At 58.5% G+C, this 57,671-nt stretch carries 48 protein-coding genes and 1 pseudogene (2 of these 49 cut by a window edge); 24 read left to right on the top strand and 25 right to left on the bottom strand.

The genetic code is table 11. The features are described from left to right. The 3 genes and pseudogenes from nadE to PG5_RS13170 form a co-directional block, all read right to left on the bottom strand. Positions 1-473: pseudogene (gene nadE, locus PG5_RS13180) on the bottom strand (NAD(+) synthase) (its annotated part extends 52 nt beyond the left edge of the window); the annotation flags it as partial. Between the two features lie 14 nt (positions 474-487). Beyond that, complete coding sequence (gene pncB / locus PG5_RS13175) at positions 488-1,693, bottom strand: nicotinate phosphoribosyltransferase (RefSeq protein ID WP_020797623.1); 1,206 nt, start codon at positions 1,691-1,693, stop codon at positions 488-490. Between the two features lie 76 nt (positions 1,694-1,769). Further along, on the bottom strand, positions 1,770-2,657 hold the full coding sequence (locus PG5_RS13170; protein WP_020797622.1) for a LysR family transcriptional regulator: 888 nt from the start codon (positions 2,655-2,657) through the stop codon (positions 1,770-1,772). Positions 2,658-2,832: 175 nt separating this feature from the next. On the opposite strand from PG5_RS13170, the gene PG5_RS13165 reads away from it, so the two are divergent. From PG5_RS13165 to PG5_RS13125, 10 genes are all read left to right on the top strand, one after another. Then, positions 2,833-4,323: an aldehyde dehydrogenase family protein gene (locus tag PG5_RS13165; RefSeq protein ID WP_020797621.1), complete on the top strand. Its 1,491-nt coding sequence runs from the start codon at positions 2,833-2,835 to the stop codon at positions 4,321-4,323. Positions 4,324-4,478: 155 nt separating this feature from the next. After that, on the top strand, positions 4,479-5,762 hold the full coding sequence (locus PG5_RS13160; RefSeq protein WP_020797620.1) for an FAD-binding oxidoreductase: 1,284 nt from the start codon (positions 4,479-4,481) through the stop codon (positions 5,760-5,762). Between the two features lie 362 nt (positions 5,763-6,124). Then, a complete protein-coding gene (locus PG5_RS13155) occupies positions 6,125-7,258 on the top strand; it encodes a branched-chain amino acid ABC transporter substrate-binding protein (protein ID WP_020797619.1) in 1,134 nt (377 codons plus the stop codon). A 238-nt stretch (positions 7,259-7,496) separates the two neighbouring features. Beyond that, entirely contained in the window at positions 7,497-8,411 is a 915-nt protein-coding gene (locus PG5_RS13150) for a branched-chain amino acid ABC transporter permease (protein ID WP_008058951.1), read from the top strand. A 3-nt stretch (positions 8,412-8,414) separates the two neighbouring features. Beyond that, the gene (gene livM / locus PG5_RS13145; RefSeq protein ID WP_020797618.1) at positions 8,415-9,698 is read left to right on the top strand and encodes a high-affinity branched-chain amino acid ABC transporter permease LivM; all 1,284 of its coding nucleotides are present in this window, start codon (positions 8,415-8,417) and stop codon (positions 9,696-9,698) included. Further along, entirely contained in the window at positions 9,695-10,567 is an 873-nt protein-coding gene (locus PG5_RS13140) for an ABC transporter ATP-binding protein (RefSeq protein ID WP_020797617.1), read from the top strand. The genes livM and PG5_RS13140 overlap by 4 nt, the downstream gene beginning before the upstream one ends. After that, the gene (locus PG5_RS13135) at positions 10,564-11,280 is read left to right on the top strand and encodes an ABC transporter ATP-binding protein (protein ID WP_020797616.1); all 717 of its coding nucleotides are present in this window, start codon (positions 10,564-10,566) and stop codon (positions 11,278-11,280) included. Before PG5_RS13140 ends, PG5_RS13135 begins: the two co-directional genes overlap by 4 nt. A 323-nt stretch (positions 11,281-11,603) precedes the next feature. Beyond that, a complete protein-coding gene (locus PG5_RS33435; RefSeq protein ID WP_225441870.1) occupies positions 11,604-11,825 on the top strand; it encodes a hypothetical protein in 222 nt (73 codons plus the stop codon). Positions 11,826-12,116: 291 nt separating this feature from the next. Further along, positions 12,117-12,887, top strand: coding sequence for an SDR family oxidoreductase (locus tag PG5_RS13130; RefSeq protein ID WP_042955370.1), 771 nt, complete (start codon positions 12,117-12,119; stop codon positions 12,885-12,887). A 171-nt stretch (positions 12,888-13,058) separates the two neighbouring features. Continuing rightward, entirely contained in the window at positions 13,059-13,964 is a 906-nt protein-coding gene (locus PG5_RS13125) for a cation diffusion facilitator family transporter (RefSeq protein ID WP_020797614.1), read from the top strand. A 74-nt stretch (positions 13,965-14,038) separates the two neighbouring features. On the opposite strand, the gene PG5_RS13120 is transcribed toward PG5_RS13125, so the two are convergent. From PG5_RS13120 to PG5_RS13090, 7 genes are all read right to left on the bottom strand, one after another. Next, the gene (locus PG5_RS13120; protein ID WP_020797613.1) at positions 14,039-15,172 is read right to left on the bottom strand and encodes an AGE family epimerase/isomerase; all 1,134 of its coding nucleotides are present in this window, start codon (positions 15,170-15,172) and stop codon (positions 14,039-14,041) included. A gap of 173 nt (positions 15,173-15,345) precedes the next feature. Further along, complete coding sequence (locus tag PG5_RS13115) at positions 15,346-15,918, bottom strand: HupE/UreJ family protein (protein ID WP_020797612.1); 573 nt, start codon at positions 15,916-15,918, stop codon at positions 15,346-15,348. Positions 15,919-15,947: 29 nt separating this feature from the next. Next, positions 15,948-16,562, bottom strand: coding sequence for an urease accessory protein UreG (gene ureG, locus PG5_RS13110; RefSeq protein ID WP_008058937.1), 615 nt, complete (start codon positions 16,560-16,562; stop codon positions 15,948-15,950). Positions 16,563-16,586: 24 nt separating this feature from the next. Beyond that, positions 16,587-17,261, bottom strand: a complete 675-nt coding sequence (locus PG5_RS13105; protein ID WP_020797611.1) for an urease accessory protein UreF — start codon at positions 17,259-17,261, stop codon at positions 16,587-16,589. Further along, positions 17,258-17,758, bottom strand: a complete 501-nt coding sequence (gene ureE, locus PG5_RS13100; protein WP_020797610.1) for an urease accessory protein UreE — start codon at positions 17,756-17,758, stop codon at positions 17,258-17,260. Before ureE ends, PG5_RS13105 begins: the two co-directional genes overlap by 4 nt. 229 nt (positions 17,759-17,987) lie before the next feature. Continuing rightward, complete coding sequence (locus PG5_RS13095) at positions 17,988-18,620, bottom strand: TetR family transcriptional regulator (protein WP_020797609.1); 633 nt, start codon at positions 18,618-18,620, stop codon at positions 17,988-17,990. Between the two features lie 172 nt (positions 18,621-18,792). Beyond that, the gene (locus PG5_RS13090; RefSeq protein ID WP_020797608.1) at positions 18,793-19,209 is read right to left on the bottom strand and encodes a hypothetical protein; all 417 of its coding nucleotides are present in this window, start codon (positions 19,207-19,209) and stop codon (positions 18,793-18,795) included. A gap of 377 nt (positions 19,210-19,586) precedes the next feature. On the opposite strand from PG5_RS13090, the gene PG5_RS13085 reads away from it, so the two are divergent. The 3 genes from PG5_RS13085 to PG5_RS13075 all read left to right on the top strand — a co-directional run bounded on the left by PG5_RS13085 (position 19,587) and on the right by PG5_RS13075 (position 23,487). Further along, positions 19,587-21,656, top strand: coding sequence for an AsmA family protein (locus tag PG5_RS13085; protein ID WP_020797607.1), 2,070 nt, complete (start codon positions 19,587-19,589; stop codon positions 21,654-21,656). A gap of 310 nt (positions 21,657-21,966) precedes the next feature. Beyond that, entirely contained in the window at positions 21,967-22,716 is a 750-nt protein-coding gene (locus PG5_RS13080; protein ID WP_155943726.1) for a hypothetical protein, read from the top strand. Positions 22,717-22,779: 63 nt separating this feature from the next. After that, positions 22,780-23,487 carry a hypothetical protein gene (locus PG5_RS13075; RefSeq protein WP_042955368.1) on the top strand — a complete coding sequence of 236 codons (708 nt, stop codon included), beginning with the start codon at positions 22,780-22,782 and terminating at the stop codon, positions 23,485-23,487. 10 nt (positions 23,488-23,497) lie between these two features. On the opposite strand, the gene PG5_RS13070 is transcribed toward PG5_RS13075, so the two are convergent. Further along, the gene (locus tag PG5_RS13070) at positions 23,498-24,424 is read right to left on the bottom strand and encodes a LysR substrate-binding domain-containing protein (protein ID WP_020797604.1); all 927 of its coding nucleotides are present in this window, start codon (positions 24,422-24,424) and stop codon (positions 23,498-23,500) included. Positions 24,425-24,544: 120 nt separating this feature from the next. Between PG5_RS13070 and PG5_RS13065 the strand changes: the two genes are divergently transcribed. The 3 genes from PG5_RS13065 (at position 24,545) to PG5_RS13055 (ending at position 26,487) form a co-directional block, all read left to right on the top strand. Beyond that, positions 24,545-25,183, top strand: a complete 639-nt coding sequence (locus tag PG5_RS13065) for an FMN-dependent NADH-azoreductase (protein WP_020797603.1) — start codon at positions 24,545-24,547, stop codon at positions 25,181-25,183. After that, the gene (locus PG5_RS13060) at positions 25,184-25,489 is read left to right on the top strand and encodes a multidrug efflux SMR transporter (RefSeq protein WP_020797602.1); all 306 of its coding nucleotides are present in this window, start codon (positions 25,184-25,186) and stop codon (positions 25,487-25,489) included. 107 nt (positions 25,490-25,596) lie between these two features. Then, a complete protein-coding gene (locus tag PG5_RS13055; protein ID WP_020797601.1) occupies positions 25,597-26,487 on the top strand; it encodes a triacylglycerol lipase in 891 nt (296 codons plus the stop codon). Positions 26,488-26,571: 84 nt separating this feature from the next. Here PG5_RS13055 and PG5_RS13050 read toward each other — a convergent pair whose 3' ends face one another. Beyond that, complete coding sequence (locus PG5_RS13050; RefSeq protein WP_020797600.1) at positions 26,572-27,459, bottom strand: DMT family transporter; 888 nt, start codon at positions 27,457-27,459, stop codon at positions 26,572-26,574. Positions 27,460-27,554: 95 nt separating this feature from the next. Here PG5_RS13050 and PG5_RS13045 point away from each other — a divergent pair, with 95 nt between their 5' ends. From PG5_RS13045 to PG5_RS13030, 4 genes are all read left to right on the top strand, one after another. Beyond that, on the top strand, positions 27,555-28,337 hold the full coding sequence (locus tag PG5_RS13045) for a helix-turn-helix transcriptional regulator (protein ID WP_020797599.1): 783 nt from the start codon (positions 27,555-27,557) through the stop codon (positions 28,335-28,337). A 204-nt stretch (positions 28,338-28,541) separates the two neighbouring features. Then, complete coding sequence (locus PG5_RS13040; protein ID WP_020797598.1) at positions 28,542-32,969, top strand: dermonecrotic toxin domain-containing protein; 4,428 nt, start codon at positions 28,542-28,544, stop codon at positions 32,967-32,969. Positions 32,970-33,054: 85 nt separating this feature from the next. Then, positions 33,055-33,363, top strand: a complete 309-nt coding sequence (locus tag PG5_RS13035) for a PsiF family protein (protein WP_020797597.1) — start codon at positions 33,055-33,057, stop codon at positions 33,361-33,363. A gap of 188 nt (positions 33,364-33,551) precedes the next feature. Then, the gene (locus PG5_RS13030) at positions 33,552-34,565 is read left to right on the top strand and encodes an AI-2E family transporter (protein ID WP_020797596.1); all 1,014 of its coding nucleotides are present in this window, start codon (positions 33,552-33,554) and stop codon (positions 34,563-34,565) included. Positions 34,566-34,689: 124 nt separating this feature from the next. Here PG5_RS13030 and PG5_RS13025 read toward each other — a convergent pair whose 3' ends face one another. Continuing rightward, a complete protein-coding gene (locus tag PG5_RS13025; protein WP_020797595.1) occupies positions 34,690-35,964 on the bottom strand; it encodes an Hsp70 family protein in 1,275 nt (424 codons plus the stop codon). A 296-nt stretch (positions 35,965-36,260) separates the two neighbouring features. Here PG5_RS13025 and PG5_RS13020 point away from each other — a divergent pair, with 296 nt between their 5' ends. Together PG5_RS13020 and PG5_RS13015 are read left to right on the top strand one after the other, a co-directional pair. Beyond that, positions 36,261-37,205, top strand: a complete 945-nt coding sequence (locus PG5_RS13020) for a DnaJ C-terminal domain-containing protein (protein WP_033040324.1) — start codon at positions 36,261-36,263, stop codon at positions 37,203-37,205. Positions 37,206-37,228: 23 nt separating this feature from the next. Continuing rightward, positions 37,229-37,534 carry a chaperone modulator CbpM gene (locus PG5_RS13015; protein ID WP_020797593.1) on the top strand — a complete coding sequence of 102 codons (306 nt, stop codon included), beginning with the start codon at positions 37,229-37,231 and terminating at the stop codon, positions 37,532-37,534. Positions 37,535-37,601: 67 nt separating this feature from the next. Here PG5_RS13015 and PG5_RS13010 read toward each other — a convergent pair whose 3' ends face one another. Then, entirely contained in the window at positions 37,602-38,732 is a 1,131-nt protein-coding gene (locus PG5_RS13010) for a sensor histidine kinase (RefSeq protein WP_020797592.1), read from the bottom strand. A gap of 241 nt (positions 38,733-38,973) precedes the next feature. Here PG5_RS13010 and PG5_RS13005 point away from each other — a divergent pair, with 241 nt between their 5' ends. Next, a complete protein-coding gene (locus tag PG5_RS13005) occupies positions 38,974-44,250 on the top strand; it encodes an NEL-type E3 ubiquitin ligase domain-containing protein (protein ID WP_020797591.1) in 5,277 nt (1,758 codons plus the stop codon). 47 nt (positions 44,251-44,297) lie between these two features. On the opposite strand, the gene ureC is transcribed toward PG5_RS13005, so the two are convergent. The 11 genes from ureC to urtA form a co-directional block, all read right to left on the bottom strand. Next, the gene (ureC, locus tag PG5_RS13000) at positions 44,298-45,998 is read right to left on the bottom strand and encodes an urease subunit alpha (protein ID WP_020797590.1); all 1,701 of its coding nucleotides are present in this window, start codon (positions 45,996-45,998) and stop codon (positions 44,298-44,300) included. Positions 45,999-46,128: 130 nt separating this feature from the next. Beyond that, complete coding sequence (locus tag PG5_RS12995) at positions 46,129-46,437, bottom strand: urease subunit beta (protein ID WP_020797589.1); 309 nt, start codon at positions 46,435-46,437, stop codon at positions 46,129-46,131. After that, the gene (locus PG5_RS12990; protein ID WP_020797588.1) at positions 46,437-46,970 is read right to left on the bottom strand and encodes a GNAT family N-acetyltransferase; all 534 of its coding nucleotides are present in this window, start codon (positions 46,968-46,970) and stop codon (positions 46,437-46,439) included. The genes PG5_RS12995 and PG5_RS12990 overlap by 1 nt, the downstream gene beginning before the upstream one ends. 6 nt (positions 46,971-46,976) lie before the next feature. Continuing rightward, entirely contained in the window at positions 46,977-47,510 is a 534-nt protein-coding gene (locus tag PG5_RS12985) for a GNAT family N-acetyltransferase (RefSeq protein WP_020797587.1), read from the bottom strand. A gap of 9 nt (positions 47,511-47,519) precedes the next feature. Continuing rightward, entirely contained in the window at positions 47,520-47,822 is a 303-nt protein-coding gene (gene ureA / locus PG5_RS12980; protein ID WP_007937143.1) for an urease subunit gamma, read from the bottom strand. Between the two features lie 68 nt (positions 47,823-47,890). Then, positions 47,891-48,730 (bottom strand): urease accessory protein UreD, encoded by an 840-nt coding sequence (locus PG5_RS12975; RefSeq protein WP_020797586.1) that lies wholly within the window; start codon positions 48,728-48,730, stop codon positions 47,891-47,893. Positions 48,731-48,760: 30 nt separating this feature from the next. Next, a complete protein-coding gene (urtE, locus tag PG5_RS12970; RefSeq protein ID WP_020797585.1) occupies positions 48,761-49,459 on the bottom strand; it encodes an urea ABC transporter ATP-binding subunit UrtE in 699 nt (232 codons plus the stop codon). A gap of 156 nt (positions 49,460-49,615) precedes the next feature. Next, on the bottom strand, positions 49,616-50,488 hold the full coding sequence (gene urtD / locus PG5_RS12965; RefSeq protein WP_020797584.1) for an urea ABC transporter ATP-binding protein UrtD: 873 nt from the start codon (positions 50,486-50,488) through the stop codon (positions 49,616-49,618). Then, positions 50,485-51,564: an urea ABC transporter permease subunit UrtC gene (gene urtC / locus PG5_RS12960; protein WP_020797583.1), complete on the bottom strand. Its 1,080-nt coding sequence runs from the start codon at positions 51,562-51,564 to the stop codon at positions 50,485-50,487. The genes urtD and urtC overlap by 4 nt, the downstream gene beginning before the upstream one ends. Beyond that, a complete protein-coding gene (urtB, locus tag PG5_RS12955) occupies positions 51,564-53,066 on the bottom strand; it encodes an urea ABC transporter permease subunit UrtB (protein WP_020797582.1) in 1,503 nt (500 codons plus the stop codon). The genes urtC and urtB overlap by 1 nt, the downstream gene beginning before the upstream one ends. Positions 53,067-53,228: 162 nt before the next feature. Beyond that, positions 53,229-54,494: an urea ABC transporter substrate-binding protein gene (gene urtA, locus PG5_RS12950; protein ID WP_020797581.1), complete on the bottom strand. Its 1,266-nt coding sequence runs from the start codon at positions 54,492-54,494 to the stop codon at positions 53,229-53,231. Positions 54,495-54,779: 285 nt separating this feature from the next. Between urtA and PG5_RS12945 the strand changes: the two genes are divergently transcribed. Then, a protein-coding gene (locus PG5_RS12945; protein WP_020797580.1) for a hypothetical protein crosses the window boundary here: on the top strand, positions 54,780-57,671 show its 5' portion. Its footprint extends 411 nt past the window's final position; only the first 2,892 of its 3,303 coding nucleotides appear in the window; it begins with the start codon at positions 54,780-54,782; the stop codon falls past the right edge of the window.

Genomic DNA, 57,671 nt, shown 5'->3' with positions numbered 1-57,671 from the left:
CCGGCGATGGTGTACTGGGCGACCATGCGCATGCGCGCCTTGGTGTTGCCGAGCACGAAGTCCACCGACACCGCGTGTTTGCCTTCGAACGCCGCGACTTCGTTGGCCAGGGATTTGACCGCCGGGCCGATGTTCACCGTGTGGCGCTCATCCGGCTTGATGAAATCCACAGAGGCCTGGGCGTCATGTTCATCGAACTGGGTTTCGTACGGCAGCCGCACGGCGATGAACTTGTAGGCGGCATCACCGCTGCGCTGACGCAGTTCACGGACCGCACGCTGGGCCAGCAGCCCGGCAGTCAGCGAGTCGACGCCGCCACTGATGCCCAGCACCAGGGTCTTGAGCCCGGAATTGACCAGGCAATCCTGGATGAAGGTAATCCGCCGGGCGACTTCCGCTTCGAGGGCGGCTTCGTCGGCGAACGGCGGTTGAACCTTGAGCTGTTCAGCAATCTCACGCTGTACGGCTTGCATGAATTCACTCCTTGCTAGAGGGGGGCAGGAACTTGGAAAACGTGTCGCAGATAAGCGACGAAATTCGGGTCTTTGCAGTGAGTCTTGCCGGGCTCGTCGGAGATCTTCGCCACCGGCGCGCCGTTGCAGGCGGTCATTTTAAGCACGATGCTCATCGGTTCGACACCCGGAATATCACACGTCAGGTTGGTGCCGATACCGAAGCTGACGTTGATTCGACCCCGCAACGCCCGAAAAATCTCCAGGGACTTGGGCAGCGTCAGGCTGTCGGAAAAGGTCAGCGTCTTGCTCATGGGGTCGATGCCGAGCTTGTGGTAGTGCGCGATGGCTTTTTCCGCCCATACCACCGGATCGCCCGAATCGTGGCGCAAACCGTCGAACAGTTTGGCGAAAAACAGGTCGAAATCGCCCAGGAATGCATCGATGGTGATGCAGTCGGTCAGCGCAATCCCTAGCAGGCCACGGTATTCGCGGACCCAGCAATCGAGGGCGGCGATCTGGCTGTCGATCAGCCGCGGGCCGAGTTGCTGGTGGGCCATGATCCATTCGTGGGCCATGGTGCCCAGCGGTTTCATGTCCAGTTCCCGGGACAGGTGCACATTGCTGGTACCAACGAAGCGCCCGGGGAAATCATGCTTGAGCACGTTCACCACTTCTTCCTGCACACGGTAGGAAAAACGACGACGGGTGCCGAAATCGGCTACCTGCAATTCGGACAATTCGTCGCTGCTGGCGTTGGCGGTCAGCCAGTCGAACTTGCGATAGAGCTGCTCGCGCGCCTGTTCCAGGACAATCTCCCGATAGCGGTATCGGTTACGCACCTCACTGACGATTGCCAGAATCGGTACCTCGAACAGGATCACGTGCAACCACGGCCCCCGCAAACGGATGAACAATTCGCCGTTTTCGATGCCGGTGTGGATATAGCGCAGGTTAAAGCGAAACAGCCCGAGAAAGCGCAGAAAATCCGGTTTCAGGAAGCTGATGCGCTCCAGGAAACTCAATTGATCGGCGCTCAGGCTCAATTCGGCCAGCCGTTCGATCTGGAAGCGGATCTCTGCCAGATACGGGCGCAAATCTTCGCTGTTACGGCAACGAAACTCCCATTCGACTTCTACGTTCGGGTAGTTGTGCAGCACCGCCTGCATCATCGTCAGTTTGTAGAAGTCGGTGTCGAGCAGGTTCTGCACGATGCGATCGGCAAACACACTCTCGCTCATAACGGGGGTTCTCCACATGGAATAAGGCTAGTGGCGCATATCGGTGGTGGGTATTGCCAGCGATTTTTGCACCGCCCTACACCTGCTCCAGCATCCACTTGACGAAATCGCGCACCTTGGGCACTTCCGCCGAATGTTCCGGGTATGCCAGGTAATAGGCATCGGTGCTGGGCATTGCATGCTGCCAGGGAATGACCAGTTTGCCGTCAGCCAGTTCCTCTTCCACCAGAAACCGTGGCAGCAATGCCACGCCGCAGCCGACTTGCGCCGCGCGGATGCACATGTAGAAGGTTTCGAAGCGCGGACCGTGGTAGCTGTGTTCGGTGTGGTAGCCCTGGCTGTCGAACCAGTCGTGCCAGGCCTGGGGACGGGAGGCGTTTTGCAGCAGGACCAGGTCGGTGAGTTGCGTCGGGTCGGTGAATGGCGTATCGGGCAGGCTGCCTGGCGCACAGACTGGCACCAGCTCTTCGCTGAACAACTTCAGGCATTCGGTACCAGGGCGAGAACCCTGGCCGAAGTAGAACGCCAGGTCGCTGCGCCCCTGTAGCAGGTCGTCGGCTTCCTGCTCATTGCACAGGTCCAGGTGGATCGACGGATGGCGCAGGCGCCAGCCCTTGAGGCGTGGCACCAGCCAGCGAGCGCCGAAGGTCGAGGGTGTCGAGACGCGCAAGACTTCGGTTTCACCACCGTAGGAACGCAGGTAATGGGTCGACATCTCGACCTGGGTGAGGATTTTTCGTACCTCCACCAGGTACAGATCGCCCGCTGGCGTCATTTGCAGGCGTCGGCGAACCCGGCGAAACAGCAGGTGCTGCAACAGCTCTTCAAGTTGCGCCACCTGTTTACTGACGGCGCTCTGGGTCAGGTTTAGCTCTTCCGCGGCCCGGGTAAAGCTCAGGTGGCGGGTCACGGCTTCGAAACACTGCAGTGCAGCGATCGAGGGCAAATAGCGTTTGTTCAGCATGGGCGGTCCTTTGTACTTGTCTCTTTATTGCCAACAATGCACAGCATGAATAAACGGAATGATATCTCTCTTAATGGTCGTTTGTTGAGTAACCTCGGTAGCGCTAAAACTACAGGTCTGATCAGTCGTGATTCGGCGGCTGCACACGTTCCGTTTTTTGCTTGAGGAGTGACCCATGGTTGCCGCATTGCTTGATCGTCTTGGTGTGAACCCGGCCCTGTACCAGAACGGCAAAGTGCCGGTGCATTCGCCAATCGATGGCAGCACGATTGCCGCCGTCAACTGGGAAGGTGCCGCTGAAGTCGAGCAGCACATCAGTCGTGCAGATCATGCATTCGAATTGTGGCGCAAGGTGCCGGCGCCGCGTCGCGGTGAGCTGGTGCGGCAACTGGGTGACATCCTGCGCGAATACAAGGCCGATCTCGGCGAGTTGGTGTCCTGGGAAGCGGGCAAGATCACCCAGGAAGGCCTGGGTGAAGTTCAGGAAATGATCGACATCTGCGATTTCGCCGTCGGCCTGTCCCGCCAACTGTACGGCTTGACCATCGCCTCCGAGCGTCCTGGCCACCACATGCGCGAAACCTGGCACCCGCTGGGCATCGTCGGCGTGATCAGCGCCTTTAACTTCCCGGTGGCGGTCTGGGCCTGGAACGCCACGTTGGCGCTGGTTTGCGGCAACCCGGTGATCTGGAAGCCGTCGGAAAAAACCCCACTGACCGCATTGGCCTGCCAGGCACTGTTCGACCGCGTGCTGAAGAATTTCAGCGATGCGCCACCGCACTTGAGCCAGGTGGTCATTGGCGGTCGCGATGCCGGTGAAGCCTTGGTCGATGACCCGCGTGTCGCGCTGGTCAGCGCTACCGGCAGCACCCGCATGGGCCGTGAAGTGGCGCCAAAAATCGCTGCGCGTTTTGCCCGCAGCATTCTCGAACTGGGCGGCAACAACGCGATGATCCTTGGCCCAAGCGCCGATCTGGACATGGCCGTTCGCGCGATCCTGTTCAGCGCCGTCGGCACCGCCGGTCAGCGCTGCACCACGCTGCGCCGCCTGATCGCCCATGAGTCGGTGAAGGAAGAAATTGTCACCCGCCTCAAGGCCGCCTACTCCAAAGTGCGTATCGGCCACCCGCTGGAAGGTAACCTGATCGGTCCGCTGATCGACAAGCAAAGCTTCGACAACATGCAGGACGCACTGGAGCAGGCGCTGAGCGAAGGCGGTCGGGTGTTCGGCGGCAAGCGTCAGCTTGAAGACAAATTCCCGAATGCCTACTACGTTTCGCCGGCCATCGTCGAAATGCCGGAGCAGAGCGATGTGGTCTGCCATGAAACGTTCGCACCGATCCTCTACGTGGTCGGCTACAACGATTTCAACGAAGCCCTGCGTTTGAACAACGCTGTACCGCAAGGCCTGTCCTCGTGCATCTTCACCACCGACGTGCGTGAAGCCGAGCAGTTCATGTCGGCGGTGGGCAGTGACTGTGGCATCGCCAACGTCAACATCGGCCCGAGCGGCGCGGAAATCGGCGGTGCGTTTGGTGGTGAGAAAGAAACGGGCGGTGGTCGTGAGTCCGGTTCTGATGCATGGCGCGGGTACATGCGTCGTCAGACCAACACCGTGAACTATTCGCTGGAGTTGCCGTTGGCGCAGGGCATTACCTTTGACTGATATTTCAGTGAGGCAGTGATCCCTGTGGGAGCGAGCCTGCTCGCGAATGCAATCTGTCAGTCGACATCAACGGTGACTGATAAACCGCTTTCGCGAGCAGGCTCGCTCCCACACTGATTTGTGTGTGTTGGTTAGGTTTCCGTTGGAGTCTGGCAATGCCGTTACGCGAAGAGTGTCTGTGGGAAAAACTGACGCCGCAAAGGCCCGACAACTCGGCGCTCAAGGGTGAGGTGAAAGTCGATGTCTGCGTCATTGGCGCAGGTTTTACCGGGCTGTCGGCGGCGGTGCATTTGTTGGAGCAGGGCAAAACGGTGTGCGTGCTCGAAGCACACCGCGCAGGCCACGGCGGTTCGGGGCGCAACGTCGGGCTGGTCAATGCCGGCATGTGGATTCCCCCGGACGAGATCGAAGCCGGGTTTGGCGAGGCGGTCGGCAGTCAGCTCAACCGAATGCTCGGCGCAGCACCTTCATTGGTGTTCAGCCTTGTGGACAAGTACAACATCGATTGCCAGTTGCGCCGCGAAGGCACATTGCACATGGGTCACAACGCCCGTGGCGAAGCTGACTTGCGCAGTCGTGAAGAACAATGGAAGCGCCGTGGCGCCCCCGTCGAATTGCTCACCGGTAAAGCGTGTGAGCAAGCGACAGGCACCAAGAAAATCGCCGCGGCATTGCTCGATCGTCGTGCTGGCACGCTCAACCCGATGGCTTACACCACCGGCTTGGCCAAGGCGGCAATGGGCCTGGGCGGTCAGTTGTTCGATCATTCCCCGGTGACCCGCCTCGAACGGCAGGGGCAACGCTGGTCGGTGCAAACTGCGCAGGGGTCGGTCCTTGCCGAGCAAGTGGTGATCGCTTCCAACGCCTACACCGAGGGTGACTGGACCGAGTTGCGACGCAATTTCTTCCCCGGTTATTACTATCAGGTGGCCTCGGTCCCGCTGACCGAAGACGCGGCCCGGCAAATCTTGCCCGGTGGCCAGGGTTCCTGGGACACCCGCCAGGTGCTCAGCAGTATTCGCCGGGACAAGGACGGGCGCCTGCTGCTTGGCAGTCTCGGCAATGGCAATCAGAAACCGGCCTGGTTTCTCAAGGCCTGGGCCGATCGCGTGCAGCAACATTACTTTCCTTACCTCAAGCCGGTGGAGTGGGAGTGCACCTGGACGGGGCGCATCGCCTTCACCCCGGATCACTTGATGCGCCTGTTCGAACCGGCACCCGGAATAGTGGCAGTGACCGGCTACAACGGTCGGGGCGTGACCACCGGGACGGTGGTTGGCAAGGCATTCGCCGATTATTTGTGTAACGGAAATCCTCAAGCGCTACCCATTCCCTTCGCTCCAATGCAGCCACTGGCAGGGGTGGGATTGCGTAGTTGTTTATACGAGGCCGGTTTTTCGCTGTATCACGCAGGCCAGTGCCTGCGGATCGTGATCTGAATGTTGATTTTTGCTGTTGAAAGCGGCGCTTTTTTGATCAGCAGCTAGCCTGTAGTGGTGCGGGTTGTAGCAGTCCCGCACCAGCAGTGTGCACTTCGGTGACGCACGTTGTTACAGGCTGGTTGCACGTCGTTTAGTGCCGCGGTTGCAATGATGGCGCGGGCGGGTTGCGCCTCAAAAAAATAATGGTTTTACCTTCCGCGGTTTAGACGGTTGCACGCCCAATGAAAATGGGCCCGAGATAGTCGAAATAAGAATAAAGCAGCGACTTTTTTAAGAATAAAAAACCGATGGCACGGCCCTTGCTCTGAGCAATCAGTGAAGTCGCAGTGCCAATTAAAAAAACCATGGAGCACCACCTCATGTCCCAGACGTTTTACAAGAAAGGCTTTCTGGCCCTCGCAGTGGCAGCTGCTTTGGGTGTTTCTGCGTTTGCTCAGGCTGACATCAAGATCGGCGTAGCGGGTCCAATGACGGGCGCCAATGCGGCATTTGGCGAGCAGTACATGAAGGGTGCACAGGCAGCAGCCGATGCGGTCAACGCAGCGGGCGGCGTGAACGGGGAAAAAATCGTACTGGTCAAGGGCGATGACGCCTGCGAACCGAAACAGGCTGTGACGGTCGCCAAGGACCTGACCAACCAGAAAGTCGCCGGCGTGGTTGGCCACTTCTGCTCCTCCTCGACCATCCCGGCTTCCGAGATCTACGACGAAGCGGGCATCATCGCCATCACTCCAGGCTCCACCAACCCACAGGTGACCGAACGCGGCCTGAGCGCCATGTTCCGCATGTGCGGTCGTGACGACCAGCAAGGCATCGTGGCCGGCGACTACATCGTCGACGTGCTCAAGGGCAAGAAGGTCGTGGTTCTGCACGACAAGGACACCTACGGCCAAGGCCTGGCTGACGCCACCAAGGCCCAGCTGGTCAAGCGCGGCGTAACGCCAGTGCTGTATGAAGGCCTGACCCGTGGCGAGAAAGACTTCAGCACCATCGTGACCAAGATCCGTGGTGCCGGCGCTGACGTCGTCTACTTCGGTGGCCTGCACCCGGAAGCCGGTCCTCTGGTTCGCCAGCTGCGTGAACAAGGCCTGAAAGACGTCAAGTTCATGTCCGACGACGGCATCGTGACCGACGAACTGGTGACCACCGCAGGCGGTCCGCAATTCGTGGATGGCGTGCTGATGACCTTCGGTGCCGACCCACGCCTGCTCCCAGACAGCAAGACCGTGGTAGACGCCTTCCGCAAGGCCGGTACCGAGCCTGAAGGCTACACCCTGTACGCCTACGCTTCGGTGCAGACCCTGGCGGCTGCCTTCAACGGCGCCAAATCCAACAAGGGCGAAGAAGCGGCTGCGTGGCTGAAGAAAAATCCGGTCAAGACCGTCATGGGCGAGAAGACCTGGGACAGCAAGGGCGACCTGAAAGTCTCCGACTACGTGGTTTACCAGTGGGACAAGGATGGCAAATACCACCAGCTGGAAAAACAGAAGTAAGGGCTGACTCAATCACCTGAACCCACAGATCCTCGTGGGAGCGGGCTTGCCCGCGATGGCGGACTTGCAGGAGACAATTTTGTCGAATGTTCTACCGCTATCGCTGGCAAGCCAGCTCCCACAGGGGACGGTGTGGGCCGGGCTGATCGTGGCTGACATTGCTCCGACGTATATCTGTATTTTCCTTAGAAGAACCGCACCGGCAGGTGGACAGGTTCTCATTGCGTGAGATTGCGTTATGGATGGTATTTTCCTGCAGCAACTGGTCAACGGCCTGACCCTCGGGTCGGTCTATGGCCTGATCGCCATCGGCTACACAATGGTCTATGGCATCATCGGCATGATCAACTTCGCCCACGGCGAGGTTTACATGATTTCCGCTTACCTCGCGGCAATCAGTCTGGCTCTGCTGGCATACTTCGGTATTGAATCCTTCCCTCTGCTGATGCTCGGCACCCTGATCTTCACCATCGTCGTCACGGCGGTGTATGGCTGGGTCATCGAGCGCGTCGCCTACAAACCCCTGCGTAACTCCACCCGACTGGCACCGCTGATCAGCGCCATTGGTATCTCGCTGATTCTGCAAAACTATGCGCAGATCGCCCAGGGCGCCAAGCAACAAGGTGTTCCAACCTTGCTCAGCGGAGCGTGGCGCGTGGAAGTCGGCACAGGTTTCGTGCAGTTGACCTACACCAAGGTGTTCATCCTGGTCGCAGCGTTTGTCGGGATGGCCCTGCTGACCTACGTCATCAAGTACACCAAGCTCGGCCGCATGTGCCGTGCAACCCAGCAAGACCGCAAGATGGCTTCGATCCTGGGGATCAACACCGACCGGGTGATTTCCTATGTGTTCATCATCGGTGCAGCGATGGCGGCCCTGGCCGGCGTGCTGATCACCATGAACTACGGCACGTTCGACTTCTATGCCGGCTTCATCATCGGCATCAAGGCGTTCACCGCCGCGGTGCTCGGCGGGATCGGCTCACTGCCAGGCGCCATGCTGGGCGGGATCATCCTCGGGATTTCCGAGTCGCTGTTCTCTGGCCTGGTGAACTCGGACTACAAAGACGTTTTCAGCTTCTCGCTGCTGGTTCTCGTTCTGGTCTTTCGGCCCCAAGGCCTGCTCGGCCGTCCTCTTGTGTCGAAGGTGTAAGCGATGTCCTCAACCACTAAAAAAACCATTGATATCAAAAAAAGTCTGGTTGACGCGATTCTTGCCGGCCTCATTGCCCTGATCGTGTTCGGGCCGATTGTCGGTGTCGTTCTCGATGGCTACGGCTTCAACCTGGAAACCACCCGCGTGGCGTGGATTGTCGCCATTGTCATGGCCGGTCGCTTTGCCTTGAGCATGTTCCTGCAAACCCCCAGGGGCTTGAGCATCCTCGAAGGTTTTGAAAGCACGGGTTCCGGGGTGCATGTGCTGGCGCCGGATTACAAATCGCGGTTGCGCTGGATCATCCCGTTGGTGATCGTCATCGCCGTGGTGTTCCCGTTTTTCTCCAACTCCTACCTGCTGGGCGTGGTCATTCTCGGGCTGATCTATGTGCTGTTGGGGCTTGGGCTGAACATCGTAGTGGGCCTGGCCGGCTTGCTCGACCTGGGTTACGTGGCGTTCTACGCCATCGGCGCCTATGGCCTTGCGCTCGGTTATCAGTACCTGGGGCTGGGCTTCTGGACGGTGCTGCCGCTGGCGGCGATCACCGCTGGGCTGGCCGGTTGCATCCTCGGTTTCCCGGTGCTGCGCCTGCACGGCGACTATCTGGCGATCGTGACCCTGGGCTTCGGTGAAATCATTCGCCTGATCCTCAACAACTGGCTGTCCCTGACCGGTGGTCCGAACGGTATGCCGGCACCACTGCCGACCTTCTTCGGCCTGGAATTCGGCAAGCGTGCGAAGGACGGGGGCGTGCCGTTCCATGAGTTCTTCGGCATCGCCTACAACCCGGACGTGAAGTACTACTTCATCTACGCGGTACTGTTCCTGGTGGTACTGGCTGTGTTGTACATCAAGCATCGCCTGACCCGCATGCCCGTTGGCCGTGCCTGGGAAGCGCTGCGCGAGGATGAAATCGCCTGCCGTTCCATGGGCCTGAACCACGTGCTGGTCAAGCTCTCGGCATTCACCATCGGCGCATCGACGGCCGGCCTGGCTGGCGTGTTCTTCGCCACCTACCAGGGCTTCGTCAACCCGACCTCGTTCACCTTCTTCGAATCGGCCCTGATCCTCGCCATCGTGGTGCTCGGCGGCATGGGCTCGACCATCGGCGTGGTGATTGCGGCCTTCGTATTGACCGTTGCTCCGGAACTGCTGCGTGGCTTCGCCGAATACCGCGTTTTGCTGTTCGGCATCCTGATGGTGTTGATGATGATATGGCGACCGCGCGGCCTGATTCGAATCAGCCGTACCGGTGTGACCCCGCGTAAAGGAGTAGCGCCATGAGCGAAGTCGTACTCTCCGTAGAGAAGCTGATGATGCACTTCGGCGGCATCAAGGCGTTGAATGATGTCAGCCTGAAGGTCAAGCGCAACTCGATCTTCGCCCTGATCGGCCCGAACGGCGCCGGCAAGACCACAGTGTTCAACTGCCTGACCGGGTTCTACAAGGCCTCCGGTGGCAAGATCGAACTGAACGTGCGGGGGCAGCGAACCAACGTCATCAAAATGCTCGGCGAACCGTTCAAGCCTACCGATTTCGTCTCGCCAAAAAGCTTTATCAGTCGCCTGCGCTACAAGATGTTCGGCGGCACCCACCTGGTGAACCGCGCCGGGCTGGCGCGGACGTTCCAGAACATTCGCCTGTTCAAGGAAATGTCGGTGCTGGAAAACCTGCTGGTGGCCCAGCACATGTGGGTCAACCGCAATCTGCTGGCGGGCATCCTCAACACCAAGGGCTACCGCAAGGCCGAAAGCGATGCGCTGGACCACGCCTTCTATTGGCTGGAAGTGGTGGACCTGGTGGACTGCGCCAACCGCCTGGCCGGTGAGCTGTCCTACGGCCAGCAACGTCGTCTGGAAATCGCCCGGGCCATGTGCACCCGTCCGCAGATCATCTGCCTCGACGAACCGGCCGCCGGCCTCAACCCTCAGGAAACCGAAGCGCTGAGCGCGATGATCCGGCTGCTGCGCGACGAGCATGATCTGACCGTAGTGCTGATCGAACACGACATGGGCATGGTAATGAGTATTTCCGACCACATTGTGGTGCTGGACCACGGCGTCGTGATCGCCGAGGGCGGTCCCGATGCGATTCGCAACGACCCGAAAGTGATTGCCGCCTACCTGGGTGCCGATGAAGAGGAGGTGGTATGAGCAAACCCATCCTCGAACTCAAGGACCTGGACGTGTTCTACGGGCCCATCCAGGCCCTGAAGAATGTCTCGCTGCACATCAACGAAGGGGAGACCGTCAGCCTGATTGGCTCCAACGGCGCCGGCAAGTCGACCCTGCTGATGTCGATCTTCGGTCAGCCACGCGCGGCGGACGGACAGATCCTTTACCAGGGCGTGGACATCACCCACAAGTCGTCGCACTACATCGCCTCCAACGGCATTGCCCAGTCGCCGGAAGGACGGCGGGTGTTCCCCGACATGACCGTCGAGGAAAACCTGCTGATGGGCACCATCCCCATCGGCGACAAGTACGCCAAGGAAGACATGCAACGCATGTTCAAGCTGTTCCCGCGCCTTGAGGAGCGACGCACCCAGCGGGCGATGACCATGTCGGGTGGCGAGCAGCAGATGCTGGCCATCGCACGAGCCCTGATGAGCCGGCCGAAATTGCTGTTGCTCGATGAGCCGAGCCTTGGGTTGGCGCCCATTGTGGTCAAGCAGATCTTCGCGACGCTGCGGGAGCTGGCCAAGACCGGCATGACCATTTTCCTGGTCGAGCAGAACGCCAACCACGCGCTGCGCCTGTCGGACCGAGCCTATGTGATGGTCAACGGCGAGATTCGCATGAGCGGTACAGGGAAGGAGTTGTTGGTCAACGAAGATGTGCGCAACGCTTATCTTGGCGGGCACTAAACCTTAGCGTCCAATGAAAACGCCCTGACGAAATCAGGGCGTTTTTTTTCGCCCCTGTAAAAGCTGGTAGGAGCTGTCGAGTGAAACGAGGCTGCGATCTTTTGATCTTGTTTTTAAGAATCAAGATCAAAAGATCGCAGCCTGCGGCAGCTCCTACAAGAGCGGTGGTGTGAGGTAAAGTGAAATTGTGGAAAACAAAATTGTCGACCTCTGAAAGCGCGACATAAAGCCGCTGCAAATTGTTGTTTTATCATGGTTTTGACTTGTCCCCGTTTGCTGTGGAACTGGCTGTGAATAACGTGGGAGTAGCTGGCTGAGCGCCTTTGAATCCGTGGCTTGCAGCGCGATGGTTGTTTTTTGATCAGGCGCTTTTTCTTGTCTTCAAGGCAGCGTTGTCAACCTTTTTCTTAGCGTACAAAGAGCGCCTGAATGCAGTGAACAAGCCTGTGGATAAGTCTGTGGTTAAACTCTGGAAAGACTTGGCTGAGGGCCGTAGTTACTGGCTTGGCGCCATCGCTGGATTGACCGCGCGGTCGGGAAAATGACCCTGGGCTACACAGCAGGCCGATTGGGGTCAAGCAAAAAAGTTTCAAATCGGCCCGCAAAGCCTTGTGGATAGCGGCTTTCAGCTTTTCCACTTGCCCCCGGAATGTGTGGATGGGGCTGTGGATAAGGTGCGTGCATATGGCTGCAAGCCACGGCCGGCAAGGCGTTGCAAGTTTTGTTCGTTTTTTGTACAGATAGCGCGCCGGTTGCCGCTGTGCGCAAGGCCGGGCATGCTGCCTGCTGATTTTCTATTCCAATGGCTGCCGATCAGCCGTAGCAAGGAGAACACCATGTCCAACACCCTGTTTATTACCGGCGCGACTTCCGGTTTCGGTGAAGCCTGTGCCCGTCGTTTTGCCGAGGCTGGCTGGAAACTGGTGCTGACAGGGCGTCGTGAAGAGCGCCTTAACGGCCTGTGCGCCGAACTGTCGAAGCAGACCGAGGTGCACGGGCTGGTGCTTGATGTGCGTGACCGCCAGGCCATGGAAGAAGCCATTGCGAACCTGCCGCCATCCTTCGCCAAGCTGCGTGGACTTATCAACAATGCTGGCCTGGCCTTGGGGGTCGATCCGGCGCCCAAATGCGACCTGGACGATTGGGACACCATGGTCGATACCAACGTCAAAGGCCTGATGTACAGCACCCGCCTGCTGCTGCCACGCCTGATCGCTCATGGTCGCGGCGCCGGTATCGTCAACCTCGGCTCCATTGCCGGCAACTACCCCTACCCGGGCAGCCATGTGTATGGCGCGAGCAAGGCGTTCGTCAAACAGTTCTCCCTGAACCTGCGCTGTGACCTCCAGGGCACCGGCGTGCGGGTCAGCAACATCGAACCGGGCCTGTGCGAAAGCGAGTTCTCGCTGGTGCGCTTTGCCGGTGACCAGGAGCGTTACAACGCCACCTATGCGGGTGCCGACCCGATCCAGCCGCAGGACATTGCCGAGACCATTTTCTGGGTCCTCAATGCCCCGGCGCACATCAACATCAACAGCGTCGAGCTGATGCCGGTGAGCCAGACCTGGGCCGGGTTTGCGATTGATCGCAGTGGTGGCAAGGCGTAAGACCGCGTTACGGCCCTTCGCGAGCAGGCTCGCTCCCACAGGGACTTTGGTGAACCTGTGGGAGCGAGCCTGCTCGCGAAGGGGCCGGAACTGACAACGCCGGACATCAGCTAGACTCCTCATCCAACAACCTCGCCGCGCCCTGCGGTTCAAGGTTTTCGAGGAGACCATGTGAGCAATCGAGGCGAGCAGGCGCTGCTCAAGCAATCGACCTTCCTGATGCTGGTGGTGACATTCGCCGGGATCATCACCGGGTTTGCCTCGGGTGCCCAATCCATCCTGTTCGATGGATTCTTTTCGCTGGTTGCAACCTTCATCAAGGTCCTGATGCTGATCACCGCCAGGCTGATCGCCAAGGAAAGCAATCAACGCTTCCAGTTCGGCTCCTGGCACCTGGAACCCATGGTGCTGGTGATCGAAGGCAGTTTCCTGTTGCTGGTGGCCATTTATGCCTTTCTCAACGGAGTGTTCGGCATCATCAGTGGTGGACGCGATGTCGAGCTTGGCTTGGTGATCTTCTACGCGGCGGTATTCACCGTCGTCGAGCTCATTTACTTTTTCTACGTTCGCCATCGAAATCGCACGCTCAAGTCATCGCTGATCCAGTTCGACAACATCAGTTGGCTGGTGGACGCGATGCTCTCGGCCGGCCTGTTGGTGAGCTTTCTTATTGCGCTGTTGCTAAAGACCCAGGGCTACGAAAAATGGGCGTTGTATGTCGACCCGATGATTCTGATTCTGCTGGCCCTGGGCATGCTCCCTCCGGCGTTCAAGATCATCGGCCCGGCGTTACGCGATGTGCTGGGAATCGCCCCGGATCAACTGGACGACAAGGTGCGCCAGGTGATGGAAGAGGCGAAGATCGAGCATGGTTTCGACGACTATATTTCCTACGTGCAGAAGCACGGTCGGGCGTGTTTTATCGAGATTCACATCGTGTTGCCGACAAATTATCCGCTGCGCAGCGTGGTGCAACTGGATGCGCTACGAGAGGAGATCTCCGCGAAGCTCGGCAAACCTGATGCGGCGAGGTGGCTGACCATCAGTTTTACCGGGGATCGCAAGTGGATTGCGTGAAATCCGGTGGATTCCTCGCAATGTAGGCGCGAGCGATGCGTCGATCCGACTTGCCGGCGAAAGCGACCGTTCAGTCAACCAAGATACTCAGCCAACCCGCGATAACAGGTCGCCAAGTGATAAGGCGTAGTTGACGGCATGTCCCGCCGGCTCACTTCACCCTGTTCGTCGCGGCATTCATACCAGCCGCCCGCGTGCAGCGAGCGCTGGTGCAACGCCTGCAATTGACGCAGCACCGAAGCCTCACTGCCTGGTCGCAGGGTCAAGGCGCGCAGGTATTCGGCCTGGGCCCAGATCCGTTGAGTCGCGTCCCGTGAGCCGCCATCCGGACCCAGGTCCAGCATGGCCCGCACGGCACCGGTGTGTGGGTCGACGCCCAGTTGTTCGGTGAAGGCAAAAGCGCGCTCCAGCGAAGCATGTAGTGGAGAACCACGCAGCAGGTCGGACGACTCGAGCAGGAAATACCACTCGAACTGATGCCCGGGTTCGAACCAGTTATCCACAGCACCCAGCGGTTTTTCCATCAACACGCCGTGTTGCGGATCGATAAACCGCCGCTGCATCCCTGTGCATAAGTCCACGAGCGCCTGTTGCACAGCGAGGTCTTCACGCACCGACAGCGTGGCAAGGAAGGCTTCAGCCAGGTGCATCAACGGATTTTGCAGCGGTCCGCTGTTCAACGATGACCAGTCACGATCGAGGCTCGCTTCGTAGAGGCCGTCGCCGCTGGAGAAACGTTGCGCGATCACTTCCAGGGCTGCGTTGAGCACCGATTCCACCAGCGGCTCGCGGACTTTGTCCCAGTAGTGGGCGCAGGCGAACAGAATGAATGCGTGGGTGTAGAGATCTTTACGCTGATCCAGTGGCGCGCCCTGCGGGTCGATGCTGTAGAACCAGCCGCCATGCTCGGCATCGTGGAAGTGCCGCTGCAAGGAACGGAACAGCGCTGCCGCGCGCTCTTGAGCGCCTGGCACCTGGCCGATCAGGCTGGCAAATAGATACAGCTGCCGCGCGCAGGCCATGGCCCGGTAGCGTTGGGGAGGCAACGGGTGGTGTTCGGCGTCCAGCGCCTCATAGGGCAGCGCCAACTCGGCATTCCAGCCGGGACCTTGCCAAAGCGGCACGATCACGTCCTGGAAGTGCTGTTGCACCGAGGCAAACAGGGCGGTCAGTTCAGGCTGGGAGGCGGAGCGGGAAACAGGCGGCATTGGCTGGCGTCGTCACGGCAGGGTTGATTGCGCGACATGTTAGCAGGCCTTAGAGCTGTGTTGTCTCTCAGGCCGCTTTCGCGAGCAGGCTCGCTCCCACAATGAAACTGTGTACGCAGGGCAAATGAGGGAGCGAGCCTGCTCGCGAAGACGCCATCACGGGCAATAGAGATTTAGCTTGCCAACAACCACACGCCAGTCGCCGCCGAAGCCGCCCCCGCCAGTCTCACTAAAGGCGCAGCAGCTTGCGGCAACACCCGTACCAACGCATAACCTGCCGCATGCAACACCGCGGTCGCCGCGACAAATCCCGTGGCATATCCCCAAGGGCTCGTCATGTCCGGCAACTCCAGGCCATGCGCCACGCCATGGAACAGCGCAAACAACGCCGTTGCGGCCATTGCCAGGCTCAACGGTGGACGCACCGCCAAGGCCACCGCCAGGCCCAGCGCCAACACAGACGCGGCAATGCCACCTTCCAGCGCCGGCAGTTCCAGCCCTGCAAAACCCAGCAGCCCGCCGATCAGCAGGGTGACAATGAAGGTGCACGGCAGCGCCCAACGCGCCGCACCTTTGTGCTGAGCCGCCCACAGGCCGACCGCGAGCATTGCCAGCAGATGATCGAGTCCACCGAGCGGGTGGCTGATGCCCGCGACCAAGCCATTGTCCCCGTGCCCTGGGTGGGCCAACGCAATGGTCGGTGTCAACAGCAGGGTCATTGCGCCCAGAATGCGTTTGAGTGTCATCGAGAAGCTTCCTTGTTGATAAGTCTTGATCAGGCTGCCGTCAGCAGGCCTTGGCGTTCAATGAAGGCGATGATCGCGTCCAGTCCCTGGCCGGTTTTCTGGTTGCTGAACACGAACGGCTTGCCGTTGCGCATACGCGTGGTATCGCTGTCCATCAGCGTCAGCGACGCTCCCACCAGGGGCGCCAGGTCAATTTTGTTGATCACCAGCAGATCGGATTTGCAGATCCCCGGCCCGCCTTTGCGCGGCAACTTGTCGCCAGCGGACACGTCAATCACGTAGATGGTCAGGTCGGACAGCTCCGGGCTGAAGGTGGCCGAGAGATTGTCGCCACCAGACTCCACCAGGATCAGGTCCAGGCCCGGAAAACGGCGGTTCAATTGATCCACGGCTTCAAGATTGATCGAGGCGTCCTCGCGGATCGCCGTGTGCGGGCAGCCGCCGGTCTCCACGCCGATGATGCGTTCCGGCGCCAGCGCTTCGTTGCGCACCAGGAAATCAGCGTCTTCGCGGGTATAGATGTCGTTGGTCACCACTGCCAGGTTGTAGCGTTCGCGCAGGGCCAGGCACAGGGCCAGGGTCAGGGCGGTTTTACCGGAACCGACGGGGCCGCCGATGCCGACGCGCAAGGGTTGTGTGTTCATGTGATTCTCCAGAATAAGGGGTCCTTAGGAACGGAACAGACGGCTGTACTGGCGCTCGTGGGCCATGCACGCCAGGGACAGGCCAAACGCGGCACTGCCAAAGTGTTCGGGGTTGATTCGGGTAGCATCCTGCTGGGCCTGTTGCAGCAGCGGCAGCAGTTCACTGGTCAAGCGCTGCGCAGCCTGTTGGCCCAGTGGCAAGGTTTTCATCAATACCGCCAGTTGGTTTTCCAGCCAGCTCCAGAGCCACGCGGCCAGTGCATCCTGCGGGCTGATCCGCCAGGCGCGGGCGGCCAGCGCCCAGCCCAGGGCCAGGTGCGGTTCGGGTCGTTGTTCAAGGAAGGCGCGGGCCGGTGCATCGAGTTCAGGCAGGCCGTTGAGTAACTGCTGCAAGGAATAGCCCATTTGCCGGCTCTCCTGATGCAGTTCGCGGGTTTCCCGGCTGGCACGGTGTTCTTCGTAGCGCTGCAGCAGTTCGCTCCAGTTCTCCTCGACCGCGGCCACGCAATGGGCGAGCAGTAGCGGCGCCTCGAAGCGGGCGAGATTGAGCAGCAACTGATCGCTGATCCAGCGCCGCGCGCTGTCGGGATTGTGCACTTGGCCGTTGTCCACCGCCATTTCCAGGCCTTGGGAATAGCTGTAGCCGCCAATCGGCAATTGCGGACTGGCCAGGCGCAGCAGGGCCCATGCAGGGTTCATGGGCGCACGCCGAACTGATGCAGTTTTGGCGGATAGTTGAAGTCTTCGTCGCCGTGGCGGGAATGGTGATGGCCGCCGCCGTAGGCGCCGTGTTCAGGTTGAAAGGCCGCTTCGATGGGTTCGGCTTGCGCGCCAAGTTGTTCGAGCATGGCCTTGAGCACGTAGTCGTCGAGCAAGCGCAACCAGCCGTCGCCCACTTGCAGGGCGACATGGCGATTACCCAGGTGATAGGCGGCACGCGTCAATTCGTAGGCATTGGTGCAGGTGACGTGCAGCAATTGTTCGGGACGGGCACAGACGCGTACCACGCGGCCGTCTTCGGCTTGCAGACATTCGCCGTCATACAAGGGTGGTTGACCGCGCTCCAAAAACAAACCGACGTCCTCACCTTCGGCACTGAAACAGCGCAAGCGGCTTTTGCTCCTGGCCTCGAAGGTCAGGTGCAATTCGGCGGCCCAGTCGGGTTGAGGGTCGATTCTGCGATGAATCACCAGCATCGGAAAGCTTCCAGCAATGGACAATGCTCAGGCTAGAGCAAGGGGCTTGCCAATCTGGGGGCGTGTAGGAAATACCTGTAGGCAGCGTAGGAAAAGTTTCGAGGTGCTCAGGATTTTGACTTAAATTGGTGCGCAGATTTTTCAGGCTGCACCAATTTGCGGCGAGCAGAGATGGCACAGTGGCGCGGCGCCGTGTAGGCGCTGCCCAAGCCTGCGATCTTCTTAAGCGTTACTCGGTACTTCCAAGCCCCTGCCAATGCTTGAGGCCGATAAAGATGAACCGCAGCTGCTGGGTGATCTTTGCTTGCGGCGTCAAGTGTTCAGGCAGCGCGTCGGCTGGCGGGTCGATGATGTCCGGCAAAGTGGCGAACACGCTCTTGACGATCAGATCGGCCATGACGCTCAAGCCGGCCATGTCCAGGTGTTGCAGTTTCGGCATCAAGGACAGGTCGGCAGCCAGGTCCGAACTGATGTTCTCGCGCAAGCGACCAATGGCCAGGCGTACCGGCAACGAACCGCCGTACTGTTCTCTGGCGAGAAACAGGAATTGCGAACGGTTGGCCGACACCACATCGAGAAATATCCGCACGGACGCGTCGATAATGCCGCCCATGACAAACTCGTTGTGCCGCACCAGGCGAATGGTTTCACGGAAGGTCTGGCCGACCTCGCTCACCAACACCAGGCCGAGTTCATCCATGTCGGCGAAATGCCGATAAAAGCCGGTGGGGACGATTCCGGCGGTTTTCGCGACTTCCCGCAGGCTCAGGCTGCCAAATCCTCGGCCGCCCTCCATCAAATGACGGGCCGCGTCCATCAAGGCGTTGCGGGTTTGTTGTTTCTGTTCGGCGCGGGGCAGCATCGCAATGACGTTTTCTGAATAGGACTGCGGCGCACTCTAGCAAATCGGCTTTGCCGGCGTCGAACGACATAGGCGGGATCAGGCGGGGCGGTGCGAATTCTACAAAAGGCAATGACCAGAAAATCAAAAGCCCAATCTGTTGATTGGGCTTTTTTTCAAGGCCGCCATGGGCTTAGCTCATAGCGCTGTTGCGTTCGATAACACGGTCACCACCGCCTTCAGCAATGGTTTGACCTGGAGTGCGGTCGGAACCGTCAGCGGCAACCGTTTGACCTTGTGGAGTCTGGTCGTAGCCGTCTTCAGCGATCAGGCCTTTTTCTCTCAGGCGATCGTTACCACCTTCGGCGACGGTTTGCCCTGGGGTGCGGTCGGAGCCATCAGCGGCGATGGTTTGACCCGGAGTGCGGTCGGAGCCATCAGCAGCGACGGTTTGACCTGGGGTACGGTCGGAACCATCAGCGGCAACGGTTTGGCTGAACACCGAGTGAGTGTCTTTCACTTGCGGAGTGGCCTGGTCGGCTGCCGGCAGCGCAAAAGCGGTGCTGGCCAGCATTGAAAGTGTAAGGCTAAGCAGAAGTTGGCGTTTCATGATGGGGTGCTCCGTAGGAGTGCGATAAATTGGGTACGAAGGTAATGCTACTCTTGATAAGTCGATATAAAAGTTCATAAACGCAATGTTAATAATCAACGGAATTGATTGTTCTCTACAGCCCTTCTAAACCGGGCCTTTGCGGCGCACCGGGGTGGGTATTTTCGACTCAACCGCGCCACGCAAAAGTGCGGCCCCGGTAACGCTGTCCGGGAGGAGGGGCGCCATGCTCAATCGTCAACGGCGGCAAAATCGGATTTTCAATTAAACCTGCGGGCCATTTGCCAGTCGTAGATTCCATGACGGGCCGGTTCTGGCCCTGCGTTTCTCCTGAGCATCGCGATCGTGATGCTCAGTCGTATCAGGAGCCCTGTGCAATGACGCGCACTCGTAAAATTCTCGCCTGGGCCGTGACCAGCCTTGTTGTCCTGCTGGCCGTGCTGGTGCTGGTCATCGTGTTCTTCGACTGGAACCGGATCAAACCGTCCCTCAATGCCAAAGTATCCGAAGAACTGCACCGTCCATTCGCGATCAACGGCAATCTGGCGGTGGTTTGGCAGCGTGAGCGCGACGAGGGCGGCTGGCGTGCCTGGGTGCCCTGGCCGCATGTGGTGGCCGAGGATCTGAGCCTGGGCAACCCGGACTGGTCGAAGGCGCCGCAGATGGCCAGCCTCAAACGCGTCGAATTGCGCATTTCACCCCTGGCCTTGTTGGCGCAGCGTGTGGTGATCCCGCGCATCGACCTCACCGAACCCAATGCCGCGTTGCAGCGCCTGGCCGACGGTCGTGCCAACTGGACGTTCAAGTTCGATCCGAAAGACCCGAACGCCGAGCCCTCGTCCTGGGTAGTGGATATTGGGGCGATCGGCTTCGACAAAGGACATGTCACTCTTGACGACCAGAACCTGAAGACTCAACTGGACCTGCTGATCGACCCGCTGGGCAAGCCGATCCCCTTCAGCGAAATCGTTGTCGACAAAGCGGCGAAAACGGCCTCCGGGCAGGGCAGTGCGCCGCAGGATTACGCGTTTGCGCTAAAGGTCAAAGGCCAGTACCACGCTCAGAAACTCACGGGGCAGGGCAAAATCGGTGGGCTGCTGGCGCTGCAGGACGCGGCCCGGCCGTTTCCGCTTCAGGCGCAAGCGAAGATCGGCGATACAAGCGTAGAGTTGGCGGGCACGTTGACCGATCCGATGAATCTGGGCGCCCTGGATTTACGCCTGAAACTGGCCGGCACCAGCCTGGGCAATCTTTATCCCCTGACCGGTGTGACCCTGCCGGATACGCCGCCGTATGCCACCGACGGCCATCTGATTGCCAAGCTGCATGAGCCGGGCGGTGCAGTATTTCGTTATGACGAGTTCAACGGCACGATCGGCTCGAGCGACATCCATGGCAGCCTGGCTTACGTCGCCGGCCAGCCCCGTCCTAAACTCAGCGGCTCGCTGTTATCCAATCAATTGTTGTTCGCCGACCTGGCCCCTTTGATCGGCGCCGATTCCAATGCCAAGCAGAAAGCCCGCGGCGGCGAGAGCAAGCAACCGGCGGACAAGGTGCTGCCGGTCGAGGAGTTCAAGACCGATCGCTGGCGCGACATGGATGCGGATGTCGAATTCACTGGAAAGCGCATCGTCCATAGCGAAAAGTTACCGTTCAACGATCTCTACACGCACTTGGTGCTCACCGATGGCGTGCTCAGTCTTGAGCCGCTGCGATTTGGCGTGGCCGGTGGCAAGCTGGATGCACAGATTCGCCTGAATGGTCACACCGAACCGCTGGAAGGCCGGGCAAAACTGACCGCTCGAGGCTTCAAGCTCAAGCAGTTGTTCCCGACGTTCGAGCCGATGAAAACCAGCTTCGGTGAGCTCAACGGCGATGCGGATATTACCGGGCGCGGCAATTCAGTGGCCAAGTTGCTGGGCAGCGCTAACGGCAAGTTGAAAATGCTGATCAACGATGGCGCTATCAGTCGCGAGCTGATGGAACTGGCGGGTCTGAATGTTGGCAACTATGTGGTCGGCAAGATCTTTGGCGACAAGGAAGTGAAGATCAACTGCGCCGCCGCCGACTTCGACATAAAGGCTGGCCTGGCCACTACGCAGCTGTTCGTCTTCGATACCGAGAACGCAATTATCTACATTGATGGCACGGCAAACATGGCCACAGAGCAGTTGGACCTGAGCATCACGCCGGAATCCAAGGGCTGGCGGCTGATCTCGTTGCGTTCGCCGCTGTATGTGCGGGGCAAATTCATCAAGCCCGACGCCGGGGTGAAAGCCGTACCCTTGATGTTGCGAGGGGCCGGAATGGTTGCATTGGGTGTGATCGCCGCACCGGCGGCGGGATTATTGGCCTTGGTGGCGCCGAGCGGCGGAGAGCCGAATCAGTGCGCGCCGTTGCTCGAGCAGATGAAGTCGGGTAAGGCGCCCAAGACCGTAAAAAACTGAAAGAACGAAATAATGTACGGTCTACCGCCATTGGTGAATATTGATGTGGTTCGTGTTTTGCAGACTTTGGATTAGGTTTTTCTTGGTGTGTGAGTGGTATGTAGGCCGGAGTGCACACTTAATATAGAGGCGCTCAGGTAAGCGTTTTTTTCATCGCTTGGAGTGTGAGGTAATAATGTGATACGCATGAATTCTGTTAAGTAAGGCGTGAGCTGGTAAGTTGTCATTGTCAGTCGGTTGGCTGGCTTAAATATTCCACATGGATTTGGATTTTATATGACTATTTCAGTACGTGACATCGAAGCAAGTCGTGTGTTTTTTTTCCAGTGTACAACTCGAGCCATTGGTTGCGAAAACGAAAGTCATCAGGTCTTTCGCCGATTTAAATAATGAGAAGGTAGCTAAGTCAGATCTTCTAGTGGGTGAGGGGGTCCCGACCGCAATTGGGTTTACCGATAATCTCGATGAAGATAAAAAACAAGCGGCCGCGGACAGTATCCATTTTGCTGAGCGTTACGCAGACACCTATTCACATAAAAAAAATGCACCCATTGAGTGGCATGAGAAATACTCTGAAGCGTTGAAGCATTGTGGCTGGTCGCTAACAAATAGCAAATATAGAGAGGAAGTAAGCAAGCAAGTTAATGTCACAATGGACGCCGTTGTCCTGGATATGGTCAAGGCAACTGCGGGCAGGAATGCACCGGCGCTCATACATATGTTGAAAGGTGCTTTCACCAAGATACAGTCCGATGAAGAGCTTATTACAATATTTGACAGTAATAGCAAAAGCGGTAAGGACGCAGACTTCAGGCTGATACCTTGCCTGCAGACCCCCGGAGGCACAGCAATCGCCACTTTTGTTTCGGTTGATTGTGAACTGTCAACGTCAGCAGGCGGAGCCTGGTTCTGGAAATGGAAGTTTTCGAATTTGAGCATGAAACGAGTGGCTTCTGTGATGGAACTAAACATGAGTCAGCATGAGCGTCGGCGAGATCAAATAATTGAGGCCCTTGATATAAACTCTGATGATTTTTTCAAAGGCGTCAAGCTGAAGTAATTCGGTCGTCATCAGGTGTTCGGTGGGCTTCTCGATTTGAGGTGTTTCATTAAGGAAAATTACATGATCAGGGACGACGTTTTTTTAGTGGCGGGTAATTTAACCTCTGTATCAGCTGATGTCTTGGAAAAATGGAAAAAAGATGTGGTTGATTCTATTTTGTTCTCTCAGTTATATGCGAGTTCAAAAATTAGCAAGTTTTCCGATTCGCAGCGGTGGTATGAAAATTATACCGAGGCGATGGCGAAAACGAAATGGAAGACCGATGGTTTCAGGTTTAGTAAGATCGAGTTGGATGAGGGGGAAACCGTTGTTTTGAATGTTCTTGTTCAAAAGAGGATAGGCTCGGTTGTGGGTTTGCCTCAAACGGAACAATTTGAACAGCTGATGTGCAACATTCAACAGGGTTGCGCAGTAGAGGCGATGGCTTCATTGACTGAAGACCATGCGATGGTCTTTCAGGACAAGGGGAAAACCTCAACACTTTCGACTGTAGTTTTACACGTCAGTTTGGTAGGGCGGGGACCAGCAATATGTTCGGCTCTTGTCTGTTTCAAAACCACCCAAAAAATTAAGCGAAATTTTTTACATCAGGAGTTCAAAAGTGAACTCATTGTAGGTGAGATTGACATCGGAATCTCGCAGCTTGTACTCGATAGGAATGCCTATGAGAAAGCTCGGATGCGAGAGAAAATTCTTGTCAGCCTTCCTGAAATCACGGATCCGCTAGTGCTTGATATCACCGCTAAAGACGAAGACCAAGTGCGGTAGTTCCTTCTCGTCAGTGATCGCAGCATAAGGGCTGCGATCCTGGCAGAAGCCCTGATAATTGCGCTTCCTCTTGCAGCCACGAAAAAAATGCCCGGACCGGTGGATGTCGCTCGCGTCCTGGCACGCACAGGGCGCTGTAACCAGCGCCATCCACCTGCACACCTCCCCGATAGGCCACCAGCAATCCACTGGCGACGCTTTCTGACACCAGAATATTGCTCGCCAGTACCAAACCCTGACCGGCAATGGCCGCTTGCAGGGCGTAGTGCTCTTCATCGTATTCGCGCACGGTTGGCTGCTCCTCCAGCCAGGCCTCGCCAGACTGCGCACACCAGGCTTGCCAGCCATGGGCGTAGAGCTTGGAGTTGTGCCAGTGCACGCTGATCAGCGTTGGCGTTTGGCGGGCGGCCAATGCCACTTGCCCGGGCGAGCCGTAAACACCGAACGACTCGTCGAACAGGCAAAGGCCGTACAGGTTCGGATAGTCATCGAGGCTGTAGCGCACTACCAGGTCGACACTGGCGTCCTGATGCAAGTCAATGACCTCGCAATGGGTGTCCAGGCGCAGGCTGATGTTCGGGTGCCGGGCATAGAAACGGCCCAGGCGAGGCACCAGCCACAAGGCCGCAAAGGCGGCGGTGGTGGAGAGGGTCAGGTTCGTGCCGCTGCGATGCGGGCGCAGGGTGTCGACGCTTTGCGCCACTTCCAGGAACGCGCCGTGCAGGCTGTGAAACAAGCGCTCGCCGCCTTCGGTCAGGCGTACCTGGCGCGGTAGGCGTTCGAACAACTGCACACCGAGCCAGGTTTCCAGCGAGCGGATCTGATGGGATACCGCGGTCGGAGTCACCGACAATTCTTCGGCGGCAGCCTTGAAACTCAGCAGTCGAGAGGCAGACTCGAAAGCGCGCAGGGCGGTCAGTGGCAACGAAGCAAACATGGAAACTCCATGGATGAAATAGATTCATCCAGACTGATTTTTGTTCAGTTGAAGCAGGGCGGCTGTGAGCGCCAAGCTGCAAGCCACGAGCAGTTTGAGTTTAGTCCCAAGGAGAGTCAGATGAGTACAGTTCTTGCGATTCATGCCAGCCCACGAGGTGAGCGTTCGCACTCCCGGCGTTTGGCGGAAGTCTTTCTGTCGGCCTGGCAGGCCCGTCACCCGCAATCGAAACTGACCCGCCGCGAGGTCGGGCGAGCGTTGATTCCACCTGTCAACGAGGCATTCGTGGCCGCCGCGTTCTACCCCGAACCCGACGCACGTCCCTTGTCGATGCAAGCGGATCTGGCGTTTAGCGATACGCTGGTCGACGAGTTGCTCGGGCACGATGTGTTGGTGATTTCCACGCCCATGCACAATTTCAGCGTGCCCAGCGGCCTGAAAGCCTGGATCGACCAGATCGTGCGGTTGGGGCTGACCTTCAATCACTCCCTGGATAACGGAATCGCGCAGTACGAACCACTGGTGCAGGGCAAAAAGGCCTTGATCGTGACCAGTCGCGGCGGATTTGGCTTCGGCCCAGGCGGCGAGCTGGAGGCGATGAACCATGCAGATACGCTTCTACGCACGGCGTTGGGTTTCATCGGCATCACCGATGTCACCGTGATCGCTGCCGAAGGCGAGGAGTCCGAGGCGCGCACGTTCGAAGTCTCTGCCGCCGAAGCAGAGCAGCGCTTGCTGGCCCTGGCCAGGGAGTTCTAAGTGGCCTGGTTGTTTTTGCTGATCGCCGCCGGGTTCGAAGTCACTTTCGCCATGGGCATGAAGTACGCCGAGGGCTTTACCCGGCTTTGGCCATCGCTGATGACCATCGTGGCGGCAGTGGGCGGGATTTATTTCCTGACCCTGGCCATGCGCGAATTGCCGGTGAGCATCGCCTACCCGATCTGGACCGCCATCGGTTCGCTGGGCACGGTGTTTCTCGGCTTTATCTTGCTCGGTGAAAGCCTGACCATGGTCAAGCTACTGTCGGTCGGGCTGATCGTGGCCGGTGTGGTGGGGCTGAAGTAGGGCGGATGACCTAGACTGGTCGTCGGTTTGTCATGTTCGCTGGCGAAGCTTGGCGGAAGTCTTGCAGTCGCCAGGCGTCACCTCACCGATCACAAGGATGTTCGCCCATGTCGCAAGATTCGGCCACGCGTTACCCGCTGGTGCTGGTCCCGGGAATGCTCGGGTTTATCCGTTTGGTGCTCTATCCGTATTGGTACGGGATCGCCAAGGCGTTACGTCGTGGTGGTGCGGTGGTGTTTGCGGTGCAGGTCTCGCCCCTCAACTCCAGCGAAGTGCGCGGCGAGCAACTGTTGGCGCGCATTGAAGAGATTCTGCGTGAGACCGGAACTGAAAAGGTAAATCTGCTAGGTCACAGCCAGGGCTCGTTGACCGCGCGCTACGCGGCAGCCAAACGCCCGGATCTGGTGGCTTCGGTGACCTCGGTGGCGGGGCCTAATCATGGTTCGGAACTGGCCGACTATCTGCACAAACACTATCCCCATGACAGCGTCGGAGGGCGTCTGGTGATCTTTCTAGTACGGTGCGTCGCGACGCTGATGAGCCTGCTGGAGACCGGCTATCGCGGACCGAAGTTGCCGGTGGATATCCTTGCGTCCCATCATTCGCTCACAACTGCAGGCGTGGCACGGTTCAATCAACGTTTTCCACAGGGGCTGCCAGATACCTGGGGCGGGCACGGACCGGAAGAGGTGAACGGTGTGCGTTACTACTCCTGGTCCGGCACTTTGCAGCCGGGCAAGACCAATCGTGGGCTTAACCTGTTCGACGGCACCAACCGCAGTTGCCGGTTGTTTGCCAGAACCTTCGTACGCGAGGCCGGGCATTGCGACGGGATGGTCGGGCGTTACAGCTCGCACCTCGGTACCGTGATTGGCGACGAGTACCCGCTGGACCATTTCGACATCGTCAACCAGTCGTTGGGACTGGTGGGGAAGGGGGCGGAGCCGATCCGGTTGTTTGTCGAACATGCGGCTCGGCTAAAAGCTGCTGGCCTGTAAGATCAAAAGATCGCAGCCTGCGGCAGCTCCTACAGGGAATGCATTCCAAGTGTAGGAGCTGCCGCAGGCTGCGATCTTTTTTCCTCAGGCAACACGGACCTTGCGGCCTAATACGGTGGTCCAGCGCTCGGAAAGAATCACCCCGCCCAACGTCAATATCCCGCCCACCAAGTGGTACGTCGCCAACTGTTCATGCAGCACCACTGCCGCAATCAGCGCGGTAATCAACGGCAACAAATTGAAGAACAGCGTGGTCCGGCTCGGGCCCAAACGCACCACGGCTTGCATCCACGCCAGCGGTGCGACCATCGAGGCCAGCAAGCAGGCGTAAAGCACCAGTGGAATATTGTGCAGGGTCGGGCCGATTTTCGGTGAGGCGAGAAACAGCGGAAACAACACCACCACAGCGACCAGTACCTGCAAATACAGCAACACCAATGGCGGCAAGCGCAGCTGCCATTTTTTCAGCAACGTGCTGTAGATCGCGTAGGCCAGGGTGGCGATCAGCATCATCGCGTCCCCCAGGTTCACCCCATGTTCCAGCAGCACACCCAGGCTGCCGGACGAGACGACCACCAGCACGCCGGCAAACGACAACACCGCACCCGCCAGTGCGCCGATGGTCAGGCGCTGGCCAAGGCTGATGATCGCCATGGCCAGCGACATCAGAGGCATCAATGACAGGATGATGCCCATGTTGGTCGCGGAGGTCAGGCTCGCGGCGAAGTACGCCAGGCTTTGGTACACAGCCATGCCGAGCACGCCGAGGACAAAGATCTTGCCCAGGTTCGGGCGAATCGACGGCCAGTGGGCAATAGCCGGTTTGAGCATGAAGGGTGTGAACAATAATCCGGCGAGGAGCCAGCGGTAAAAACCGATCTCGGCGGGATAGATCGCCCCGGCCGACATTTTGGTGATCACGGTATTGCCAGCCCAAATGAAAATGGCCAGCAGGGGGTAAGCGTATTGCATGGGAAAAACCAGAACGTTAATGAGGGGTAATTATCCATTGTCTGGATACAGGCCTATACTTCGATCCAGACAACCCGCCCTTCATGACGGACAGCATGACCCGTAAACCCATCGATCTACTGGAGTTCAGTGAGCTGCCTGCCCCGGTGTATTTCCGCTACGCCGACTTTGATGCTCATCGCTATGCCTCGGCTCACCGCCATCCGTGGGGCACGCTGGAGTATTCGGCCCATGGCGTGCTGCACATGGAAATCGGCGGCAGTCGCTTCATGTCACCGCCGCAATACGCGGTATGGGTGCCCCCGCAGACCGAGCACAGCTTCTACAGCCATCAGCCGATCAACTACCGTGCGGTCTGCCTGGCTGCGTCGGTGTGTCGTGACCTGCCTGCGCAAGCCTGCACCCTGGCGATCAGCGATATTCTCAAAGCGATCCTCAAGGACTTTGCCGCCCGCGATGTGAAGATCCCTGAGCACGAAGCGGACCAACGTCTGGCCCAGGTCTTGGTGGATCAACTTCGACAGGCGCCGGTGCACGAGCGCTACTTACCCTACGCCAGCAGCCCTGGCTTGCTCGGAATTCTGGAAGCCTTGCAGGCGGGACCGGGGGACAACCGGCCGTTAGCGCATTGGGCCACGACCATACATGTCAGCGAACGCACCCTGGCGCGGCAATTTATCCGGGAGTTGGGCATGAGTTTTGGCGAGTGGCGCCAGCGGTTGCGATTTCTGGCGTCGATCGAAGCGCTGGACAGCCACCGCAGCATTCAGGAAATCGCATTCGACATGGGTTACAGCACCGGTTCGGCATTTATCGCGATGTTTCAGCGCCAGGCAGGTTGTACGCCGGAACATTATCGCAGACACCGAGGGTTTTGATTGTCTGAGGTATGGTTCTACTTGCAGATTATGTTTGCAAGTTTTTCAGGTGTATTTGCATATTCAAGTATTTGTTGGCTTTTTATTGGCATTGACGTTGTTGTGGGGTGTTCTACACGTTTTGTCTGAAATGCGCTCAGCGAAGCTTTTAGGCATCGCGGTATTCTCCAGCCTGAATTTACAGGGGCATTGGAGTGATCAGGCATGGAGCATTCAGTTCTGGTTCGCGGACCGGCAGAACCCATCAAACAAGAAAAAAGTATTCATCATGAATTTATAAAGAGGGCCCTGCCAAAATGGCTGGCCGGCGCCCCCTTGAAAAGAGTTGGTGCGCTGAAGATGGGGCTTTCCGGTATTCCCCAGTGGATCAAGGAGGCCCCTGCGGTATTACACACAAGTTTGAAAAAGTCGATGACGACAAGTTGGAACGCGCAAAATGATGTCGACAGAATGCTGGCTGAATTACAGGATGTTTACGACTTTGCCGAACCTTTGCTGATTCAGGCCTTGAAACGGCAATACGGAATTGATGTCGATGTCAGAGGTACTTATCTGAAGTTGTTCGCTCCGGCAAGTGTGCCCCTGTGGGCCAATAGCATTGTGCGTGGGGCCGGTTCTCGAACAGTCTCAATGCTGGATGCGGCTTTACATAACTTTGCACATCATGAAGTGCTTCTTCCTGACTCGCAGTTTATTTCAAAGCCTGATGAACTGGGTCGTTTCGAAATACTCGACATCAGAAACCGGATGTCTATTGAGCAGTTCAAGACCCTGTGTCGGGAACTGGATATTGGCGCGCAATACCAAAAACATCTTGAAAATTATTTGCGCCCCAGCGATGGGCTGGCGCAGGGAGTGTTGCAGCACAAAATCACCAAAAGCCAGAAGAGCGCACTGAGCGCCGCCACAGACCTGGCCTTGATGCGCAAAGATATTTCGGCCAACGGCTATCGGGTGGTGATGGGCATGCTTGAAGGGCTTCAAGGCATGAAGCTGCAAGGCCTCCCGGTTCGTTACTATCACCTGACAATACTGGACACCCGAATGTACGGCATCGTGCTGATCGCCGGTGACCTGGATGCCCCGGTTGCCGAGAGGCGACTCATTGCCTATGTGCCTCACGACCCTGAGCATCCCTTGAAAGAATATGCTTCGACCGAAGAGTTCGCGCTCGAACTGACCCGCCAGTTGCGCGACGCTGGCCCCACGTCTACGCCTGAAGGCCTTCCCTCCCGATGCAGTTACCAGCAGTTCTTCAGCCGCTTCGTCGCCCATCAGCAACGCGGGCATTTCTTTGCCGAGCTCAACAGTCGCCTGGTCGAGATCAAGCAGCATGAAAAAGAATGGGGCGTGGATCGGCCTGTCTGGCGTGAAACTCCCGTGGAAAACCCGCGCCTTCATTTTGGCACGCTGAAATTTCAGGAAGATACCGAAACCCGCTTTAATGGCAACCTGTGGGTGTATCTCTACCAGATGCAGCAAAACAAAATCCTCAACGACGCACGGGAGATGGTGATTTCCACTGCCGACGCCGATCGCAAGGAGCGGGGGGCCTGGTTCGATAACCTGACAAAGATGTTGGCTGACATCTTCAATGCCGCGTTGCTGGTGGTAACTCCATTTGTCCCATTTCTGGGCGAAGTCATGATGGCCTACATGGTTTATCAACTGGCGAGCGAAGTGATCGAAGGCGTCGTCGATCTGGCGGAGGGGATTTATCTGGAAGGTGCCGAGCACCTGATCGGCTTCGTTGAAAGTTTGATTCAGCTGGGTACGTTCGGCGCCGGTATGCAGCTTGTTTCAGGGGTGGTATTGCCCAAGCTCTCGCCGTTCATCGAGGGGGCTAAACCGGTCACTTTGGCCAACGGGGACAAGCGGCTGTGGGGGCAGGACCTTGATCCCTATCAGCGCAATCTGGCGCTGGCTGCCGATTCAAAGCCCGATCTATACGGGCTGCATCGGCACGAAGGCAAGCCCATTCTCAATCTTGGTAAGCGCTACTTCGAACTCAAAAAAGACGCGAAAACCGGCAAGCATCGAGTCCAGCATCCAACTCGGCCGGACGCCTATCAACCCGTGGTCGAGAGCAATGGAGAATGTGCCTTCATCGTTGAGGGTGAGCAGCCTCGCTTGTGGGATGACGATACCTTGATGGCCCGACTCGGCCAGCCAATGCAAGGGTTAGGGGACGCACACAATGACATTCGCACGGTCAGTCGCAGTGACGTCAATGCAATCCGCCGAATGTATGTCGACAAGGAACGCGCTTTACCCTTGTTGAGCGATACCGTGACGCGTTTCCAGATCGACCGTGATATCCAGACATTTATCCAACAAATTGGCAGTAATCACCCGCAGGACTATCTGCGAGCCGACCTTGCCTTTCAGTTTGAGCTGCTGGACGGCGTGTGGCCCGGTCGAGCAATCGAACTGACGGGGGCTGATGGCGAGGTTCTAAGGGTTATAGGTCGTGCCGATGCTGCACCCCTGCGGATACGAAAAGATCGTATGATCGAAGGCAATTTGCTCAAAACGCTGTTATCCCATCTTGATCAGGCTGATACAAAATTGCTGATGGATCAGGCGTCAGGCGCATCGGAAACCACCATCGACGCGAATGCTCGACAGCTGAGGCTCGCACTGGCGAAACGGGCGAAAAACAGGCAAACATCCTTATTCGACACACGATACCGTCAGCTTGAAAATGCCCGAAGCGCCAAGAATGCCTCGGTTCGAAATATCCAGGACCGAGTGCCAGGTCTGCCGGGCACCGTTGCGCAAGAGTTGCTGGCGATTGCCACTCGCTCAGAGTTGCAGGACATCGCGCAAGGCAAGCTGTCCGACAGGCTAAAAAGCCTCGCGCAATGGGCACTTCGGGATGTGCGCAACGCCCGCGCCTATGAAGGGTTGTATCTGGCTTCGGTCGACAACCCCGATACCCGCAGGCTGGTCTTGCACTCACTGAAAAACCTGCCCGGCTGGAATCCTGACGTGCGAATCGACGTTTGCCAGTTCGATTTTGGGGGAGCGTTGCTCGACAGCATCGGCAAGGAAGACGCCACGATTCGACGTACCCTCGTTGAACGCGAAGACCAGAGCTTTCAAGCTTATGACGCTGAAGGCAACACCTTGAATTCTGCTTCCGACTTTTATCTGTCGATTCTGCAAGCACTACCGAATGCCGAGCGCAACGCACTGAACATTGGCATCGGAAAAGGGTGGCAACTGAAAGAGGCGATTAGCAACCGGGCGTTGAAGCCGTATCGACTAGGCAAAGTACTTTCAGAACTCCCCGCTCTTGACCCCTTCACTTTCGATCCCCGGGTCATGCGCCTGCGTGGCGGCGCTCCGACTGGCGAAGGCGAGGCCGCCACATTGCAGGGGATCGCGGATCTCTATCCGGACCTCGTTGTGGGAGCATTTCACCCTTCCGTTTCGGCGTACGAAAGGTATGACTACTTGCGTGGTGTGAAGTTGATGAACGACACCTTTCCTGATGAGTACTTTCAATCACTTTGGCAGGCATTATTCGAGGCCAACGCAGCCCGGGACGCACAAGCCAATACCCGCGTCGTGCAGAGCATCGAAGCCTTGCCGGATCTTGAGAAGCTCATGACAGACGAGCAGTTCACGCCATTGATCGAGCAGATGTTCACCAGGGATGGCCTGATCCCGTTGCCAGAAACCAGGCGCAACCTGGCCATGAATGCGAGAAATCTGGAACGCACCGGACGGGCCAATGACTATCAGGCACTGTTGCGTTCGGTTCAGCAAGACGCTGTAACGCTAACCCCGGAACTGGCTGATTTGCGAAGCTATGGCGATCAGCTTTCGAAAAACCTGGTGGCGTCCGATGAGCCTATCCAGGTTTCATCGCGAACCATGGACGACTTGAAATTGGCGCAACAGGCAATCTGCCGCGTCAAGGAGCTCATTCCTCTCTCCGGCAATCAATTGCCGAGCATGTGGGAGAAGGGCGGTTCGGCGATTGCCAAGATCAAGGGGCTCAGGGAGATGAACCTGGAGGAAGGCGGTTTTACCGCGAAGCTGACTATCGCTGAAGCGGCGCGTAAAGCCATTGAAATCAAGGGCGGCAACTGCTCGGAAAACTCCAAAGTGACCTTTTCGATACTCGCCAGCCAGCCCCGGACGTCGAGCATTCACATTGTCAAGGCCACCGAGCTTGACCATCAATATGTGGTAATAGGCGATGATCTGAGTGATCCCGAAGGACTGGTCGTCGCCGATTCCTGGCCGGAATTCCCTGCGGCGCATCTGGCCAGCAAGGGCAGCTTCGAGTTTGAAATGCCGCCGGTGCAAACACTGGCGCCAGGTCCGGCCGTCGCCGAATACGCGTTTATCAATAACGTCCCGCCAGGCCCGACGCCATTACCCGCTGTTTCCGAGCCGAACACGTTCAGGCAGATAAAAATCAACAAGCTCTACCAGTCAGGAGCGTATGCCCAGTGGACGTCAGTGACGGAGTTGGGTCTAACTTACCGTGTGGAAGGCGGTACTCCGGTTACGTTCGAGCGATTGCCCGCGTCGGTTATTGAAAATCGGGTTGATGCGTATAGCCGTTACTTGAACGCATTTGAAGGTCTTCTGCCTGAGCAGGCGGACGCTGATTGAGCACTGGCGGATGAAGGTGTAACAGCTCTTGTCTACACTGCCCTTGAGGCCGCGCCGCTCGGCGCGGCAACAAGGAGCGAACGCCATGAAGATGTTGCGTGTCCCTTTTTTGATGATCGGTTTGCTGCTGTGTTCCCAAGGCTTCGCCGCCACTGACCAACAGAACAAGATGACCACCTGTAATGCCGACGCTACCGCCAAGAGCCTCAAGGGCGATGAGCGCAAAGCCTTCATGAGCAACTGCCTTAAGGCGACTCCCGCGGCCGATGATGCCGGCAAGGCCTTGACGCCTCAGCAGGAGAAAATGAAAACCTGCAATGCCGATGCCGCGACCAAGGCCCTCAAGGGGGATGAGCGCAAGGCGTTCATGAGTGATTGCCTGAAGAAAAAATAGAAACGCCCTGTACGAGCCAGGCTCGCCGGCGAAACGTACAGCGTGGTCCGGCAGGCAGGACGCCATCGCCGGCAAACCAGCCCTAAGGTTGCATCTACGCGGGCCATACGGGTATGCACAATCCCTAGTGCTGGCACCGGATCGCTGGCAGACTGCCAATCCTTTTACGCCGTTCGTTTTGAGGCTGTATGCCAACGTTTTCTCAGCGTCAAGTTTTGCTGGTCATCAGCTGGGTCATCATTTTCGGCGGACTGCTGTTGGTGATTCCGCTACGGTTGCTGCCCAGCCTGCTGGCCGGGTTGCTGGTGTTCGAACTGGTCAACATGCTCACCCCGCAATTGCAGCGGCTGATCGAAGGGCGACGTGCGCGCTGGCTGGCGGTGGCATTGTTGGGGACTTTGATAGTCAGTGCGTTGGCGCTGATCTTTGCCGGTGCCATCAGCTTTCTGCTGCACGAAGCGGAAAACCCCGGTGCATCCCTCGACAAGTTCATGGGCGTGGTCGACCGCGCTCGCGGTCAGTTGCCACCTTTCATCGATGCTTACCTGCCGGCCAGTGCCGCCGAGTTTCGCGTGGCTATTGGCGAGTGGATCAGTAAACACCTCAGTGACTTGCAACTGGTAGGCAAGGACGCGGCGCACATGTTCGTGACGCTGCTGATCGGCATGGTGCTGGGCGCGATCATCGCCTTGCAGCGAATTCCGGACCTGACCAAACGCAAACCGCTGGCCGCGGCCCTGTTTGACCGCCTGCACTTGCTGGTCCAGGCGTTTCGCAACATCGTGTTCGCCCAAATCAAGATTTCCCTGCTCAACACGTTCTTTACCGGGATATTCCTGGCAGTGGTGCTGCCGATGTTCGGTATCAAGCTGCCCCTGACCAAGACCCTTATCGTGCTGACCTTCCTGCTCGGCCTGTTGCCAGTAATCGGCAACCTGATGTCGAACACCCTGATCACCATTGTCGGCCTGTCGCTGTCGATCTGGGTGGCGATGGCCGCACTGGGCTATCTGATTGTCATCCACAAGCTTGAGTATTTTCTCAACGCGCGGATCGTTGGCGGGCAGATCAGTGCCAAGTCGTGGGAGTTGCTCCTGGCAATGCTGGTGTTCGAAGCGGCGTTCGGCCTGCCGGGGGTGGTGGCAGGGCCGATTTATTATGCGTACCTGAAGAGTGAGTTGAAGCAGGTGGGGATGGTTTGAAGCAGATCAAATTGTGGCGAGGGGATTCATCCCCGTTCGGCTGCGTAGCAGTCGTCGCTTTTCTGTTTTTTGGGGGCGCTACGCGCCCCAACGGGGATGAATCCCCTCGCCACAGGTTTTCGGATCAGTCCATCGACCCGTAACGCTTCGCCGCTTCAATCGCCAGACCACTGCCGATGCTGCCAAAGATATTCCCTTCCACATGCCGCGCATTCGGCAACATCGCCGAAACGCTGTTGCGCAGGGCTGGAATACCACTCGAACCCCCTGTGAAGAACACCGTGTCCACCTGATCGACCCGCACGTCGGCCTGGGTCAGCAACTGGGTGACGCTATTGCGCACGCGCTCCAGCAGGTTATCGATGGCCGATTCGAACAGTGCACGGCTCAGCTCCACGCTCAAGCCGGCTTCGATACGGTCCAGCGGCACGTGGCGGTGGTCGGCGTGGGTCAATTGGATCTTGGTTTCTTCAACCTCCATGGCCAGCCAGTGCCCGGCGCGCTGTTCGATCAGCTTGAACAGGCGGTCGATACCACCGGTGTCCTCGATGTCGTAGCGCATGCTGCCCAGGGCCAGTTGCGACTTCTGCGAATACACCGAGTTGATGGTGTGCCAGGTCGCCAGGTTCATGTGATGGCTGGTCGGCATGTAGGCGCCGCTCTTCATCCGGCTGCCATAGCCGAACAGCGGCATCAGGCCCTGCAAGCTCAACTGCTTGTCGAAGTCGGTCCCGCCGATGTGCACGCCGCCCGTGGCGAGAATGTCATCCTGGCGGTTATCCACACCCCGACGCTGCGGTGACAGGCGCACCAGCGAGAAGTCGGAGGTACCACCGCCGATGTCGACGATCAGTACCAGCTCTTCCTTTTCGATGGTCGACTCGTAGTCGAACGCAGCGGCAATCGGTTCAAACTGGAACGAGACTTCCTTAAAGCCGATCTTGCGCGCCACATCCACCAGGGTGTCTTCGGCCTCTTTGTCGGCCATCGGGTCATCATCGACAAAAAACACCGGACGGCCCAGCACCACTTCTTCGAATTCCCGACCGGCGGCGGCTTCGGCACGGCTCTTGAGCTGACCGATGAACAGGCCCAGCAGGTCCTTGAACGGCATCGCCGTGCCAAGGACACTGGTGTCGTGCTTGATCAGCTTGGAGCCCAGCAGGCTCTTGAGCGAGCGCATCAACCGGCCTTCGTAACCTTCCAGGTACTCGTGCAGCGCCAACCGGCCGTACACCGGGCGACGCTCTTCGATGTTGAAGAAGACCACTGAGGGCAAGGTGATCTTGTCATCCTCCAGCGCAATCAGCGTTTCCATGCCGGGGCGCAGCCAACCGACGGTGGAGTTGGACGTGCCAAAGTCGATGCCCACGGCACGGGCTGGAGATGCGTTGTTCATGTCTTTGCGGTTCCGGTTAAAAAACGGCCGCGCAGTGTATGTCAGTGCGCGAAAGATTCGAAGGCCGACTATCTGCTAATTCCTGGAAACAATGTCTTGAAAGATGGCCCGTGACCCCCAAACTACCCTGCATCAAGCCGGTAGCCGCGTAGCGCTCGAAAGTCGCACCGCCTGCTGCCGATAAACTTCTTACGCGCTGCCCGGTCACAACCTTGAGATCGGTCAACGTCTATGCTGCAAACAGGCGCATGCTGTGGCAGGTGGCGCGATTTCGATAACGGATGGTGATTCCCGCGATGGACTTCAAAGACTATTACAAGATTCTCGGTGTGGAGCCGACGGCAGACGACAAGGCGATCAAGGCCGCCTATCGCAAGCTGGCGCGCAAATACCACCCTGACGTCAGCAAGGAAAAGGACGCCGAGGCCAAGTTCAAGGACGCCTCTGAAGCCTATGAAGCACTGAAAAGTGCTGACAAACGCGCCGAATACGACGAATTGCGCCGTTATGGCCAGCATGGCCAACCATTCCAGGGACCACCGGGCTGGCAGAGCCGTGGCGGCTTTGGCGGTGGCCAGGACACTGGCGATTTCTCGGACTTCTTCAGTTCGATCTTCGGTAATCGCGGCCCCGGTTTCGGCGGTGGCGAACATTCGCGTCGCAGCACCGGACGTCGAGGGCAAGACGTGGAAATGGAACTGGGAGTTTTTCTGGAAGAAACCCTGTCGACCGAGTCGAAGAAGGTCACCTTTCAGGTGCCGCAGTACAACGCGGCTGGCCAGCATGTGAGCAACACCAGCAAAAGCCTGAACGTGAAGATCCCGGCGGGCGTGGCCGATGGCGAGCGCATTCGCCTGAAGGGCCAGGGTGCTCCTGGTGTTGGCGGCGGCGCCAATGGCGACCTGTACCTGATCATTCGTTTTGCGCCACACCCGAAATTCGACGTCGAAGGCGAGAACCTGATCATCACGCTGCCGCTGGCACCGTGGGAACTGGCATTGGGCACCGAAGTCGCCGTGCCAACCCTGACCGGCAAGATCAACCTCAAGGTCCCGGCCGGCAGCCAGAACGGCCAACGCATGCGTGCCAAGGGCCATGGCCTGATGAACAAGGCGGGTGAACGCGGTTATCTGTTCATCCAGTTCAAGGCCGTAATGCCCAAGGCCGCAGACGATGAAGTCAAGGCGCTGTGGCAGGAACTGGCAAAAAAAGCCGCCTTCAACCCACGAGAAAATTTCTGAACCCAGCGACGGAGTAGCCCATCATGAGCAGCCCCCTGACCGTTCAACTGGACTTGGCAGAATTCTGTGAGGCGACCGACCTGTCGGACGTCTACGTGATCGAAATCGTCGAACACGGCATCCTCGAACCTCAGGGAGGGCAGCCCAAGGACTGGCGCTTCACCGATTACGAACTGACCCTGGCCAAGCGCGCCGCCAAGCTGCGGCGCGATCTGGAGCTGGAATGGGAAGGTGTCGCCCTTGCGCTGGACCTGCTGGAAGAGGTCCAACAGCTGCGGGCCGAGAACCGGATGCTCAAGCAGCGGTTGGGGCGGTTGTTGGTGGAATAGGAGATGCCGCAGGCTGCGATCTTTTGATCTTGATCCACGAAGATCAAAAGATCGCAGCCTGCGGCAGCTACAGGGAATTGCGTGGCAACACTACGGTAAACAGCGTGCCATCGGTTTCGTTAGAGCTCACATCGATCGTCCCTGCATGGGCATCCACCACTTCCTTGACGATAAACAACCCCAAGCCAAGGCTGGTCGATGGCTGGCCCAGTTCTTCATCTGCGCTGCGCACCAGTGGATCGAAGATCGTGCCGATAGCATTCGCGGAAATCGGCGTTCCGTAGTTATGGACCGTCAGGCGAACCGTGTCGGGTTCTCCGTGGAGAGTAACTGTCACATCGCGTTTGTCGAGGCCATGCTGCAAAGCGTTGCCGATCAGGTTTTGCAGTAACTGACCCAGCCGTCCGGCATCCCAGACGCCTCGCGTGTCACCTTCCACCCTGACCGTCGGATCGCACTCCGGGTTGCCGGCGCAGGCTTCGGCAATCGCCGCGTGTGCGGCATCGGCAAGGTCCATGGGTTTCGGTTCGATCGGCAGGCTCTTACCCAGGCGACAGCGCACCAGTTCCAACAAGTCGCTAACCATCACCGCCATGTGTCGAGCGCTGCGCTTGATGTTGTTCGCGCAGGCCAACGCATCGCCTTCCAGCGTTGTTTTACGCATCAGCAATTCAGTCGACATGCTCATCGCTTGCAGCGGTGCGCGCAGGTCGTGGCCGAGTATCGCCAGGAAAATATCTCTTGAGCGACTCATCTGCTCGGCATAGGCCGCGGTGGATTCTGCGAGCGCTTCATCGATGGCTTCATTGAAGCGGATCATGTCCTGGAAGTAGGCCAGGTCCGGCGACTCCAGGCTGTCGACCCAGAGACGAATCACGCAGGCACGCAAGTGGCGGAACTCGCTGGTCATCTGCACCAGATCGAAACCCACCGTATGGCGTAATTCACCATGACTGGCGCCCGCTTCGTCCAGGCTTGGGGTTTTCTCCGGGCCCTCGCCCTTGGCCTTGGCGAGTTGTTCGCTGGCGGTCTGAGGTTTGCTCATGTCCCGAGCCGCTGCCAGCAGGATCTCCTTGGCATGGTCGCGCAAGGCCGTTCGATCCATGTTTTCGGCGGCTGGGGTGATGGTTCTGGCGAACTCCTCCCATTCATCGACGATACGGTCCGCGTGTTGCCTGATGAATTCGGGGAGGTGCATGACCGGATTCCTACCTGGATAATTTGACGATCTTAGCCTTTTTAGGGCCGGGGTAAAAACTACCGCTGGGAATTCGGATCACCTCCTGAGGGCCGGGGGTGGTACTTAATTATATTTTACGGTTCTCAAGTTCAATGTTGATTCCGGTTTTTCGGGTAGTTCCCAGCAGTTTTTTAAGCTTTTGTTATTAGGGAGGTTGGATAAGCTGAGCATTCTGTTCATCGCATAGGGAAATGCAAAAATGACTGTGGTACCGGTAGAAGCCATATCGAATTCTTTTACGAAAGTTGAGGGTTCAATCGATAGCAATCATTCGGTTTATTTCGCGGAAAATATTCCAGGCCTGATTAAAAGCGCTCCCGTTTCGAGGCTGGAATCGATAACTGAGTTAAAGCCTAATTTTCCGGATTGGTATATCCAGGCTCGACCCATTGATCGTCAATATTTACAAGAACTCATCAAGGAGCGCTGTCGTTTACAAGATACTGTCTCTGACAGGGTCGATAACGTGCAAACGGACATCAACGCTTTTGCGAAACCGCTACTTGTCCAGGCCATCAAGGATGAATTCAACTTCGAGCTGGACGTCGCCACGACCTCATTGCGGCTGTACGTTCCCGCCACATTGGGGTTTGGCATCGATACCCAGGCCAGTCGGATCCGGCATTCATCACTGCTGGAAGCCGCGCTGCATAACTTCGAGGAATCCGAAGCGGTGGCCGGTGCGTTTCGCGACGGATCAGGTGTTTTTGTCAAGGACGCTGAAGGAGAGCTGCAGCGTCATGAATTAACGGTCGAAAAATTTGCCGCGTTATGTCGCAAGCTCGATATCGGCAAACAGTATCAGCTACACATAAAGTCTCTTCTGGAACCCGCTGACGTTACTGCGCGCTCAAGACTTGAGCGGGGTTTCATGGCCCATGAGAGGGCTACCTTCAGTGAGACCATGCTCATTGCGTTGTTAAAAAGCGACCTGGATTCCTATGCCTACGGCAAGTTGGGAGAAGTGCGCGATGGCCAGGAAAACATCCTGTATAGAAACCGTCCTTTAAAGGCACACCGACTCTCACTGTTAGGCACGCGGTTGACAGGCATCGTGCTGTTTAGTGCGATGAGCGACCCCTTGGCAATAAAAGAAGCAATTGACCAACTGCTGCCCGAACAGCTGCAACACCTGGTGGAGTGGTCCCGCCACCTCGCGGTTTTGCCGGGGCAGGAATTTGATCTGTTCAAGATTCTTCAGGCCTTTTTTGCCAATGGCCCGACGGGTGTGGTCGAGGAAATGGTTCGCCGCAACGATATCCATGAACAAAGTCGGCTGGACGGGACCCTGATCGCCTACATCCCCGACGATCCGGATCACCCCCTCAAGCAATACGCATCGTTCACCGACTTCATGAAGGAGCTGACGAGCCAGTTGCGCTCTGCGCACTACCAACAATTCTTCAGCCGGTTCGTGCCTCACAAGGACAAGGGGCGCTTCTTTGCACGCATCAACGAGCGCTTTACCACGTTCAAGTGGACACCGCGTGGGCCTCTGGACATGGGCCCGTGGTGGCGCGAGACCGCTGTCGAGAATCCTGATGCCGAACCGATCACCAACGTGATCGAGGGCGATTTCTGGCAGCGATCCTGTCTCTGGCGCAGCGACAAGGCGATTGCCGATGCGCGACAGATCGCCGTGCCCACTGGCGATGAAGACGCTGCTGCGCGCTGGAAACGCCTGACCAGTTACCTGGACATTGGCTGGAACGTTTTCAACTTCGGCGCCATGTTGGTTCCGGGGTTAGGGGAAGCCGTGCTGGCGGTGATGGTTGGCCAAATGATGCTTGAGACCCTGGAGGGCATCGAAGACTGGACCAAAGGCGACAAGGAAGAGGCCTCGTCTCATTTGACCGGGGTACTGATCAATTTCGCCCAACTGGCGCTGATGGGGGCCGGTCACGTGCTACCAGGCGGTAAGCCGGTGGCGGTCAAGGCGTCTCCTTTTCTCGACCAGCTGAAACAGGTCGAGCTGCCCGATGGCACAACCCGTTTGTGGAATCCTGATCTGGGACCCTATGACCACAAAGTGACGTTGTCCATGGATTCGAAAGCCAGCGCACGGGGCCTCCATCGACATAATGACCAGGACATCCTGCCGTTGGGAGGCAAGCATTTTGAGGTAAAGGAAAATCCGCAGACCGGCCAGCCACGACTCAAGCATCCGGCCCGGACGACGGCCTATGAGCCAAGGATGGAGCATAACGGTGCGGGTGCCTGGCACACCGAGCTCGACCGTCCCATCGAGTGGGACAAGGCCCGCCTGATGCGGCGCCTGGGCCCTCGGGCCGATGCGTTCTCCGATGAAACACTGGAGCAAATCCGAATCGCCAGCGGCGTCAAGGAAGATGTGCTGCGTAAGCTGCAAGTGGATACACAGCCGCCACCAGCGTTACTGGCCGACACCTTCAGGCGCTTCAAGGCTTATGCCGATGTGGGCAAACTGGTGGATCAGATTCGGCTCAATCAGGTGGCGCAGGAGTGGGCGGATCACTTGCCTCCCTTGATGACGGAGTTGCGGCGATGGCCCGAGTCCAAGGCCATCGAGCTTTTCCGCGGGCCGCAGTTATGGGGCGACTCCATCGTGCACGGCAATCAGAGCGCCTTGGCTGCAAACCGGGTGAAGGTGACCTTTGCTGAACTGAAAGCCGGCAAGTTATCCGAGCGCGTGGTGGACAGCTTCGACGAACAGGAAATCCAGCAGATGCTCGGCCGCAGTATCGGCAGTGACAGACAGGTGCGAATCGACGCTTTGCAGGAGCGCCTGGCCATCCGTGCAGAGCAGCAGAAAAAGCGCCTCTTCAAGTCATTCTATAAAAATGCAGAAGTTGAAGCGGAGGCTAACGTGGCCTTGCTACAGGACGCGTTCCAGGAGCTGCCGACCAGCGTCGCCAGGGAGCTGCTGGCGGGCGCCACGCCAGAAGAGCTGTCGGTAATGGCCGAACGCAAGCGCGTACCTTTGCGTCTCAAACAGCAGGCCCGGGCGGCGTTGCTGGAGGTGCGGCTGAACCGCGCTTATGAGGGGCTTTTTCTCGATGAGCTGCAAAGCCCGGATACTGAGAGACTGCTTCTGCAATCGCTTGAATCGCTTCCAGGCTGGTCAGAAGACGTGCGCATCGAAGTGCGCAACGATGCCCTGGCAGGCACGCTGGAGGACAGCATCGGAGCGGCTGACGCCGCCATCCGCAAAGTGCTGGTCAAGAACGAGGACGGCTTGTATGAGGCGCGCGATGAAGACGACCATGAGCTCCATGGCCCCGATAATCTTTTTGCCGCTGTCCTGCATGCCTTGCCCGATGCAGAGCGCGATGCGCTGGGCTACCAGATCAATCAATGGCGGACTCTCAGGCAATCCGTTCAGCGATTCCCGCTGAGCCACGACAGGTTCAGGGCGATCCTGGCGGACAATCCTTTGCGCAAACCGAAGTTCGATCCCGCAACCATGAAGCTGCGGGGCGGCATGGAAGGTTTTTCCCAACAGTTTCGTCGGGTCACCGGGCAACTGACCGCGCAGGAGCGCATCCAGTCGCTTCGCCCCGGCTGGGGCGAAGGCGATATTCAAACATTTCTTGAACACAGTGACAGTGGGAGCACGCCCGAGGAACGGGTGGTGGCCCTCGAAGCCGAGTTCAACCAATTCAACCGCAGCTTTCGGCGCTGGCTGGATTCACCACTCGACTCGTTCAGCCTGAGTGCGGATGGCGTTGCACAATGGCAGTCGCGTAATAGTGTGTACAGGGCCGTCAGAAACTGCTGGCAACGCAGCGGTCCCCGCGACCTCGATGTCCATGGAAACCCGCGAGGTTGGGTCCTTGACCTCAGCAACATCCCCATGGGGCGGCACTTGGAAACAATGCCCAAGCTTGAAGCCAATTTCGAGCATGTCACCGAGCTGAAGTTGCCTGATACCGAAATGACTGATGCCAATGCTGCGTTTCTCGAGCATTTCCCGAGGCTGCGAGCCCTGAACATGAACAACAATGCGCTGACCCGGCTGCCAACCGCGATCGGCCGGATGCGCACTCTGACCGAGCTGTACCTGGGCAACAATCAGATCGAATTGACTGTGGAGACCGCAGACGAGTTGAGCAACCTCATCCTGCTCGAATCCGTGGATCTGCGACGCAATCCTCTGGGCCAGGTGCCAAACATCGGCCGCATGCGCATGTTGCACACATTGATTCTGGCGAACACCGGGATCAATACCTGGCCCGCTGGCCTGTTTTCAATACTCCGTTTACGGCACTTCTATCTGAGCCTGCAGGACAATGTCATCACCCTTGTGCCTCAGGTGTTACCCGGTTCCATGGAAGCGGAGTTGCTGGCCAGAACGATACTTAACCGTGAGCCGCAGTGGATATCGCAAGCAAACCTGAATCAGCTCAGAGAATACATTCACTCCGTGGGTCTGGACCCTGATCGGCCTTACCCGCCCCGTGGCGTGCGCGACTCCCTTCAATGGGAGGAAGGCTTGAGGCGAGCGCAATGGGTTGAGTTACAACCCATATGGAATGAGGTGGAAGACGAGATCGGTTCACTGCCGTTTTTCGATAACCTAAGACTGCTCACCCAATCCAGCCACTTTATAAATGACCGCGCCTTCAGGGTGGATTTGACTGCCAAAGTCTGGCGAATGCTGGAGGCCATGGAACAGAACAGCGAACTGCGCAACGAGATTTTCAAATTGGCACGTGAACCGGTCAACTGTGTCGATGCCGGGGCATCGCTGTTCAATGCCATGGGCCTTGAAGTACTGATTCACGAAGCCTACGAATTGGCTAACCCGAGCCTGGTCGAAGCCGAACTGGTGTCGCTGGCCAAGGGTAAATCCCGTCTGGATGAGTTGAGTCGGATCGCCCATAAAAAAATTGCCCGGCGACTGGAGAATGGTGAGGCGTTAAGACGGATCAATGCGCAAGGGGATGTCACGGGGACTATCGATGAAGTCGAGACTCACCTGGCGTATATGACGGACCTCGCCAAGAAGCTGGATTTGCCGTGGCAATCGCGAGACTTACAGTTCAGGGCGGATTCGGGTGTTACCACGCAGATGATCGACGAGGCCTATAAACGTGTGCTGGCGTTGGAAGAGGGCGATCTGCTACGCGATTCGATCAGCGAGCAGCCTTTCTGGGAGTCTTACATTCAGGGCTCCCATCGCGGTGAGTTCAAGGCGATCAGGCGTCGGCTCGATGCGACGACAGAGTTTTACATGGCGCTGGACAGACGGGCGACCGAGTCACTTTCCGTGGAAGAAAAGGCGCAGTTGAAGGAAGAGATCAGGGTGCTCGCCGCGGAGCTTGGCAAACCCGAAAGCGAGTTCGCCCCCGGTCGCGTCATGACCGCCCAAGCGTATGAAACCGACATGAATCTGCTCAATGCCCGCAAACAGACGTTGCTCAAGACATTGACCCAGCAGGCCATGGACCGGGCAAAACTGCAGCGGGTGGAAATCCCCTTCACCGTGCAGCCCTGATTGTCAGCCCGGCACGAAGACTGACGATCTTCGTGCCGGCGTGCCGGTCAGAAGAGAAAATAACGCTGGGCCATCGGCAGCACATCCGCCGGTTCACACCAAAGCAAGACACCGTCAGCCTTGACCTGATACGTCTGCGGGTCGACCTCGATGTCGGGCAGATAGTTGTTGTGGATCAGGTCGGTTTTCTGCACCTCGCGGCAACCTTTGACCACAGCGATTTTTTTCTTCAAGCCCAAGGCTTCAGGAAGACCGGCTTCATGGGCCGCCTGGCTGATAAACGTCAGGCTGGTAGCATGCAGCGAACCTCCGTAGCTGGCGAACATCGGGCGGTAATGCACCGGTTGTGGCGTTGGTATTGACGCGTTGGCATCGCCCATCAGGCTGGCCGCGATGGCGCCACCCTTGAGGATCAACGTTGGTTTGACCCCGAAGAACGCGGGTCGCCAAAGCACCAGGTCGGCCCATTTGCCCACTTCGATCGAGCCCACTTCATGGCTGATGCCATGGGTGATTGCGGGGTTGATGGTGTACTTGGCGATGTAGCGTTTGGCGCGGAAGTTGTCGTTGCCTTCGCCGTCCTGGGGCAGCGGGCCGCGCTGCTTTTTCATCTTGTCGGCGGTTTGCCAGGTGCGCGTGATCACCTCGCCGACGCGGCCCATGGCCTGGCTGTCGGAGCTGATCATCGAGAATGCGCCGAGATCGTGAAGGATGTCCTCGGCAGCGATGGTTTCGCGGCGGATTCGGCTTTCGGCGAAGGCTACGTCTTCGGCAATGCTCGGGTCCAGGTGGTGGCAGACCATCAACATGTCGAGGTGTTCGTCGATGGTGTTTCGGGTGAACGGTCGGGTCGGGTTGGTCGAACTCGGCAACACGTTGGCGGAGCCGCAGGCCTTGATGATGTCCGGGGCATGACCGCCACCCGCACCCTCGGTGTGGTAGGTGTGGATGGTGCGGCCCTTGAAGGCGGCCAGGGTGGTTTCGACGAAGCCCGATTCGTTGAGGGTGTCGGTGTGAATGGCCACTTGTACGTCGTACTGGTCGGCGACGGTGAGGCAGTTGTCGATGCTCGCCGGGGTGGTGCCCCAGTCTTCGTGGAGCTTGAGGCCAATGGCGCCGGCCTTGACCTGTTCGATCAGCGGCTCGGGCAGGCTGGCGTTACCCTTGCCGGTCAAGCCGATGTTCATCGGGAAGGCGTCGGCGGCCTGGAGCATGCGCGCCAGGTGCCATGGCCCGGAAGTGCAGGTCGTGGCATTGGTGCCGGTGGCCGGCCCGGTGCCGCCGCCGATCATGGTGGTGACACCGCTCATCAGCGCTTCTTCTATCTGCTGCGGGCAGATGAAGTGGATGTGGGTGTCGATGCCGCCAGCGGTAAGGATCATGCCTTCACCGGCAATGACTTCGGTGCTGGCACCGATGGCGATAGTCACGTTGGGTTGCACGTCCGGGTTGCCAGCCTTGCCGATGGCTGCAATGCGACCGTCCTTGAGGCCGACATCGGCCTTGACGATGCCCCAGTGGTCGATGATCAGCGCATTGGTGATCAGGGTGTCGACGACCTCGGCGGCGAGCAGCTGGCTCTGGCCTTGACCATCGCGGATCACTTTGCCGCCACCGAATTTCACCTCTTCGCCGTAAGTGGTGAAGTCCTTTTCCACTTCGATCCACAGCTCGGTGTCGGCCAGGCGAACCTTGTCGCCGACAGTGGGGCCGTACATGTCGGCGTAGGCTTGACGGGAAATTTTCATCACAGTTCCTTGCACAAATTCATCGTTCCCACGCTCTGCGTGGGAATGCCGCCGTGGACGCTCTGCGTCCGCTTTTTGTGACGCGAAGCGTCACGGGATGCATGCCCACGTAGAGCGTGGGAACGATCGGTTAACCAAGGTCACCCATGATCCTGCCGGCAAAGCCGAACACCCGGCGGTGCCCGGCCAGGTCGACAAGCTCGACCTCGCGGCTCTGCCCCGGTTCGAAACGCACGGCGGTGCCGGCGGGGATGTTCAGGCGCATGCCGCGACTGGCGGCGCGGTCGAAGGTCAGGGCATCGTTGGTTTCGAAAAAATGGTAGTGCGAACCGACCTGGATCGGCCGATCGCCGCTGTTCGCCACCTTCAAACTGACCGTGCGGCGGCCAACGTTGAGTTCGATATCGCCGGGCTGGATCTGATATTGACCGGGAATCATCAATGGGCTCCCTGGAGAATCTTGTAGTAGAGGGCGGTGGGTTTGTAGCAGCCGCTCGGGTCGCAGGCGTAGTCGGGGATTTCACCGACGCGGGTGTAGCCCAATGCCTTGTAGAAGTCTTCAGCCGGGGAACCAGCCTCGGTATCGAGGTAGAGCATGCCGCGTTTGTGTTGCAGGGCAGCCTGCTCCACGGCCGTCATCAATTGCTGGCCCAGGCCTCGACGACGCGCATGCTCGCGCACCAGCAATTTCTGCACCTCGGCGCGGTTCAGGCCATTGGCCTTCTGGCATAGGGTCAACTGTACGCTGGCCTGCACTTGTTCGTCCTTGACCACTACCCACAACAACACGTTGCCCTTGTTCAGGTTCTCCTGAACTTCATCGAAATACGCGCGGGCCTGCGTAGCATCGAGGTTGGCCATGAAGCCGACGCTGGCGCCATATCCGACGGCGTCGAGCAGCAGGTCAATCAATCCCTGGCGATAGTGCGCAAAGCTTTCAACGTTGACGCGTCGCAGTTGAGCGGGGTTCATCGGGTATCACTCCTTGCTGGCGGCCGGAGGCTGCGCGCCAGGATTGAGGGTCAGTTGCATGAAGGTCAGGTCCAGCCAGCGACCGAACTTGGTGCCCACCTGAGGCATCTGCCCGGTGGTCACGAATCCGATGCGCTCATGCAGGCGAATCGAGGCGGCGTTGCCGCTTTCGATGGCCGCGACCATCACGTGTTTGCCGCAGGCCCTGGCGCGCTCGACCAGGGCATCCATCAGTTGCGGCCCAAGGCCGTTGCCGCGCTGGTCACTACGCACGTAGACCGAATGCTCGACGGTATGTCGGAAACCATCGAACGGTCGCCAGTCACCAAACGAAGCGTAGCCCAACACGTTGTTCTCGCTGTCGACGATGACCAGGATCGGATACCCCTGGGATTGCCGGGCGCTGAACCAGGCCTGGCGGTTGCCGAGGTCGACCGCCTGTTCGTTCCAGATCGCCGTGGTGTTGAGCACCGCATCGTTGTAGATGTCACGGATGGCCGGCAGGTCGGCATGCACGGCATCGCGAATGGTGTAGGTCATGGTGAAGCCTCAAGCGATCGGTTGATGGACGGTGACCAGTTTGGTGCCGTCGGGAAAGGTCGCTTCGACCTGGATCTCCGGGATCATTTCCGGGATGCCTTCCATCACTTGTTCGCGGCTGAGCAGGGTGGTGCCGTAGTGCATCAGCTCGGCCACGGTCTGGCCGTCGCGGGCGCCTTCGAGCAACGCGGCGGAGATGTAGGCCATGGCTTCCGGGTAGTTGAGTTTCACGCCGCGGGCCAAACGCCGCTCGGCGACGAGGCCGGCGGTGAAGATCAGCAGCTTGTCTTTTTCACGTGGGGTCAGGTCCATGGTTGGGAATCCATCTGGGCAGATAAAAAGTTCGGATCATGTGAATACATAACCTGTAGGAGCGGTGTTCAGGTGCTCCATATTCTGGGTGGGATGGCTTCTCGCTCAAGCAATGCAGGGCGCAATAATCGCCACAGATCAATCAGCCAGCCTCGTGCCAGCAGTGCTTCGCTTGCCAGGCAACGGGCAACCAGAAGCCCCGGCAACTGGGTCAAATCTCCGCGTACGTCATTGCTCAGCGAACGGCATCGTTCCAGTAACTCACTGTCGACCTCCCCGGTCACCAGCAAGGTGGCAAACACCGGCTGTCCATCCAACCCGATCGGCGAATCGAGCAACCCGTCACCGCCAACGATGCGCTGGCGTTCATGCCAGAGCAACTCGCCGTCGCGGCGGATATCCAGTTGTGCCTGGAAATGACCGAGATCGAAGCGCTCACCACTGGCCGGGCGACCCAGCGCCACCACGTCCCAGTAGAACAGCCGGGCATCGCCTTGCAGATCAATGGATGTGCTGAGCTCGGCGCGGGCATCGCTGAAGATGATCGTCTCTTGCGGCAGCCACTCCAGTGTCGCCCCTTGGGCCACTTTCAGGTCGAGTTTCTGATACGCCGGCGCTGCTGCGCGATACCACTTGGCGGCGCCGGGACTGGTGATCTGTGCCCACGCCGCGTGGCCGACGCTGGCACTGATGTCCAGCCGGTCACCGCCGGCAATCCCGCCCGGCGGATGCACGATGATGTGCTGGCACACCCCGGGCCCTTCTGCATACAGGTGCTTCTGCACCCGCAGCGGGCCTTTGTGTCGTCGCTGGACCGGGCGCGTGCTATCGCCGAATCGGGCGTAACCCAGTTCCAGCTCGGCATGCCAGCTCGGGGTAAACAGGGCAGCAGGAAGAGGTAAATTCATATTTTCTGATTATCGTCGAGACGCCACAGATTAGATCGTAACCAGGCCGCGTACACCCTCGGCTTCCATGTTTTCTCCACGGCCCTGCTGCACGATCTCGCCACGGGACATCACCAGGTAGTGATCGGCCAATTCGGCCGCGAAATCGTAGAACTGCTCTACCAGCAAAATCGCCATGTCGCCGCGAGCCGCGAGTTTCTTGATCACGGCACCGATCTCCTTGATCACCGACGGCTGGATGCCTTCGGTGGGTTCGTCGAGGATCAGCAGGCGAGGTCGGCTGGCCAGGGCTCTGCCGATTGCAAGCTGCTGTTGTTGACCACCGGACAAATCACCACCACGCCGGTGCTTCATCTGCAACAGCACCGGAAACAACTCGTAGATGAATGCCGGTACTTCCCTGGCTTCGGAACCGGGGAAGCGCGACAGACCCATCAGCAGATTTTCCTCCACGGTAAGGCGGCCGAAGATTTCCCGTCCCTGCGGTACGTAGGCGATGCCGGCATGCACCCGCTGGTGCGGCTTGAACGTGGTGATCGGCTTACACTCCCAATTGACCGCGCCTTCCTTGGCCGGCAACAACCCCATCAGGCATTTGAGCAGGGTAGTCTTGCCCACGCCGTTACGGCCGAGCAGGCAGGTGACTTCACCGACCTTCACGTCAAACGTCAGGCCGCGCAGGATGTGGCTACCGCCGTAGTACTGGTGCAGCTTGTCGACTTGCAGCATGTTCGAATTCTCCCGGTGATCGTTCCCACGCTCTGCGTGGGAATGCATACCGTGACGCTTCGCGTCACCCTAGCGCAGGAGTTGAGCCCTGCATTGTCAGTGGGACGCGGAGCGTCCCGGGCGGCATTCCCACGCGGAGCGTGGGAACGATCAAGCCTAGCGACCGAGATACACGTCGATCACCCGTTCGTTTTCCTGCACCTGTTCCAGCGACCCTTCGGCCAGCACGCTGCCCTGGTGCAACACGGTGACGTGGTCGGCGATCGAGCCGACGAAGCCCATGTCGTGTTCCACCACCATCAGCGAATGCTTGCCGGCCAGGGTCTTGAACAATTCGGCGGTGAATTCGGTTTCGGCGTCGGTCATGCCGGCCACCGGCTCGTCGAGCAGCAGCAATTGCGGGTCTTGCATCAACAACATGCCGATTTCCAGGAACTGCTTCTGGCCGTGGGACAGCAAACCGGCGGGGCGATTGACCGATGCGGTCAGGCGAATGGTGTCGAGCACCTCGGCGATACGGTCTTTCTGCTCACCGCTCAAGCGCGCCCGCAGACTGGCCCACACCGATTTATCGGTTTTCTGCGCCAGCTCCAGGTTCTCGAACACACTCAAGGCTTCGAACACGGTCGGTTTCTGGAATTTGCGGCCGATGCCGGCCTGGGCAATCTGTACTTCGCTCATTTGCGTCAGGTCCAGGGTTTCGCCGAACCAGGCCTTGCCGTGGGTGGGGCGGGTCTTGCCGGTGATCACATCCATGAGCGTGGTCTTGCCCGCGCCATTGGGGCCGATGATGCAGCGCAACTCGCCGACCCCGATGTACAGGTTCAAATCGTTCAACGCCTTGAAGCCATCGAAACTGACGCTGATGTCTTCCAGGGTCAGGATCGTGCCGTGGCGGGTGTTCAGGCCTTTGCCGGCACGCTGGCCGATGCCGATGGCATCACGGCTGCTGCCAGCGTCCCTATTCGGTTCCAGAGGCGGAAAAAATGCCGGTTCGAGCATGAATTCAGCGCTTGCAGTGACTCTCATTGTTCACCTCTTTTCTTCAGCAAACCGATCACGCCCTTGGGCAGGTACAGGGTGACGATGATGAACAGCGCGCCAAGGAAAAACAGCCAGTATTCCGGGAAGGCCACGGTGAACCAGCTCTTCATGCCATTGACCACGCCCGCGCCCAGCAAGGGGCCGATCAAGGTGCCGCGACCGCCGAGGGCTACCCAGACCGCCGCTTCGATCGAGTTGGTCGGCGACATTTCACTCGGGTTGATGATGCCCACCTGCGGCACGTACAACGCACCGGCGAGGCCGCACAACACCGCGCTCAACACCCACACGAACAACTTGAACCCGCGCGGGTCGTAGCCGCAGAACATCAAGCGATTTTCCGCGTCGCGCAGTGCGGTCAGCACTCGGCCAAACTTGCTCTGCGCCAGGCGCCAACCGATGTACAGGCTCGCCACCAGCAACAGCACCGTGGCGAAAAACAGCACCGCACGGGTGCCAGGTTCCGTGATGCCAAAGCCAAGAATGGTGCGGAAGTTGGTGAAGCCGTTGTTGCCGCCAAAACCGGTTTCGTTGCGGAAAAACAGGAGCATGCCGGCGAAGGTCAGGGCCTGGGTCATGATCGAGAAATACACGCCCTTGATTCGCGAGCGAAAGGCGAAGAAACCGAACACCAACGCCAGCAATCCCGGGGCCAGCACCACCAGGCACATGGCCCAGAGGAAGCTTTCGGTGCCGGTCCAGTACCAGGGCAATTCGGACCACGACAGGAACGTCATGAAGGCCGGCAAGCCATCGCCCGAGGCCTGGCGCATCAGGTACATGCCCATGGCGTAACCGCCAAGGGCGAAGAACAGGCCATGGCCGAGGGACAACAGGCCGGCATAACCCCAGACCAGATCGAGTGCGAGGGCGACGATGGCGTAGCAAAGAATCTTGCCAACCAACGTCAGTGTGTAGGCCGAGACATGGAAGACGCTGTCCGGCGACAACAACGACAGCAATGGCAACGCCAACAGTAAAACAAGGATTACCGCACCGACGGCAATCGTGACTTTGGGACCGGCCTTTTGGCTGGCGGTAAGCATCAGGGGCTGGTTCATCAGTCGATCACCCGTCCTTTCAGTGCGAAGAGGCCTTGCGGACGTTTCTGGATGAACAGAATGATCAGCGCGAGGATGAGGATCTTGCCGAGCACGGCACCGATTTGCGGTTCAAGAATCTTGTTGGCGATCCCCAGGCCAAACGCGGCCAACACGCTGCCTGCCAGTTGCCCGACACCGCCGAGCACCACCACCAGGAACGAGTCGATGATGTAGCTCTGGCCGAGGTCCGGCCCGACGTTTCCGATCTGGCTCAGCGCCACGCCGCCGAGTCCGGCAATGCCCGAGCCGAGGCCGAAGGCGAGCATGTCCACGCGCCCGGTGGGCACACCGCAGCAGGCCGCCATGTTGCGATTCTGGGTGACCGCACGCACGTTCAAACCCAGGCGCGTCTTGTTCAGCAGCAGCCAGGTGAGTACCACCACAAACAACGCGAACGCGATGATCACGATTCGGTTGTACGGCAGCACAAGATTGGGCAGCACTTGAATCCCGCCGGATAACCACGCCGGGTTGGCCACCTCGACGTTTTGCGCGCCGAACACCAGGCGCACCAACTGGATCAGCATCAGGCTGATGCCCCAGGTGGCGAGCAGGGTTTCCAGCGGGCGGCCGTAGAGGTGGCGAATGACCGTGCGCTCCAGCGCCATGCCGATGGCGGCGGTGACGAAGAACGCCACCGGCAGCGCGATCAGCGGATAGAACTCGATGGCCTGCGGTGCGTAACGTTGGAACATCAACTGCACGACGTAGGTCGAGTAGGCGCCAAGCATCAGCATTTCGCCGTGGGCCATATTGATCACACCCAGCAGGCCGAAGGTGATCGCCAGGCCGAGCGCGGCGAGCAACAGGATCGAGCCCAGGGACATGCCGCTGAACGCCTGGCCCAGCAGTTCGCCAATCAGCAGTTTGCGCTTGACCTGGGCGAGGCTGGTTTCAGCAGCGGTGCGCACGTTGGCATCGGTTTCGACGCCGGACTCAAGCAATCCTTCGAGGCGGGTGCGGGCCAATGGGTCGCCGGTTTCGCCGAGCAGTCTTACGGCCGCGAGGCGCACCGTCGGGTCGGTGTCCACCAGTTGCAGGTTGGCCAGCGCCAGGCTAAGTGCGGCGTGAACGCCTTCATCTTTTTCGCCAACGAGTTGCTGGTCGAGGAATTTCAGCTGCGCGGGTTTGGCGCTTTTCTGCAATTGCTGTGCGGCAACCAGACGAGTTTTGGCATCGGCGGCGAGCAATTGATGGCTGGCAAGGGCGGTGTCGATCAGACCCCGCAGGCGGTTATTCAGACGCAATGTTTTCGGTTGACCATCGATGGTCAACACCCCTTGTTGCAGGGCGTGGATCAACTCGATACGCACCGGATCGGGCTGCGCGGCCCAGGCTTCCAGCAGTTTTGCCTGTTGCATGGGGTTGGCGACGACGAAGTCTTCGGCATCGCCCGCGAAAGTGGCCATCGGCAACAGAAGTGCGATGGCGAGGATGAAGCGGTAAAGGGCAGTGGGCATATCGTTAGCCTTACTCGGTCAATGTGGGAGCGAGCCTGCTCGCGAAAGCGGTCTGACATTCACCATCAATGTCGACTGTCAGGGCCTCTTCGCGAGCAGGCTCGCTCCCACAGGGAACTGTGTCGGGCCTGAGCTGTACGGTCAGGCCCGGCATCCATTGGCTCAGTTGCTCTTCACCGCATACTCCGGCTTCTTGTCGTTGCCCGGGATGAACGGGCTCCACGGCTGGGCGCGGATCGGCCCTTCTGTCTGCCATACCACGTTGAACTGACCGTCGGCCTGGATCTCGCCGATCATCACCGGCTTGTGCAGGTGGTGGTTGGTCTTGTCCATGGTCAGGGTGTAGCCGGACGGCGCGGCAAAGGTCTGGCCGGCCAGCGCTTCGCGAACCTTGTCGACGTCGGTGGACTTGGCTTTTTCGGCGGCCTGCGCCCACATGTGGATGCCGACGTAGGTGGCTTCCATCGGGTCGTTGGTCACGGCTTTATCGGCGCCTGGCAGGTTGTGTTTCTTCGCATAGGCTTTCCAGTCGGCGACGAATTTCTTGTTCGCCGGGTTCTCCACCGACTCAAAGTAATTCCATGCTGCGAGGTTGCCCACCAGTGGCTTGGTGTCGATGCCGCGCAGTTCTTCTTCGCCCACCGAGAAGGCCACGACCGGCACGTCAGTGGCTTTCAGTCCCTGGTTCGCCAGTTCCTTGTAGAACGGCACGTTGGAATCGCCATTGACCGTCGAGATGACCGCTGTCTTGCCACCAGCCGAGAATTTCTTGATGTTAGCGACGATGGTCTGGTAGTCGCTGTGACCGAACGGCGTGTAGACCTCTTCGATGTCCTTGTCGGCCACGCCTTTGGAGTGCAGGAACGAACGCAGGATCTTGTTGGTGGTCCGCGGGTAGACGTAGTCGGTACCGAGCAGGAAGTAGCGCTTGGCACTGCCACCTTCCTCGCTCATCAGGTATTCGACGGCCGGGATCGCCTGCTGGTTTGGCGCGGCACCGGTGTAGAACACGTTCGGCGACATCTCTTCACCTTCGTATTGCACCGGATAGAACAGCAGGCCATTGAGCTCTTCGAACACCGGCAACACCGATTTGCGCGACACCGAGGTCCAGCAACCGAATACCACGGCGACCTTGTCCTGGGTCAGCAGCTGTCGGCCCTTTTCCGCGAACAGAGGCCAGTTCGACGCCGGGTCCACCACCACCGCTTCAAGCATCTTGCCGTTCACGCCGCCCTTGGCGTTGATCTCGTCGATGGTCATCAGTGCCATGTCCTTGAGCGATGTTTCCGAGATCGCCATGGTGCCGGACAACGAATGCAGGATACCGACCTTGATGGTCTCGGCGGCCTGGACAGTCCAGGTCATGCCCATCGCGGCAATGCTTGCCGTGAGTGTGAAAGCCTTGATCAAACTGCGACGCTTCATTGTGCGATCTCCATGAACGTTGGATATTTTTCTTGGTTGGCAGATGCGGACTACTGAAGGGTCTTTAGCAAGGGCTGTGCCTAACGCCCGAAGTGCTTTACCTGAAGGGGAAAACCGTTCGGCGAATGCGCCGCCTGCACCGTGAGCGAGCACAACAGTGCAGGTGGGGCATGGCGATGCGCCCAACTGGTGCCGAACGTTGCTGGTAGTAACTATGTACCGCCCGGGCACTGTTTTCCGGTGCAAGAGTGGGGCTCTATCAGTGAATCAAAGGAGCACCACTTCATGGATGAACAATCACAACAGCACTACTCGGGAGGTGCGGGATCTGCGCTGCATGTACTGGCCAGGGAGTTCCTGTCGGCGGACGATGCCGCCCGTTATGCCCATGAGCGAGTCGGTCACCGCCGCGACAGCGGGTATCTCGGCTATATCCTTCAGCGAAGCGATCTACGATTTGTCATAACCGAACCGGCCGAGCATCAGGTCAGTATCGTTTCCCATCACCAGGTGATCCCCGACAATCACGTCTTGCACAGTCGTTTCTATTCTCACCCTGCGCTTTCGACGCTCGACGCAGGCAAGGTTGCGCAGCTGAAATGGTCTGTCGAAGATGCAGCGACGAGCTTGCTGATATTCAGCGTCCATGAGTTGCACAACATCCTGAGCGCCAGTTATCCGGTTTATCTTTCGGGAGCCGAAGACAGTTTGATCAGTTTCACGCCCGATAGCCCGCACGAGTTGAAGCTGCTGCAGATGCTCGGAACGGACGAAAAACCGGAGGCTTTTGCCAAGGCTCTCGCCTCGGGGGCGGTCAAACCGGAACAACTGGTTTTGGAGTTGGCAGCTGTCGGCAATCTGCAGGTCCTCATCAGCAACGGCAGCTGGCGACCACGGGGAAAAATCACCGGGGAGCGCATTCCGGGCCCCTGGGAGCGAACCGTGCCGGAGCGGGTGTCTTTTGGGGCGGTGTTCCCGTCAGCCGATGAGGCGGCACTTGATCGCTATTCCAGGGACACGGGGCACCACGACGAGGAACAGACCTGGTTCGGGTTCATCCTCAAGCAACAGGGCAAGGAGGAATACGTCGCCTCCGAACTGGTCCCGGTTGGTGGTGTGCGAGACAAGCTTTATTCGTTGCGCAGTTTGTTCAGCGAATCCAGAACCCTGGGGACTATCTACCCCGAGTCATTTATACCGCATTCCTATTTTTACTCGCGTCAGCGCGTCAAGCATGCGCGAGACGAATCCAGGCGCTGGTTGGCCCAGCACTTCATCGTGCCACGAGATCTTTTTATTGTTGTTTACAACTCAAAAAGACGTCCGGTGATGGAGGGGTTTGTGCCCATTCCTCTCTATATTTCTACCCAGGACGGGGCACTGCTGAAGTATGTCCAACGCAAGGGCTCCAAGCTGTTCGAAAACGACGCCCCGAACCTGGGCCTGGAAGACATTCAAACCCACCTGGCCAATGGCAAGCTCACGTCGACCGGTTTTGTCAGGGTAGCCGCTAACAGCGGTACCTTGCAGGTGATGCGCACCAGTCAGTGCTGGGACAGGAAAGGTCTGATCGACGCCCTCTGGGCGCCAGCTCTGTTCGTGGAACGTCGAGCCTTGAGTCCGGTTTTCTTTTCGGCCGATGACGCTGCGCTGCATGCTCGCTCGCAAGTTCCGCAAGGCAAGACAGGGGCGTTTGGCGGCCTGATCCTCAAGCGCGCCGACGGTTTTTTCGTAGCCACCGATCCGATCGACATTCCTCAGGAAGACTTTGATATCAAGTGGGTGTTTCCCGATGAAGCGGTCACTGCCGGCCAGTTTCCGGCAGGCTGCAGTATTGTTGCGCGGTATCGCTCACGGGTGCTGCGGGCGCTGCCTGTGGTATTGGCGAGCGCTGATAGAGAGCTTTATCTCAACATGCTGTCTGTCGATGTGGTTTACACGGCATTTACTCGTAAGGAACAAACACTCGACGAGTACTTGTTTGCACCTGACGGATCGACCATCCGTTTTCGAGTCGGAGCGTGGGAGCGAATCCGCGCCGACCTGGGCGCGATATTGAGTGCCTCGGGTAAACCGGCTAGCGACCTGGATGGAGCCTGGATCAAGGAGCAGATCCATCTGGGCCGGTTGTCACCGACGGACTGGGTAAAAAAACTGGCCAAGTCCGGTTATCTGCAAGTGGTCGTGGGGAGTCGCTTGTGGGGCTATGCGCGTGCGGTCATAGAATTTACGCCATTTGCAACGGCTATCCGCCCGAGCAATCGCAGGAATGCGGTGTCGGAACCCGCTTACAGCCCGTTGCATATTCGCGAGCAGGATGCCGCGCGCTGTGCCCATGAGCGGGCCGGCAGTCGTGCCGCACTGAGTTTTGGATTCTTGCTCAGGAATGCCCGCGACGGTTCTTTCATGGCAACCTTGCCCATTGAGGCACGAAACGCAACGTTCGACTACCAACGTGTCTTTCCGGGTGCGTTACCTTACCGCTTCGTCACCAGCGGCTTGTACATGTGTGGTGCGCAAGCGCCTCAGAATCTGTCGGACGATGATTATCGGCACTTCTTTTCACCAATCGATGTGAGTCAGGCACGTGTTGTTGCGAACTCAGCCCAGGGCTACCGGTCGATTTACTTCTCCTGCGCCGACGGTGCCTTGTTACAGTTCAAGATGAGCGCCTTCGATTCGGCTATGACACTGGATAAGTTTGGGCAGGTCGAATTCAAGGACAATCCGTTCGCGTCATCTGCACAGGCGCAGGAGGACTGGCGCGACATCGAGCAGGGCAAGTTCAGCCTGACCGGTTACATTCGGCGCATGGCGGTGGCCGGACGACTGGAGGTCCTGGTGACAAGCCCCTACTGGTCTTGCCCGGGAGTGGTGGGTGCCGACTGGGTTCCACGGATGCCTGCTGTTTCCGACGCTGAACGGTGGGCACTCAATCCCGTCCTGCCTTTGGGACCCGTGTTTCACCATCCCGACGATGCGGCTCGTCATGCACAGCATCGGGCGGCGGGTGTCGGTGGGCAGCCCGCGGCGCTGACCAGCGCCGTGCTCGGCAAAACCGCAACCCGTTCGTACGTCGGCGTGGAGCCCGTTGTGGACACACCTTCCTCCTATGTTGCGCTGCACCGTATCTTCCGCACCGCGAACGACCCGTCGACTTCGCCCAGGAATAAAGCG

The sequence above is a fragment of the Pseudomonas sp. G5(2012) genome (genome assembly GCF_000408945.1).
GTDB lineage: Bacteria > Pseudomonadota > Gammaproteobacteria > Pseudomonadales > Pseudomonadaceae > Aquipseudomonas > Aquipseudomonas umsongensis.
This window is presented reverse-complemented; position numbering and strand designations above follow the sequence as displayed.

What these genes read in the sequence shown, in the direction of transcription:
- PG5_RS13070 (WP_020797604.1), bottom strand. Translation starts at nt 24,424, where the DNA reads ATGTTTGCTTCGTTGCCACTGACCGCCCTGCGCGCTTTCGAGTCTGCC.
- urtA (WP_020797581.1), bottom strand. Translation starts at nt 54,494, where the DNA reads ATGAAGCGTCGCAGTTTGATCAAGGCTTTCACACTCACGGCAAGCATT.
- PG5_RS13105 (WP_020797611.1), bottom strand. Translation starts at nt 17,261, where the DNA reads ATGAACCCTGCATGGGCCCTGCTGCGCCTGGCCAGTCCGCAATTGCCG.
- PG5_RS13025 (WP_020797595.1), bottom strand. Translation starts at nt 35,964, where the DNA reads ATGAACAACGCATCTCCAGCCCGTGCCGTGGGCATCGACTTTGGCACG.
- PG5_RS13155 (WP_020797619.1), top strand. Translation starts at nt 6,125, where the DNA reads ATGTCCCAGACGTTTTACAAGAAAGGCTTTCTGGCCCTCGCAGTGGCA.
- PG5_RS13115 (WP_020797612.1), bottom strand. Translation starts at nt 15,918, where the DNA reads ATGACACTCAAACGCATTCTGGGCGCAATGACCCTGCTGTTGACACCG.
- PG5_RS13010 (WP_020797592.1), bottom strand. Translation starts at nt 38,732, where the DNA reads ATGCACCTCCCCGAATTCATCAGGCAACACGCGGACCGTATCGTCGAT.
- PG5_RS13075 (WP_042955368.1), top strand. Translation starts at nt 22,780, where the DNA reads ATGATCAGGGACGACGTTTTTTTAGTGGCGGGTAATTTAACCTCTGTA.
- PG5_RS13020 (WP_033040324.1), top strand. Translation starts at nt 36,261, where the DNA reads ATGGACTTCAAAGACTATTACAAGATTCTCGGTGTGGAGCCGACGGCA.
- PG5_RS13030 (WP_020797596.1), top strand. Translation starts at nt 33,552, where the DNA reads ATGCCAACGTTTTCTCAGCGTCAAGTTTTGCTGGTCATCAGCTGGGTC.
- livM (WP_020797618.1), top strand. Translation starts at nt 8,415, where the DNA reads ATGTCCTCAACCACTAAAAAAACCATTGATATCAAAAAAAGTCTGGTT.
- PG5_RS13045 (WP_020797599.1), top strand. Translation starts at nt 27,555, where the DNA reads ATGACCCGTAAACCCATCGATCTACTGGAGTTCAGTGAGCTGCCTGCC.
- PG5_RS13015 (WP_020797593.1), top strand. Translation starts at nt 37,229, where the DNA reads ATGAGCAGCCCCCTGACCGTTCAACTGGACTTGGCAGAATTCTGTGAG.
- PG5_RS13140 (WP_020797617.1), top strand. Translation starts at nt 9,695, where the DNA reads ATGAGCGAAGTCGTACTCTCCGTAGAGAAGCTGATGATGCACTTCGGC.
- PG5_RS13035 (WP_020797597.1), top strand. Translation starts at nt 33,055, where the DNA reads ATGAAGATGTTGCGTGTCCCTTTTTTGATGATCGGTTTGCTGCTGTGT.
- pncB (WP_020797623.1), bottom strand. Translation starts at nt 1,693, where the DNA reads ATGAGCGAGAGTGTGTTTGCCGATCGCATCGTGCAGAACCTGCTCGAC.
- PG5_RS13090 (WP_020797608.1), bottom strand. Translation starts at nt 19,209, where the DNA reads ATGAAACGCCAACTTCTGCTTAGCCTTACACTTTCAATGCTGGCCAGC.
- PG5_RS12995 (WP_020797589.1), bottom strand. Translation starts at nt 46,437, where the DNA reads ATGATTCCCGGTCAATATCAGATCCAGCCCGGCGATATCGAACTCAAC.
- PG5_RS13160 (WP_020797620.1), top strand. Translation starts at nt 4,479, where the DNA reads ATGCCGTTACGCGAAGAGTGTCTGTGGGAAAAACTGACGCCGCAAAGG.
- ureG (WP_008058937.1), bottom strand. Translation starts at nt 16,562, where the DNA reads ATGAACACACAACCCTTGCGCGTCGGCATCGGCGGCCCCGTCGGTTCC.
- PG5_RS13130 (WP_042955370.1), top strand. Translation starts at nt 12,117, where the DNA reads ATGTCCAACACCCTGTTTATTACCGGCGCGACTTCCGGTTTCGGTGAA.
- PG5_RS13120 (WP_020797613.1), bottom strand. Translation starts at nt 15,172, where the DNA reads ATGCCGCCTGTTTCCCGCTCCGCCTCCCAGCCTGAACTGACCGCCCTG.
- urtB (WP_020797582.1), bottom strand. Translation starts at nt 53,066, where the DNA reads ATGCCCACTGCCCTTTACCGCTTCATCCTCGCCATCGCACTTCTGTTG.
- PG5_RS13055 (WP_020797601.1), top strand. Translation starts at nt 25,597, where the DNA reads ATGTCGCAAGATTCGGCCACGCGTTACCCGCTGGTGCTGGTCCCGGGA.
- PG5_RS13135 (WP_020797616.1), top strand. Translation starts at nt 10,564, where the DNA reads ATGAGCAAACCCATCCTCGAACTCAAGGACCTGGACGTGTTCTACGGG.
- PG5_RS13170 (WP_020797622.1), bottom strand. Translation starts at nt 2,657, where the DNA reads ATGCTGAACAAACGCTATTTGCCCTCGATCGCTGCACTGCAGTGTTTC.
- urtD (WP_020797584.1), bottom strand. Translation starts at nt 50,488, where the DNA reads ATGAGAGTCACTGCAAGCGCTGAATTCATGCTCGAACCGGCATTTTTT.
- PG5_RS13040 (WP_020797598.1), top strand. Translation starts at nt 28,542, where the DNA reads ATGGAGCATTCAGTTCTGGTTCGCGGACCGGCAGAACCCATCAAACAA.
- PG5_RS13005 (WP_020797591.1), top strand. Translation starts at nt 38,974, where the DNA reads ATGACTGTGGTACCGGTAGAAGCCATATCGAATTCTTTTACGAAAGTT.
- PG5_RS12985 (WP_020797587.1), bottom strand. Translation starts at nt 47,510, where the DNA reads ATGACCTACACCATTCGCGATGCCGTGCATGCCGACCTGCCGGCCATC.
- PG5_RS12990 (WP_020797588.1), bottom strand. Translation starts at nt 46,970, where the DNA reads ATGAACCCCGCTCAACTGCGACGCGTCAACGTTGAAAGCTTTGCGCAC.
- ureE (WP_020797610.1), bottom strand. Translation starts at nt 17,758, where the DNA reads ATGCTGGTGATTCATCGCAGAATCGACCCTCAACCCGACTGGGCCGCC.
- PG5_RS12975 (WP_020797586.1), bottom strand. Translation starts at nt 48,730, where the DNA reads ATGAATTTACCTCTTCCTGCTGCCCTGTTTACCCCGAGCTGGCATGCC.
- PG5_RS13165 (WP_020797621.1), top strand. Translation starts at nt 2,833, where the DNA reads ATGGTTGCCGCATTGCTTGATCGTCTTGGTGTGAACCCGGCCCTGTAC.
- PG5_RS13065 (WP_020797603.1), top strand. Translation starts at nt 24,545, where the DNA reads ATGAGTACAGTTCTTGCGATTCATGCCAGCCCACGAGGTGAGCGTTCG.
- PG5_RS13095 (WP_020797609.1), bottom strand. Translation starts at nt 18,620, where the DNA reads ATGCTGCCCCGCGCCGAACAGAAACAACAAACCCGCAACGCCTTGATG.
- ureC (WP_020797590.1), bottom strand. Translation starts at nt 45,998, where the DNA reads ATGAAAATTTCCCGTCAAGCCTACGCCGACATGTACGGCCCCACTGTC.
- urtE (WP_020797585.1), bottom strand. Translation starts at nt 49,459, where the DNA reads ATGCTGCAAGTCGACAAGCTGCACCAGTACTACGGCGGTAGCCACATC.
- PG5_RS13050 (WP_020797600.1), bottom strand. Translation starts at nt 27,459, where the DNA reads ATGCAATACGCTTACCCCCTGCTGGCCATTTTCATTTGGGCTGGCAAT.
- urtC (WP_020797583.1), bottom strand. Translation starts at nt 51,564, where the DNA reads ATGAACCAGCCCCTGATGCTTACCGCCAGCCAAAAGGCCGGTCCCAAA.
- PG5_RS13085 (WP_020797607.1), top strand. Translation starts at nt 19,587, where the DNA reads ATGACGCGCACTCGTAAAATTCTCGCCTGGGCCGTGACCAGCCTTGTT.
- PG5_RS13150 (WP_008058951.1), top strand. Translation starts at nt 7,497, where the DNA reads ATGGATGGTATTTTCCTGCAGCAACTGGTCAACGGCCTGACCCTCGGG.
- ureA (WP_007937143.1), bottom strand. Translation starts at nt 47,822, where the DNA reads ATGGACCTGACCCCACGTGAAAAAGACAAGCTGCTGATCTTCACCGCC.